At 67.0% G+C, this 55704-nt stretch carries 59 protein-coding genes, 4 tRNA genes and 1 pseudogene (1 of these 64 only partly in view); 31 read left to right on the top strand and 33 right to left on the bottom strand.

The window, feature by feature from the left end; all coding sequences use genetic code 11:
* Both LL648_RS08705 and LL648_RS08700 read right to left on the bottom strand, forming a co-directional pair.
* A protein-coding gene (locus tag LL648_RS08705; RefSeq protein ID WP_232661942.1) for a hypothetical protein crosses the window boundary here: on the bottom strand, positions 1-11 show its 5' end (the start). 370 nt of this gene lie to the left of the window's left edge; only the first 11 of its 381 coding nucleotides appear in the window; the start codon lies at positions 9-11; its stop codon lies off the left edge, out of view.
* Between the two features lie 140 nt (positions 12-151).
* Entirely contained in the window at positions 152-526 is a 375-nt protein-coding gene (locus LL648_RS08700; RefSeq protein WP_232661941.1) for a cupin domain-containing protein, read from the bottom strand.
* A gap of 60 nt (positions 527-586) precedes the next feature.
* Here LL648_RS08700 and LL648_RS08695 point away from each other — a divergent pair, with 60 nt between their 5' ends.
* Positions 587-1060 (top strand): MarR family winged helix-turn-helix transcriptional regulator, encoded by a 474-nt coding sequence (locus LL648_RS08695; RefSeq protein WP_441344303.1) that lies wholly within the window; start codon positions 587-589, stop codon positions 1058-1060.
* A 211-nt stretch (positions 1061-1271) separates the two neighbouring features.
* On the opposite strand, the gene LL648_RS08690 is transcribed toward LL648_RS08695, so the two are convergent.
* Positions 1272-2588 carry a cytochrome P450 gene (locus LL648_RS08690; RefSeq protein WP_232661939.1) on the bottom strand — a complete coding sequence of 439 codons (1317 nt, stop codon included), beginning with the start codon at positions 2586-2588 and terminating at the stop codon, positions 1272-1274.
* Positions 2589-2694: 106 nt separating this feature from the next.
* Between LL648_RS08690 and LL648_RS08685 the strand changes: the two genes are divergently transcribed.
* Positions 2695-3549: a metallophosphoesterase family protein gene (locus tag LL648_RS08685; protein ID WP_232661938.1), complete on the top strand. Its 855-nt coding sequence runs from the start codon at positions 2695-2697 to the stop codon at positions 3547-3549.
* Here LL648_RS08685 and LL648_RS08680 read toward each other — a convergent pair.
* Positions 3506-4252, bottom strand: coding sequence for a TetR/AcrR family transcriptional regulator C-terminal domain-containing protein (locus tag LL648_RS08680; protein ID WP_232661937.1), 747 nt, complete (start codon positions 4250-4252; stop codon positions 3506-3508). The genes LL648_RS08685 and LL648_RS08680 overlap by 44 nt on opposite strands.
* A 36-nt stretch (positions 4253-4288) precedes the next feature.
* Between LL648_RS08680 and LL648_RS08675 the strand changes: the two genes are divergently transcribed.
* The 4 genes from LL648_RS08675 to LL648_RS08660 all read left to right on the top strand — a co-directional run bounded on the left by LL648_RS08675 (position 4289) and on the right by LL648_RS08660 (position 8100).
* Positions 4289-5749 (top strand): FAD-dependent oxidoreductase, encoded by a 1461-nt coding sequence (locus tag LL648_RS08675; RefSeq protein WP_232661936.1) that lies wholly within the window; start codon positions 4289-4291, stop codon positions 5747-5749.
* A gap of 130 nt (positions 5750-5879) precedes the next feature.
* Positions 5880-6764, top strand: a complete 885-nt coding sequence (locus tag LL648_RS08670; RefSeq protein ID WP_308190275.1) for an ABC transporter ATP-binding protein — start codon at positions 5880-5882, stop codon at positions 6762-6764.
* A complete protein-coding gene (locus LL648_RS08665; RefSeq protein ID WP_232661934.1) occupies positions 6761-7606 on the top strand; it encodes an ABC transporter permease in 846 nt (281 codons plus the stop codon). Before LL648_RS08670 ends, LL648_RS08665 begins: the two co-directional genes overlap by 4 nt.
* 236 nt (positions 7607-7842) lie before the next feature.
* A complete protein-coding gene (locus tag LL648_RS08660) occupies positions 7843-8100 on the top strand; it encodes a helix-turn-helix transcriptional regulator (RefSeq protein ID WP_232661933.1) in 258 nt (85 codons plus the stop codon).
* Between the two features lie 115 nt (positions 8101-8215).
* On the opposite strand, the gene LL648_RS08655 is transcribed toward LL648_RS08660, so the two are convergent.
* The 3 genes from LL648_RS08655 to lpdA are packed head-to-tail and all read right to left on the bottom strand — an operon-like array spanning position 8216 to position 13035.
* A complete protein-coding gene (locus tag LL648_RS08655) occupies positions 8216-9544 on the bottom strand; it encodes an FAD binding domain-containing protein (RefSeq protein ID WP_232661932.1) in 1329 nt (442 codons plus the stop codon).
* Entirely contained in the window at positions 9537-11612 is a 2076-nt protein-coding gene (locus LL648_RS08650) for a xanthine dehydrogenase family protein molybdopterin-binding subunit (RefSeq protein WP_232661931.1), read from the bottom strand. The genes LL648_RS08655 and LL648_RS08650 overlap by 8 nt, the downstream gene beginning before the upstream one ends.
* 31 nt (positions 11613-11643) lie before the next feature.
* Positions 11644-13035 (bottom strand): dihydrolipoyl dehydrogenase, encoded by a 1392-nt coding sequence (lpdA, locus tag LL648_RS08645; RefSeq protein ID WP_232661930.1) that lies wholly within the window; start codon positions 13033-13035, stop codon positions 11644-11646.
* A gap of 78 nt (positions 13036-13113) precedes the next feature.
* Between lpdA and LL648_RS08640 the strand changes: the two genes are divergently transcribed.
* Positions 13114-13947: a thioesterase family protein gene (locus tag LL648_RS08640; RefSeq protein ID WP_232661929.1), complete on the top strand. Its 834-nt coding sequence runs from the start codon at positions 13114-13116 to the stop codon at positions 13945-13947.
* A gap of 72 nt (positions 13948-14019) precedes the next feature.
* On the top strand, positions 14020-14319 hold the full coding sequence (locus tag LL648_RS08635; protein ID WP_232661928.1) for a hypothetical protein: 300 nt from the start codon (positions 14020-14022) through the stop codon (positions 14317-14319).
* Here LL648_RS08635 and LL648_RS08630 read toward each other — a convergent pair.
* On the bottom strand, positions 14304-14573 hold the full coding sequence (locus tag LL648_RS08630) for a hypothetical protein (protein WP_232661927.1): 270 nt from the start codon (positions 14571-14573) through the stop codon (positions 14304-14306). The two genes, LL648_RS08635 and LL648_RS08630, sit on opposite strands and share 16 nt — an antisense overlap.
* Positions 14574-14590: 17 nt before the next feature.
* Here LL648_RS08630 and LL648_RS08625 point away from each other — a divergent pair, with 17 nt between their 5' ends.
* The 3 genes from LL648_RS08625 to LL648_RS08615 are packed head-to-tail and all read left to right on the top strand — an operon-like array spanning position 14591 to position 16684.
* The gene (locus LL648_RS08625; RefSeq protein WP_232661926.1) at positions 14591-15772 is read left to right on the top strand and encodes a CDGSH iron-sulfur domain-containing protein; all 1182 of its coding nucleotides are present in this window, start codon (positions 14591-14593) and stop codon (positions 15770-15772) included.
* Positions 15769-16158, top strand: coding sequence for a RidA family protein (locus LL648_RS08620; RefSeq protein WP_232661925.1), 390 nt, complete (start codon positions 15769-15771; stop codon positions 16156-16158). The genes LL648_RS08625 and LL648_RS08620 overlap by 4 nt, the downstream gene beginning before the upstream one ends.
* A gap of 31 nt (positions 16159-16189) precedes the next feature.
* Positions 16190-16684, top strand: a complete 495-nt coding sequence (locus LL648_RS08615; RefSeq protein WP_232661924.1) for a GNAT family N-acetyltransferase — start codon at positions 16190-16192, stop codon at positions 16682-16684.
* Positions 16685-16693: 9 nt separating this feature from the next.
* Here LL648_RS08615 and LL648_RS08610 read toward each other — a convergent pair whose 3' ends face one another.
* From LL648_RS08610 to LL648_RS08590, 5 genes are all read right to left on the bottom strand, one after another.
* A complete protein-coding gene (locus tag LL648_RS08610) occupies positions 16694-17566 on the bottom strand; it encodes an aminoglycoside phosphotransferase family protein (RefSeq protein ID WP_232661923.1) in 873 nt (290 codons plus the stop codon).
* 77 nt (positions 17567-17643) lie between these two features.
* A tRNA-Val gene (locus LL648_RS08605) sits at positions 17644-17718 on the bottom strand.
* A gap of 1 nt (position 17719) precedes the next feature.
* A tRNA-Cys gene (locus LL648_RS08600) sits at positions 17720-17791 on the bottom strand.
* Positions 17792-17855: 64 nt separating this feature from the next.
* Positions 17856-17928 (bottom strand) — tRNA-Gly (locus LL648_RS08595).
* Between the two features lie 102 nt (positions 17929-18030).
* A complete protein-coding gene (locus LL648_RS08590) occupies positions 18031-18459 on the bottom strand; it encodes an SsgA family sporulation/cell division regulator (protein WP_232661922.1) in 429 nt (142 codons plus the stop codon).
* A gap of 265 nt (positions 18460-18724) precedes the next feature.
* Between LL648_RS08590 and LL648_RS08585 the strand changes: the two genes are divergently transcribed.
* Both LL648_RS08585 and LL648_RS08580 read left to right on the top strand, forming a co-directional pair.
* The gene (locus LL648_RS08585; protein ID WP_232661921.1) at positions 18725-19204 is read left to right on the top strand and encodes a TIGR02611 family protein; all 480 of its coding nucleotides are present in this window, start codon (positions 18725-18727) and stop codon (positions 19202-19204) included.
* A 20-nt stretch (positions 19205-19224) separates the two neighbouring features.
* Positions 19225-19296: transfer RNA gene (locus LL648_RS08580), tRNA-Val, on the top strand.
* A 116-nt stretch (positions 19297-19412) separates the two neighbouring features.
* On the opposite strand, the gene LL648_RS08575 is transcribed toward LL648_RS08580, so the two are convergent.
* The 7 genes and pseudogenes from LL648_RS08575 to LL648_RS08550 all read right to left on the bottom strand — a co-directional run bounded on the left by LL648_RS08575 (position 19413) and on the right by LL648_RS08550 (position 28861).
* On the bottom strand, positions 19413-20189 hold the full coding sequence (locus LL648_RS08575) for a tyrosine-type recombinase/integrase (protein WP_232661920.1): 777 nt from the start codon (positions 20187-20189) through the stop codon (positions 19413-19415).
* Positions 20190-20261: 72 nt separating this feature from the next.
* Positions 20262-20579, bottom strand: a pseudogene (locus LL648_RS45710) (tyrosine-type recombinase/integrase); the annotation flags it as partial.
* Between the two features lie 681 nt (positions 20580-21260).
* On the bottom strand, positions 21261-21986 hold the full coding sequence (locus LL648_RS08570; protein WP_232661919.1) for a tetratricopeptide repeat protein: 726 nt from the start codon (positions 21984-21986) through the stop codon (positions 21261-21263).
* 1 nt (position 21987) lies between these two features.
* Positions 21988-23373: a hypothetical protein gene (locus LL648_RS08565; RefSeq protein ID WP_232661918.1), complete on the bottom strand. Its 1386-nt coding sequence runs from the start codon at positions 23371-23373 to the stop codon at positions 21988-21990.
* A gap of 326 nt (positions 23374-23699) precedes the next feature.
* Entirely contained in the window at positions 23700-27215 is a 3516-nt protein-coding gene (locus LL648_RS08560; protein ID WP_232661917.1) for a DEAD/DEAH box helicase, read from the bottom strand.
* Positions 27200-28183 carry a hypothetical protein gene (locus tag LL648_RS08555; protein ID WP_232661916.1) on the bottom strand — a complete coding sequence of 328 codons (984 nt, stop codon included), beginning with the start codon at positions 28181-28183 and terminating at the stop codon, positions 27200-27202. The genes LL648_RS08560 and LL648_RS08555 overlap by 16 nt, the downstream gene beginning before the upstream one ends.
* A 396-nt stretch (positions 28184-28579) precedes the next feature.
* Entirely contained in the window at positions 28580-28861 is a 282-nt protein-coding gene (locus LL648_RS08550; protein ID WP_232661915.1) for a hypothetical protein, read from the bottom strand.
* A 585-nt stretch (positions 28862-29446) separates the two neighbouring features.
* Here LL648_RS08550 and LL648_RS45105 point away from each other — a divergent pair.
* Together LL648_RS45105 and LL648_RS45100 are read left to right on the top strand one after the other, a co-directional pair.
* Positions 29447-31429, top strand: coding sequence for a TerD family protein (locus LL648_RS45105; RefSeq protein WP_232661914.1), 1983 nt, complete (start codon positions 29447-29449; stop codon positions 31427-31429).
* A gap of 81 nt (positions 31430-31510) precedes the next feature.
* Entirely contained in the window at positions 31511-32920 is a 1410-nt protein-coding gene (locus LL648_RS45100) for a TerD family protein (RefSeq protein WP_232661913.1), read from the top strand.
* A gap of 157 nt (positions 32921-33077) precedes the next feature.
* Here the strand turns inward: LL648_RS45100 and LL648_RS08535 are convergent, their stop codons facing one another.
* Entirely contained in the window at positions 33078-33269 is a 192-nt protein-coding gene (locus LL648_RS08535; protein ID WP_232661912.1) for a MerR family transcriptional regulator, read from the bottom strand.
* Positions 33270-33422: 153 nt separating this feature from the next.
* On the opposite strand from LL648_RS08535, the gene LL648_RS08530 reads away from it, so the two are divergent.
* Both LL648_RS08530 and LL648_RS08525 read left to right on the top strand, forming a co-directional pair.
* On the top strand, positions 33423-33842 hold the full coding sequence (locus tag LL648_RS08530; RefSeq protein WP_232661911.1) for a hypothetical protein: 420 nt from the start codon (positions 33423-33425) through the stop codon (positions 33840-33842).
* Entirely contained in the window at positions 33839-34069 is a 231-nt protein-coding gene (locus LL648_RS08525; protein ID WP_232661910.1) for a hypothetical protein, read from the top strand. Before LL648_RS08530 ends, LL648_RS08525 begins: the two co-directional genes overlap by 4 nt.
* A gap of 20 nt (positions 34070-34089) precedes the next feature.
* On the opposite strand, the gene LL648_RS08520 is transcribed toward LL648_RS08525, so the two are convergent.
* The 3 genes from LL648_RS08520 to LL648_RS08510 all read right to left on the bottom strand — a co-directional run bounded on the left by LL648_RS08520 (position 34090) and on the right by LL648_RS08510 (position 37198).
* A complete protein-coding gene (locus tag LL648_RS08520; protein WP_232661909.1) occupies positions 34090-34566 on the bottom strand; it encodes a prepilin peptidase in 477 nt (158 codons plus the stop codon).
* Positions 34567-34734: 168 nt separating this feature from the next.
* Positions 34735-35907, bottom strand: coding sequence for an FAD-dependent monooxygenase (locus LL648_RS08515; RefSeq protein WP_232661908.1), 1173 nt, complete (start codon positions 35905-35907; stop codon positions 34735-34737).
* Between the two features lie 691 nt (positions 35908-36598).
* Positions 36599-37198 carry a mycothiol-dependent nitroreductase Rv2466c family protein gene (locus LL648_RS08510; RefSeq protein WP_232661907.1) on the bottom strand — a complete coding sequence of 200 codons (600 nt, stop codon included), beginning with the start codon at positions 37196-37198 and terminating at the stop codon, positions 36599-36601.
* Positions 37199-37577: 379 nt separating this feature from the next.
* On the opposite strand from LL648_RS08510, the gene LL648_RS08505 reads away from it, so the two are divergent.
* A complete protein-coding gene (locus tag LL648_RS08505; protein ID WP_232661906.1) occupies positions 37578-37985 on the top strand; it encodes an ImmA/IrrE family metallo-endopeptidase in 408 nt (135 codons plus the stop codon).
* Between the two features lie 2 nt (positions 37986-37987).
* Here the strand turns inward: LL648_RS08505 and LL648_RS08500 are convergent, their stop codons facing one another.
* From LL648_RS08500 to LL648_RS08490, 3 genes are all read right to left on the bottom strand, one after another.
* Positions 37988-39100 carry an MAB_1171c family putative transporter gene (locus LL648_RS08500; RefSeq protein WP_308190274.1) on the bottom strand — a complete coding sequence of 371 codons (1113 nt, stop codon included), beginning with the start codon at positions 39098-39100 and terminating at the stop codon, positions 37988-37990.
* Positions 39101-39178: 78 nt separating this feature from the next.
* Complete coding sequence (locus LL648_RS08495) at positions 39179-39586, bottom strand: hypothetical protein (protein ID WP_232661904.1); 408 nt, start codon at positions 39584-39586, stop codon at positions 39179-39181.
* Between the two features lie 287 nt (positions 39587-39873).
* The gene (locus tag LL648_RS08490; RefSeq protein WP_232661903.1) at positions 39874-40320 is read right to left on the bottom strand and encodes a helix-turn-helix domain-containing protein; all 447 of its coding nucleotides are present in this window, start codon (positions 40318-40320) and stop codon (positions 39874-39876) included.
* Positions 40321-40647: 327 nt separating this feature from the next.
* On the opposite strand from LL648_RS08490, the gene LL648_RS08485 reads away from it, so the two are divergent.
* From LL648_RS08485 to LL648_RS08475, 3 genes are read left to right on the top strand one after another with little or no spacing between them, the layout of a single operon-like run.
* Positions 40648-42243, top strand: a complete 1596-nt coding sequence (locus LL648_RS08485) for a hypothetical protein (protein ID WP_232661902.1) — start codon at positions 40648-40650, stop codon at positions 42241-42243.
* A complete protein-coding gene (locus tag LL648_RS08480) occupies positions 42240-43478 on the top strand; it encodes a hypothetical protein (RefSeq protein ID WP_232661901.1) in 1239 nt (412 codons plus the stop codon). The genes LL648_RS08485 and LL648_RS08480 overlap by 4 nt, the downstream gene beginning before the upstream one ends.
* Positions 43475-44041 carry a hypothetical protein gene (locus LL648_RS08475; RefSeq protein ID WP_232661900.1) on the top strand — a complete coding sequence of 189 codons (567 nt, stop codon included), beginning with the start codon at positions 43475-43477 and terminating at the stop codon, positions 44039-44041. Before LL648_RS08480 ends, LL648_RS08475 begins: the two co-directional genes overlap by 4 nt.
* 28 nt (positions 44042-44069) lie before the next feature.
* On the opposite strand, the gene LL648_RS08470 is transcribed toward LL648_RS08475, so the two are convergent.
* Entirely contained in the window at positions 44070-44600 is a 531-nt protein-coding gene (locus LL648_RS08470) for a hypothetical protein (protein ID WP_232661899.1), read from the bottom strand.
* Between the two features lie 168 nt (positions 44601-44768).
* Between LL648_RS08470 and LL648_RS08465 the strand changes: the two genes are divergently transcribed.
* The 6 genes from LL648_RS08465 to LL648_RS08440 all read left to right on the top strand — a co-directional run bounded on the left by LL648_RS08465 (position 44769) and on the right by LL648_RS08440 (position 48880).
* A complete protein-coding gene (locus tag LL648_RS08465; protein ID WP_232661898.1) occupies positions 44769-45035 on the top strand; it encodes a hypothetical protein in 267 nt (88 codons plus the stop codon).
* Between the two features lie 368 nt (positions 45036-45403).
* Entirely contained in the window at positions 45404-45859 is a 456-nt protein-coding gene (locus tag LL648_RS08460; protein ID WP_232661897.1) for a Chromate resistance protein ChrB, read from the top strand.
* Positions 45856-46299 carry a chromate resistance protein ChrB domain-containing protein gene (locus LL648_RS08455; RefSeq protein WP_232661896.1) on the top strand — a complete coding sequence of 148 codons (444 nt, stop codon included), beginning with the start codon at positions 45856-45858 and terminating at the stop codon, positions 46297-46299. Before LL648_RS08460 ends, LL648_RS08455 begins: the two co-directional genes overlap by 4 nt.
* Before the next feature lie 23 nt (positions 46300-46322).
* Positions 46323-47702 (top strand): chromate efflux transporter, encoded by a 1380-nt coding sequence (chrA, locus tag LL648_RS08450; protein ID WP_232661895.1) that lies wholly within the window; start codon positions 46323-46325, stop codon positions 47700-47702.
* A gap of 81 nt (positions 47703-47783) precedes the next feature.
* Complete coding sequence (locus tag LL648_RS08445; protein ID WP_232661894.1) at positions 47784-48230, top strand: STAS domain-containing protein; 447 nt, start codon at positions 47784-47786, stop codon at positions 48228-48230.
* A 125-nt stretch (positions 48231-48355) separates the two neighbouring features.
* Entirely contained in the window at positions 48356-48880 is a 525-nt protein-coding gene (locus LL648_RS08440; RefSeq protein ID WP_232661893.1) for an ATP-binding protein, read from the top strand.
* Between the two features lie 230 nt (positions 48881-49110).
* Here LL648_RS08440 and LL648_RS08435 read toward each other — a convergent pair whose 3' ends face one another.
* Positions 49111-49437, bottom strand: coding sequence for a DUF2695 domain-containing protein (locus LL648_RS08435; protein ID WP_232661892.1), 327 nt, complete (start codon positions 49435-49437; stop codon positions 49111-49113).
* 177 nt (positions 49438-49614) lie between these two features.
* Positions 49615-50058: a MarR family winged helix-turn-helix transcriptional regulator gene (locus LL648_RS08430; protein WP_232661891.1), complete on the bottom strand. Its 444-nt coding sequence runs from the start codon at positions 50056-50058 to the stop codon at positions 49615-49617.
* Positions 50059-50112: 54 nt separating this feature from the next.
* On the opposite strand from LL648_RS08430, the gene LL648_RS08425 reads away from it, so the two are divergent.
* The 4 genes from LL648_RS08425 to LL648_RS08410 all read left to right on the top strand — a co-directional run bounded on the left by LL648_RS08425 (position 50113) and on the right by LL648_RS08410 (position 53807).
* The gene (locus LL648_RS08425) at positions 50113-50457 is read left to right on the top strand and encodes a VOC family protein (RefSeq protein ID WP_232661890.1); all 345 of its coding nucleotides are present in this window, start codon (positions 50113-50115) and stop codon (positions 50455-50457) included.
* A 65-nt stretch (positions 50458-50522) separates the two neighbouring features.
* Positions 50523-51362: an MFS transporter gene (locus LL648_RS08420; RefSeq protein WP_232661889.1), complete on the top strand. Its 840-nt coding sequence runs from the start codon at positions 50523-50525 to the stop codon at positions 51360-51362.
* Positions 51363-52189: 827 nt separating this feature from the next.
* Positions 52190-52810, top strand: coding sequence for a hypothetical protein (locus LL648_RS08415; RefSeq protein ID WP_232661888.1), 621 nt, complete (start codon positions 52190-52192; stop codon positions 52808-52810).
* Between the two features lie 136 nt (positions 52811-52946).
* Positions 52947-53807 carry an ATP-dependent DNA ligase gene (locus tag LL648_RS08410; RefSeq protein WP_232661887.1) on the top strand — a complete coding sequence of 287 codons (861 nt, stop codon included), beginning with the start codon at positions 52947-52949 and terminating at the stop codon, positions 53805-53807.
* A 23-nt stretch (positions 53808-53830) separates the two neighbouring features.
* Here the strand turns inward: LL648_RS08410 and LL648_RS08405 are convergent, their stop codons facing one another.
* The 3 genes from LL648_RS08405 to LL648_RS08395 all read right to left on the bottom strand — a co-directional run bounded on the left by LL648_RS08405 (position 53831) and on the right by LL648_RS08395 (position 55304).
* A complete protein-coding gene (locus LL648_RS08405; protein ID WP_232661886.1) occupies positions 53831-54202 on the bottom strand; it encodes an anti-sigma factor antagonist in 372 nt (123 codons plus the stop codon).
* Positions 54203-54306: 104 nt separating this feature from the next.
* Positions 54307-54726 (bottom strand): ATP-binding protein, encoded by a 420-nt coding sequence (locus LL648_RS08400; protein WP_232661885.1) that lies wholly within the window; start codon positions 54724-54726, stop codon positions 54307-54309.
* A 374-nt stretch (positions 54727-55100) separates the two neighbouring features.
* Positions 55101-55304: a hypothetical protein gene (locus LL648_RS08395; protein ID WP_232661884.1), complete on the bottom strand. Its 204-nt coding sequence runs from the start codon at positions 55302-55304 to the stop codon at positions 55101-55103.
* Between the last annotated feature and the right edge of the window lie 400 nt (positions 55305-55704).

Below are 55704 nucleotides of genomic sequence, written 5' to 3'. Positions count from 1 at the left end.
GGTTCGATCACCGCCAAGACGGTCGTTCATCGCATCCGGGACAACGAAACTTCCCCACCGTTTTGGGTGGATGCGCGCCGAAAAGGCGCGCATGTGCCCAAAACGGTGGGGAAATCGGGTCGAGCTACCGAGTCGGAGCTCGACCGGCGGGTCATGCGATCCAGCCCGGCAGCACCGGCTCGCTGCCGCCGGCCGACGCCTTTGCGTCGCCAGGTGCGGCGACGATGGCGGCGAAGCCGCGCTCGGCGCCGGCGTGCACCTGCCTGCGGACCCCGGCCGGCATGACGATGGTGTCGCCGGGGGCGAGCGCGTGGCTCTCACCGTCGAGGTCGACGGTCAGCGCGCCGTCGACGATCGTCCAGATCTGGTCGGCGTCGAAGGTGTGGTCCGGCCCGACGGAGGCCGGGACGCCGTCGACCCGCCACATGGCGATCGCCGTGCCGCCCTGGGTGGGGGAGGCGAAGGTGGTCATGACGCCGTTCGGGGTTTCGGTCCGGCGGGCGTCGGTGCTGTGGATGATTGGCACTGCGGCTGTTCTCCGTTACTCTCGACAACGTGGTTGTCTATATAGTGAACCTGGTTGTCGATCGTGTCAAGTGATCCGCCGGGATGGGAGCTGCCGCTGCGCCTCCTGCAGGGGTTCCGGTCGCTCATCGACGCCTTGCACGCCGAGCTGGCCCGCCGTGGCCACCCGGACCTGCGCCCGGTGCACGGCTTCGTGATGCAGGCCGTCGGCCGCGACGGGACGACGGCCGTCGAGCTGGGCCGAAGGCTCGGCGTCACCAAGCAGGCGGCGGCCAAGCACATCGAGACCCTCGAACGGGCCGGCTACCTCACCCGTACCGACGACCCCGACGACGCCCGCCGCAAGCTGGTCCAGCTCACCGGGCGCGGTGTCGACTCGCTCGTGCTGTCCGCGCAGATCTTCGACGAGCTGCGGGCGGGCTGGGCCGCGACGCTCGGCGTCGAGCGGCTACGTGCGATGGAGGACGACCTGCGCGCGGTCACGCCCGGCAACCCGATGCGCGTCGACGCTCCGGGGTGGTTCGCCGGCTCCTGATGCAGGGTGCCGGACCGCGGAACTCGCCCGCTGGAACGTGGGACTCGCGCGCTGGAACGTGGGACTCGCGCGCTGGAACGTGGGACTCGCGCGCTGGAACGTGGGACTCGCCCGCTGGAGCGTGGGACTCGCTGGCCGAGACGTGGGACTCGCTGGCCGAGATGTGGGACTTGCGCGCTGGAACGTGGGACTCGCGGGCTGGGGGGCGCGGTCAGGCGTCGATGGTTGCCGGGGTGAGGCGCACCGGCATGGCGTCGTAGCCGCGCAGGACGCGGGTCGGGCGCCGGTGGGGTGTGCCGGACTGCGCGAGCTCGGGGAAGCGGTCGAAGAGCGCCCGGAGACCGACCTCGCCCTCCATCTTCGCGAGGCCCGCACCGAGGCAGTAGTGCACGCCGCTGGAGAACGCGACGTGGTCGCCGGCGTTGGGGCGCGTGACGTCGAACGTCTGGGGGTCGGTGAACACTGCGGGGTCGCGGTTGGCTGCGCCGAGCAGGAGCAGCACCGGCTTGCCGGGCGCAACCCGGCGGCCGCCGATCTCCGTCTCGCAGTGGGCGATCCGGCCGGTGCGCTGCACGGGGGAGTCGAAGCGGAGGATCTCGTCGACGGCGTTCGGCCACCGCTGCGGCTCCGCGCGCAGCAGCGCGAGCTGGTCGGGGTGGGCGAGCAGCGCGTTGACGCCGTTGCCGATCAGATTGACCGTCGTCTCGAACCCGGCGGCGAGCAGCAGCATGCCGATGCTCGCGAGCTCGTCCTCGGTGAGCCGGCCCTCGTCGGCCTGCGCGTGCACGAGCGCGGACAGGACGGTGTCGCTCGGGTTGTGGCGCAGCTCGGCGAAGTGCCGCAGCATCCAGGCGTGGAACGCCTCGAGGTCCTTCTCGGTCTGCCGGAACTCGGGATACGTGAGGCCCGCGTCGAGCGAGAGCGCCCCGCCGGCACCCCACTGCAGGAACTGGCGCCGCATCCCGACGGGCGCGCCGAGCATCTCCGCGATGACGGTGGCCGGCAGCAGCGCGGCGTAGTCGTCGATCAGGTCGGCGGCCGCGCCCTTCGCGGCCATCGCATCGAGCAGCTCGGTCGCGATCTCCTCCGTGCGGCTGCGCAGCGCGGCGACGGCGCGAGCGCTGAACGCGCGGGTGACGAGCTTGCGGTAGCGGGTGTGGTCGGGCGGGTCGGTCGAGAGCATCGACGGCGGCTCGGCCGGGCCCAGCGGTGCGCGCCCGCCGAGCCGTTCCGCGAACCGCCACGCCGCGGGCGCCCGGCCGCTCGGCCCGCCGACGACGCCGAAGTCGGGGCTGCGCAGCACCGACGTGCAGATGTCGTGGTCGGTGGCGGTGAACATGATCCCGCCGTCGATCAGGCGCCCCTTCGCGCGCAGCGCCTCGTAGTGCGGGAACGGGTTGTCGACCGCAACCGGGTCGAACATCAGCCTGGAGTTGAGGTCGCCCGTCTGCAGGCCCTTGCCGACGGCCTTGCGGATGATGCCGTGCCGCAATCCCCAACGGATCATCCTGCGCGCGCTGCCGAGCATCGCCGACCTCCCTGTCGTACCGTCCCACTCCGAAGCTACCGTCGGTAACCTGCGTTGTGCCACCCCGCCGTGGGATTCATCCGGTTGCGTCGGGTACGACTGAGGGGTGAGCACTCCGCGGCTGCTGGCCGTCAGCGACCTGCACGTCCGCTATCCGGAGAACCGCGCGATCGTCGAGGGCCTCCGCCCGACGACGGACGGCGACTGGCTGATCGTCGCGGGTGACGTCGCCGAGCAGGTCGCGGACGTGACGTGGGCGCTGCGGCTGCTGCGTGACCGGTTTGCGCAGGTCATCTGGGTGCCGGGCAACCACGAGCTGTGGAGCAGGGAGAAGGACCCGGTCGCGCTGCGCGGTGAGGAGCGCTACAAGCACCTCGTCGAGGAGTGTCGCGATCTCGCCGTGCTCACCCCGGAGGACCCCTTCCCGGTGTGGACGGGCGCGGGCGGCCCGGTCACGATCGCCCCGCTGTTCGTGCTCTACGACTACTCGTTCCTGCCCGACGGCGCCTCGACGGTCGAGGAAGGCCTGGCCGTCGCCTACAAGTCGGGTGTCGTCTGCACCGACGAGTACCTGCTGCACCCCGACCCGTTCCCCAGCCGGGCCGACTGGTGCGCCGCCCGCATCGCGGAGAGCGAGCGCAGGCTCGCCGAGATCGACCCTGCCCTGCCGACGGTGCTGGTCAACCACTGGCCGCTCACCCGCTACCCGACCCGCGTGCTGAACTACCCGGAGTTCGCGCTGTGGTGCGGCACGGTGCACACCGCCGACTGGCACGTCCGCTACCGCGCCGCCGCGGTGGTCTACGGCCACTTGCACATCCCGCGCGTGACCGTCGAGGACGGTGTGCGCTTCGTCGAGGTCTCCCTCGGCTACCCGCGGGAGTGGAAGGCCCGGGACGAACGCCGCGGCACCGTCGTCACCGAGCTGCTCCCTCACCAGGTGTTCCCGCTGCCGGAGTGACGAGGCCGGCCAGCCCGTCGAGCACCCATTCGAGGGTCTGCTCGAACGTCGGCGGGCCGGGCAGGAGCCGCCCGGGATCGCTCACCCAGCGGATGAAGTGCGGGTGCTTCCCGTCGGCGACGATCCGCTCGATGTAGGGCCGGGCGGCCTCCGCGAGGTCCTCCTCGGTCGCCAATCCGCTCTTCGCGCGCATGGCGCGCTCCTCGAGCATCGCGAGCCCGGCGCCCATCACCGGCCCCAGCACCGCGTTCACGCAGCCCATCCGCGTCGCGGCGTCGAGGTCCAGGCCGTCGAGCGGCGCCAGTGCGGCGTCGTAGAGCGCGATCGCGTGCGGGCCGAGCGGCGGCCTGCTGAACGCGAGCCTGGCGAACCAGGGATGGCGCTGCACCGCCTCCCACGCCGAGAGCCCGAGCCCGCGCAACGCGTCGCGCCATGCGCCCGGCGGTACGGCGATCTCGCCGTACACCTCGTCGACCATCAGGTCGGCCAACCCGTCCTTGCTGCCGACGTACCGGTAGAGCGACATCGGTGTGCTCGAACCCAGCCGCGCGGCAACGGCCCGCATCGTGATCTCGCCGCGGGCGTCGGCGTCGGCCAGCGCGATAGCGGCGGCGACAACCCGCTCTCTGCTCAGCGGCTCCGTGGCGGGTGGCGGCTGCGGGTCGGTGAACCAGACGGGGCGGTTCTCTGCGGTGGGTGGCATGGCGCAGCGATCGTATCGTCGTGTACAACGTACACCATGGATGTACAACGTACACGCGACACGGACGTGCTGGTCGTCGGTGGCGGGTTGGTCGGGCTGACGGCGGCGTTGCTGCTGCGCCACCACGGTCTCGACGTGACGCTCCTGGAGAAGCGGGAGCGCACGTCGGCACAGCCGAAGGCGCGCCGGCTGCACATGCGCAGCCTGGAGGTCTTCCGCGAGATCGGTCTCGCCGCCACCGTGCGCGAGGCCGCCCGCGAGCTCGCCGACCACGACCACATGGCCACCGGGCGGACGCTCGCCGAATCGGCGCAGCTGCCGCTGTGGCAGCCGCCGGGTGGAGCGGGGGAGACCGTCGAGGTGAGTCCCGAGCTGCCGTGCCTGATCGCGCAGGACGTCCTCGAACCTGTCCTACGCGACGCGGCGCTCGCCGCCGGCGCGGACGTCCGGTTCGGCGTCGAGGTCGTCGGGATCAAGCAGGACGAGGACGGCGTGTTCGCCGACCTGGGTGAGCACGGGCAGCTGCTGGCGTCGCACGCCATCGCCGCCGACGGCGCCCGCAGTCCGATCCGGGAGGCGCTCGGGATCACCCGCTCCGGTCGGGGCGCCGTCGGCGAGCCGCTGGTCAGCGTCTACTTCTCCGCCGATCTCGACGACGTCGTCCGCGGTCGAGAGTTCAACCTCTGCACGATCGAGCATCCCGACGCGCCCGGCGTGCTGGTGTCGATCGGAGGGGTGCGCTGGGTCTTCATGGCCGGCGGGCCCGTCGACCGCGACTGGCCGCGGGTGCTGCGCACCGCCCTCGGCATCCCGGCGCCTGACCTGGAGGTGCACAGCGTGCTGCCGTGGCAGCCGGAGATGCTCGTCGCCGACCGGTTCGGCGACGGGCGGGTGTTCCTGGCGGGGGACGCCGCGCACGTCATGCCACCCTTCGCGGCGAGCGGTGCCAACACCGGCATCGCCGACGTCCACAACCTCGCGTGGAAGCTCGCCGCCGCGATCGGCGGGCAATCCGGCCCGGGGCTGCTGGCCAGCTACGACGCCGAGCGGCGACCCGCCGGCTGGTTCGCCGCCGAGCAGTCGACCATGCGCGCCGACGATCCCGGCGGCACCGGTCCCGGCCACGCGCACCCTTACGTGCTGGCTGCAGGCGGGTTCCAGTACCGGGAAGGTGCGCTGGTCGGCGACGGCGTCGTCGAGCCGGTCGACGACTTCGTGCCGACGGGTCGAGCCGGAACCCGGATCCCGCACCTCTGGCTCGACGACGGTCGGTCGCGATCGACGCTGGACGAGTCCGGTCCGGGGTGGGCACTCGCCGTCGCAGGCGACCCGGACGGATGGACGCGGCCCGAGCTGCTCGCCTACCGGCTCGTCGCGGACTTCCTGCCGGCTGGGCAGGCGTTGCTGGTCCGGCCGGACGACATCGTGGCGTGGCGAGGCGATCCGGGTGATGCATTGAAGGTGATGCGTCGTCTGATGTCCCTGGAGCAAATGTAGTAGATCTGCTACAAATGACAGCATGGCAGCGATATTCGGAGGGAGTGCCATGACAGCGGCGGCGCCAGGGCTCCACGTGCAGGACGGGTTCGACGCCGACGGACCCGTGATCGAGGTTCGCGATCTGCGCATGCGGTACGGCACCGTCGACGTCTTGAAAGGCTTGAACTTCGAGGTCCGGCCAGGGGAGGTCATCACGCTCCTCGGGCCCAACGGCGCCGGCAAGAGCACGACGATCGAGATCCTCGAAGGGTTCCGGGCTCGCTCCGCGGGTGAGGTCTCCGTGCTCGGCGTCGATCCCGCCCATGGTGACGAGCGCTGGCGAAGCGACATGGGAGTGGTGCTGCAGTCGTGGCGCGACCACGCGACGTGGCGCGTCGGGAAACTGCTGCAGCACCTCGGCGAGTTCTACGCCCCGTACAGCACGCCGTCGCGGCGCCGCCCGATCGACACCGGCGAGCTGCTCGCGCTCGTCGGCCTCGCCGACAAGGCCGAGCAGCGGGTGGGGACGCTCTCCGGCGGGCAGCGTCGCAGGCTCGACGTCGCCATCGGGATCGTCGGACGTCCGCGGCTGCTGTTCCTCGACGAGCCGACCGCGGGGTTCGACCCGCAGGCCAGGCGCGAGTTCCACGACCTCGTGCACCGCCTCGCCGACGTCGACGGCACCACGATCCTGCTGACCACGCACGACCTGGCCGAGGCGGAGAAGCTCGCCGACCGCATCCTGATCCTCGCTGCGGGACGCATCGTCGCCGACGGCAGCGCCGACGCGCTCGCCCGTCAGGTCGCGGGCCGCACCGAGATCAGGTGGACGCGCGCGGGCGAGCGATTCGTCCACTCGACCGACGACGCGACACCCTTCGTGCGCGACCTGCTGAACGAGCCCGGGCCTGCGGTCACCGAGCTGGAGGTGCGGCGCGCATCCCTCGAGGACACGTACATGGAGATGGTCAGGCGGTACGAGCACGGCGTGCCGGGCGACGAGCCCGTGCCCTTCGAAGGGGTGGTCCGATGAACCTGCTCCCGTTCCGGCTAGGGCTCAGGCGCGGCCTCACCGCCTTCATCACCACGACCACCACCCGTGAGGGCATGGTCCAGCTCGTGATCTTCAACGCGGTCCCGCTCGCCGTGCTGATTCTGAACCGCGATGAGCCGCTGCCGGGCGTCGGCGTGGCGTTGAGCGCATCGATGCTGCCGGGGATGCTCACGTTGATCACTGCCTTCGGCGTGCAGGTCATCGCCTACTACCTCTCGAGCGAACGGGAGGACGGCACGCTGTTGCGGGTCAAGGCGATGCCCAACGGGATGTTCGCCTACGTCGTGGGGCTGGCGACCGTCTCGTCGCTCGACGCGCTCGTCTCGGTGCTGCTCGTGTTCGTCCCGGCGATCTTGTTCATCGTCCCGGGGGTGCCGATCGCGACCGCGGGGTTCTGGCTGGGCTTGCTCGGGTTCCTGCTGCTCGGCCTGCTGGCGTGCCTGCCGCTCGGGTTGCTGATCGGCTCCGTCGTGCGCAACCCGCGCACCATCGGCGGGGTCGGATTCGTCGGGACGATGGGGCTCGCGTTCCTGTCGGGCCTCTTCTTCCCCGCGCAGGCCCTGTGGGGCTGGGTGCAGGTGGTCGTGCAGGTGTTGCCGCTGTACTGGCTGGGGCACGGCATGCGCTGGGTCTTCCTGCCGACTGAGGCCGCGGCGCTGGAGATCGGTGGGGTGTGGCGGATCTGGGAGGCCGTCGGCGTGCTGGGCCTGTGGGCCGGGGTGGCGCTCGTGCTCGGCCCGGTGCTGCTGCGCCGGATGGCACGACGCGAGTCCGGCTCGGCGGTGGAGTCGCGCCGCCAGCACGTCCTGCAACGGACCTGAGAGGATCGGGCCCGATGAGCGAGCTTGCGAGCGAATCATTGACACAGCGCCTCGCGCAGCGCCGACCGAGCGTCAGCGAGGGAGAGCGTTGAGCGAGCTTGCGAGCGAATCGATGGCACAGCGCTTCGCGCAGCGCCGACCGAGCGTCAGCGAGGGAGAGCGTTGAGCGAGCTTGCGAGCGAATCGATGACACAGCGCTTCGCGCAGCGCCGACCGAGCGTCAGCGGGGGAGAGGGATGAGCGAGACGGCAGCGCGCGAGACGATCCACAACCGGATCGCGATGCTGCGTGCCGAGCGCGGGATCTCCCGGCGGGAGCTCGCCGACGCGCTCGGCGTGCACTACCAGACCGTGGGCTATCTGGAGCGCGGCGAGTACAGCCCCAGCCTCCACCTCGCTCTGCGCCTCGCCGAGCACTTCGAGGTGCCGGTCGAGGTGATCTTCTCCGTCCGCCCGTTCCCCCGCATCGGGGCCGCAGACCGGACAGCAGGGTGACCACAAGTCGGCGAAGGGTGCGGGAACGGAAGTGCAACCGGCTTCGTTCGAGGAACGAATGACGAGGCCGAGACGCCCCGACAGCGCATGACCCGGGCTCAGGAGGGAGCCATGCTCAGAGGAGCAACCGCCGAGTCAGCTCACGGGTGAGGATGCCGCGCACCAGCCTGCGGCGGTGGTCGGCGGTCGGCCGGACGTCGTCGATCGGGTCGGCGACGGCCTCCGCCGCCGCTGCCGCCGCGGCGATCCGCTCGGCCGACACCCAGCTGTCGGTGAGCAGTTGCTCGGCCGCCGTCGCCCTGATCACCGTCGGGCCGGCCGAGCCCAACGCGATCCGGACGTCGGCCAGCCGGTTCTCCTTGCGGATCGCGGAGAACGCCACCGACACCTTGTCGATCACCGCGCGACCCTTGCGCGGCGCCACCTTCACGAAGAACTCCAGCCGGTCGGGCTCCGGGTGCTTGAGCACCACGGCGGTCACCAGCTCGTCGGGCCGCCGCCCCGCTGCAGCCTCGGCGAGCGGAACGAGCCGCGTGCCCGCCGTCGACCGCAGCTCCACGGACGCGTCGTGGATCGCCAACGCCGGCAGCGCGTCGCCGCCCGGCGACCCGAGCGCGATGTTGCCACCGATCGTCGCGACGTTGCGGATCTGCGGCCCGCCGAACGCCTCGGCCGCCTGCGCGAGCGCCGGCAGCACGTGGTGGATCCGCCCGCTCATCCGCAGCCGCTCCCAGGTCACCCCCGCGCCGATCCGGAACTTGCTCAACGGCTCGATGCGCGACAGCTTCGGCAGCCCACCGATCCACACCGGCGTCGCGCCGGGCGCCGGCATGATCCGCCCGGTGCCACCCGCGATCACCAGCGCGTCCTCGCCGAGCCGCGCGACGGCTTCGCAGGCCTCCGTGATGGATCGCGGGACGATGAACCGAGGGTCGTCCGGGTCGAGCGACGCCGGCCGCCCCTGCGGCCCGGAGTGGTCGCGGTAGCCGTTGCGATGCTCCAGGGCGACGTCCGTCACCGCCTCGACGATCGCCGCGTAGCCGGTGCATCGGCACAGGTTGCCGCGGAGCATGTCGAGCACGGAGCTGTCGCCGGCGACGATCCCGGCCCGCGCGGCCACGACGAAACCGGGGGAGCAGAACCCGCACTGCACGGCGCCGGCCGCGCCGAACGCCGCGACCAGCCGCTCGCCGATCGGGTCGTCGCGCAGGCCTTCGATCGTGGTGACCTCGCGTCCCGCGAGCGTGCCCAGCGGCGTGAGGCACGCCATCCGCGCCTGCCCGTCGACGAGCACCGTGCACGCGCCGCACTCGCCCTCGCTGCACCCGTCCTTCGTGCCGGTCAGTCGCAGCTCATCGCGCAGCACGTCGAGCAGCGGCGAGCGCGGGTCGGAGACCACCTCGTGGTCACCCTCGTTGACCCTGATCACGTGCGGCTCAGCCATTGCGGCCGTCCAGCGCGGCGAGCACGGCGTCGGGGGTCACCGGGAACTGTGCGAACCGCTCCCCGATCGCGTCGTGCAGCGCGTTCGCGATGGCCGGCGCGACCGGAGCGATGCCGATCTCCCCGACGCCGCGCACCCCGAGCGGGTTGGTCGGGTCGGGGCCGCCGGAGATGATCAAGGTGCGCAGCTCGGGCGGCGCGTCGAGCACCGTCGGGACGAGGTAGTTGGCGAACCGGTCGGTGAGCACGTTTCCCTCGTGCACGAGCGTGTCCTCCAGCAGCGCGAAGCCCAGACCTTGCATGAGCGCCCCTTCGGACTGCGCGCGCACACCGGTCGCGTCGATCACGCGCCCGGGGTCGATGTGGTGCTCCATCCGCCGCACGTCGACCTCGCCGGTGTGCACGTCCACCTCCAGCCCGACGACCAGCACCGACGGCGTGAAGCTCGCGTGCGGGGTCAACCCCGCCGTGTCGGACATCGGCGGTTTCGGCTGGTAGTGGTGCGAAACGCGGAGCGGGCCCTCGTGGTCGCGCAGCTTCTCCAGCAGCAGTGCCGCCGCCTCGGCCACCGCGTTGCCCACGACGAAGATCGTCCGTGACGCGTTCGTCGACTCCGAGTCGGGCGCGTCGGAGTCGCCGTGGACCACCTCGACGTCCGCTGGCGCGCAACCGAACACCTCCGCTGCGATCCGCGCGAACGCGTCGACGTTGCCCTGGCCCAGGTCGGGGCAGCTGACCGAGATCCGCCACCGCCCCTCGACGGTCCGCTCCGCCCACGCCTCCGCGCCGGTCTCGTACTCGCCGAGGCCGAACGACTGCCACGCCGCGGCCACCCCGATCCCGCGGCGCCTGCCGGCCGCGGCCGCGTTGCGCCATTCGTCGGCCTCGGTGAGCAGCCCGACCGCTGCGGCCGATGCGAGCGGCCCGCCCAGCGCGACGTCGTGCGCGAGGGTGAATCCCGCAGCCGCCCGGTCGCCCTGGCCCAACGTGTTGCGGCGGCGCAGCTCGAGCGGGTCGATGCCGAGCCGGAGCGCGAGCATGTCGATCACCTGCTCGTTCCCGGCCGCGATCTGCGGGTTGCCGAAGCCGCGGAACGCGCTGCTGTTGCCGTTGTTGGTGTGCACGACCTTGCCGAGCACCCGCGAGCTGCGGTACCGGTACGGCCCGCCGGCGAGCTCGGCGGCGAGGGTCAGCACCGCAGGCCCGATCGTGAGGTAGGCGCCGGTGTCGGCGAGCATCGTCGCGTCGAAGGCGGTCAACTCGCCCGACGACGTGGCGCCGGCCCGGATCCGCACGTCGAAGGGGTGGCGCTTCATCCCGTACGCGAGCGACTCGTCGCGCTCCAGCACGAACCGCGCGGAACGCCCCGTGCGGTGGGTGACCAGCGCGAGCAGGATCTGGACGGAGATGTCCTCCTTGCCGCCGAACGCGCCGCCCATCATCGGGTTGAGCACGTGCACGCGCTCGGCCGGTAGGTCCAGCGAGGCACAGATCTGGCGCAAGTCGGAATACGGGTTCTGGCTCCCGGCGCTGACCGTCAGCCGCCCGTCGGGCGCGATGTAGGAGACCCCGGCCTCCGTCTCGATGTACGCGTGCTCCTGCCGGCCCGTGTGGTAGGCGTACTCGACGACGACGTCGGCCGCAGCAAAACCGGCGTCGAGATCGCCGTGGCCGAGCGTGACCTCGCCGCACACCGTGCCCTCGGCGGGGTCGGTGACCAGCGGCAACGCCTCCCAGGAGACGTCCACGAGCGGGCGCGCCGCGTACGCCTCCGCGCGCGACTCGGCCGCAACCACCGCAACGACGTCGCCCGCGAAGCGGACCTCCGTCGCGCACAGGACGGGCTGGTCGGCGGTCAGCAGACCGAAGCCGTTGACCCCCGGCACGTCGCTCGCGGTGAGGACGGCGACAACACCCGGCGCGGCCAGCGCCGCCGAGACGTCGATGCCGGTGATCGTCGCGTGTGGATGCGGCGCGCGGATCGCGGCCACCCACAGCGCGCCCTCGGGTCGCAGATCGGAGGGGTAGACGTGCTCCCCGCGCAGCTTTGCCTCGACGTCCCCCCGCACCGGTCCACCGTAACGGGTGTCACAAGGTGGTTCACAAGTTGATCTGGTGGCCCGCCAGCCCGTGCACCGCTTCCTTGACGGCCTCGCCGAGCGTCGGGTGCGCGTGGACGTTGCGCCCGACCTCGTGCACCGTGAGATCCCACTGCTGCGCCAGCGTCAGCTCGGGGAGCAGCTCGGTGACCTCCGGCCCGATCATGTGCGCGCCCAGCAGCTCACCGTGCTTGCCGTCGCTCAGCACCTTGACGAAACCCGCGGCGTCGCCGAGCCCGTGCGCCTTGCCGTTGGCGGTGAACGGGAACTTCGAGACCTGCACGTCGAAGCCCTTCGCGCGGGCCTGCTCCTCGGTCCAGCCGAAGCTCGCGATCTGCGGCTGGCAGTAGGTCGCGCGCGGGATCATCGTGAAGTCGAGCTCCATCGTCTCCGCGCCCGCGATCGTCTCGGCGGCGACGACGCCCATGGCCTCCGCCGCGTGCGCGAGCATCAGCTTCGCGGTGACGTCGCCGATGGCGAAGATGTGCCCCACGTTGGTGCGGCCGCGCCCGTCGACGGCGATCGCGCCGCGCTCGGTGAGCTGGACGCCGGTGTTCTCCAGGCCGTACCCCTCGGTGCGCGGCTGGAAGCCGATCGCCTGCAGCACCTTCTCCGCGGTGAGCGTCTGCTCCTTGCCGTCGCGCTCGACGACGACCTTCACATCGGCTTCGCCCTCGTCGATCGAGAGCACCTTCGTCGAGGTCAGCACCGTGATGCCGAGCTTGCGGAAGCGCTTGGCCAGCTCGGCGGACACCTCGGCGTCCTCCAGCGGCACGAGCCGGTCGAGGAACTCGACGATCGTCACGTCGACGCCGTAGGTGCGCAGCAGGTAGCCGAACTCGACGCCGATCGCGCCCGCGCCGGCGATCACGATGCTGGCCGGCAGCGTCTCGGCGAGGATCTGCTCCTCGTACGTGACCACCCGCGGGCCGAGCGACGTGCCGGGGATGAGCCGCGTGGTCGCGCCGACGTCGATGATCACGTTGTCGAACGTGACCGTCTGCGTGCCGTCCTCGCCCTCGACGGTGATCGTGTGGTCGTCGGTGAACGTGCCGTGGCCGTTCACCTCGGTGATCTTGTTCTTGCGCATCAGGTAGTGGATGCCCTTGACGCGCCCGTCGGCGACCTTGCGGCTGCGCTCGTACGCCGGCTTGTAGTCGACGCGGACGTCGCCGTCGACGGAGATCCCGAAGGTCTCGCGCTCGTCGCGGAACAAGTGCACCAGCTCGGCGTTGCGCAGCAGCGCCTTCGACGGGATGCACCCGACGTTGAGGCAGACCCCGCCCCAGAACCGCTCCTCGATCACGGCGGCGGAAAGACCGAGCTGGGTCGCCCTGACGGCGGCGGTGTAGCCGCCCGTTCCTGCCCCGAGTACCGCGACGTCGACGTGCATGTCCTGCACGTTAGTCGACGTATGACCATGACGTCGGAGGTCATCGACACCCGCCCGACACGACCCGACGCTGTGCCCATGACCGTCGACAGTCCGCTTGCCGCCGACACCCGGCTGACGCCCGCGTCGGACGGGGTGTTCGAGGGCTCGCTGTCCGACCGCTGGAACGCGCTCGGCGGGATCGTCAACGGCGGTTACTCGGTGGCCGTCTGCCTGCAGGCACTGCGGGCCGTGCTGCCGCACCCCGACCCGCTGACGGTCTCGACGTTCTTCCTCGGCCGCTGCGCGCCCGGCCCGGTCGAGCTGCGGACGGACGTCGCGAAGCGCGGCAGGCGCGTCTCGACGGGGGAGGCCCGGATGATCCGGAACGGTGCGGAGGTGGTCCGCACAGTCGCGTCCTTCACCGACCTCGGTGCGTGGAACGGTCCGTCGGCGGTTTTGGCCACCCTGCCCGACCTGCCGGATCCGGAGACGGCGATCGACCCGATGGCCGGCGTCCGCCTGCCGGGCGTGACGATCACCGACCGCGTCGAGTTCCGGTACGCGCGGCTGCCGGGCTGGCGGCGGGGCCGGCCGTCCGGCGACCCGTCGGCGGAGTTCTGGATCCGCTTCACCGGCGGCCGCGACGCCACCGTCTTCGACCTCCCGATGCTGGTGGACGCCGCGGCGCCGGTCGTGCTCGACGTTGCAGGCGTGGTCGGCTCCGCGACCGTCGAGCTGACCACCCACGTCCGCGCAGCGCCTGCGCCGGGGTGGCTGGCGTTCCGCGCCGCCACCAGGTACGTCGGCGGCGGGTTCCACGAGGAGGACGTCGAGATCTGGGACTCCCGCGGCGAGCTCGTGGCCCAGTCGCGGCAGCTGGCTGTAGTGCTCGCAGGGTCACCGTCCACCTCGGACCGCACGGACGGGTGAATTGGACGTTTCCGTGCAAGATGGACTCATGCGCGTGCTTGAATGCGTCACGCCGAGAAGGAGGCCACGCAGATGACCGCGGTCGAGCATTCGCCCCACGCCGATCATGCCCACGCTCACGCCGACGGGTGCGGGCACGTGGCCGTGCCGCACGGTGATCACACCGATTACGCCCATGACGGGCATTTGCACCGCGCCCACGACGGTCACTGGGACGAGTGCGGGACCAGTGAGCACGTGGCCTGCGACGGGCACGACCACACCCACGGGGAGGGCTGCGGGCACGTCGCCGTTCCGCACGACGGGCACGTGGACTACGTGCACGACGGCCACCGGCACGCCGCCCACGACGGGCACTACGACGACCATTGATCCGTCGAGGCGTGCCCGACGATCTCCACCCCGGCCTCCGGCCGGGAGGGCAGGAAAGCCACTTTCCGGCCCTGTGAGGGCTGCAAAGTGGCTTTCCTGCCCTCGCCGCGGCCTGGTCGCCGTGCGATCCGCGAGACGTCCATGATCACCACGTTCGTCGCGCTCGGCGCCGAGCTCGCGGCCCGCCGCACGTGATCGTTCACGATCGCTTCACGGTCGTTGGGCAGATCGCCGTTGATCGCGGCGCGGAGCACGGCGAATCCTCGGTCGCATGCAACCGCGTATCACCGTGACCGAGCACGGGCCGTACCGCGTCGAGGGCGACGTCACGATCAAGGGCGCGACCGGCCGCGTCCTGCGCACCGAAGGCACCTCGCACCTCTGCCGCTGCGGCGGATCGCGCAACAAGCCGTTCTGCGACGTGACGCACGGCATGAAGGGTTTCGACGGCACCGAGGCCGCGCCGCACTCGTCGATCGCGCAGCGCTGGGACACCTATCCCGCCGGCGAGGTCACCGTGCACGACGACCGCACGGTCTGCGCGCACTTCGGGCAGTGCACGACCCGCCTGCCCGCCGTCTTCCGCGCCGACGCCGAGCCGTTCGTCGACACCGCTGCCGGCTCGCCGGAGAAGATCAGCGATGTCGTGGCCGGGTGCCCGTCGGGTGCGCTCTCCTTCGTCACCGGGACGGATCCGGCGCCCACCGAGATCGATCACGAACCGTCGATCACCCCCATCGTCGACGGCCCGTACCGGGTCGAAGGCGGGGTCGAGGTCGTCTCGGCAACCGGCGAGCCGTACGAGCGGCGGGCCCGCCAGACGCTCTGCCGCTGCGGGCGCTCGCGCAACAAGCCGTTCTGCGACGGCTCGCACTGGTACGCGGGGTTCCAGGACCCGCAGCCGGAGGAGGATCGCGTGCGGCCGCCGACGCCGTTCGAGTGGGCAGGCGGGATGCCGGCGTTGAGGGCGCTGACGACGACGTTCTACTCGCAGCTGCTCGCGGAGCCCGATCCGGTGCTCGAACCCGTCTTCCGGAACATGGATCCCGGTCACCCCGAGCACGTCGCGGCCTGGCTCGCGGAGACGCTCGGCGGGCCAGCCGTCTACACGAACGAGCACGGCGGCTACGAGCACATGGTGTCGCGCCACCGCGGCCTCGCGCTCACGGCGGAGCAGCGGGAGCGCTGGCTGCTGCGGATGATGCGCACCGCCGACATCGTCGGGCTGCCGGCCGACCCGGACTTCCGCTCGACGTTCCTCGCGTACCTGGAGTGGGGCACCCGCATCGCCGCCATCAACAGCGCACCCGACGTCGAGCCGATCGCGCACGCGCCGGTGCCGAAGTGGGACTGGGGCCAGACTCCGCATTACGTCCCGCAGCGCTGGGATGATCCGGATGCCGCGGCGCGTGGCCGCGCCCGCTACGCAGCAGAACATGGAGAACGCGCGTGAACGTACGGCACATCAACCCCGAGGGATTGCACCGCAGCCCGGCCTTCAGCCAGGCCGTTGTGGTCGAGCAGCCGACGAAGACGATCTACATCGGGGGGCAGAACGGCGTCGACGCCGACGGCAAGCTCGTCGGTCCGACGCTCGCGGAGCAGGCCAGGCAGGCCTTCCGGAACCTCGAAACCATCCTGAAGAGCGAAGGGGCGACCCTGGCGAACATCGTCCACTGGCGGATCGCTGCGGTGGAAGGCAGCTCGATCGACGACGGCGTAGCCGCTTTCCAGGAGGCGTGGAACCGGGCCGACCCGCCGCCGGCCATCACCGTCTACATGGTGGCGGGCCTGGCCCCGGGCTTCCTCGTCGAGATCGACGCGGTTGCCGTCGTCTGAAAACCCTGGATTCGGTCAGTAGGTTGACCGTATGCCCGTTGAACCACCACTGCCGGCCGGCTTCGTCGTCGCCCGCGCGACTGCCGCCGACGCTCCCGAGCTGGTGGTCCTGCAGCGTTGCTGCTGGGTCACCGAAGCGATCCTCAACGACACGCTCGCCATTCCGGCCCTGCACGAGACCCTCGACGAGGTCGCGGCGTGGATCGAGCGCCTGCACGTCTGGACCGTGCGCGCGAACGGCCGCCTCGTCGCCGCGGTGCGGGCCGGCGCCGACGGCGAACGTTGGGAGATCGGCCGGTTGATGGTGGCCCCCGACCAGCGCGGCGGCGGCCTCGGCAGGTGGCTGCTGCGCTACGCGGAGGAGGCGGCGCCGGCGGGCACGCGCACGATCGCCCTGTTCACGGGGAGCAAGAGCGAGCGCAACCTGCGCATGTACCGGGCGGCAGGCTACGACCTGCAGGCGGCGCCGGAGGCGGAGCTGGGTGCGCACATCGTCGGCGCGGTGTTCCTGGCGAAGGCGGTCTGACCCATGCCGCTAGTCGGCGAGCGTTTGGGACAGCGCGTATCGCCCGATCGCCGCGCGCGGGTCGCTGCTCCGGCCGTATTTGCGTATCGCGCCGAGCGCGGCCCTCAACGCCCACCCGCGACCGCGGACCCAGGCGTCGTCGTCGACACCGGATGCCTCGCGGAACAACGGGCGCGTCTCCGCAGTCAGCAACGTCCACGCCGGCACCAGGTCGACGGCCGAGTCGCCCGCTCCCATCAGGTCGAAGTCGATCACCGCGGACAACATGCCCCGCTCGGCCAGGAGGTTCATCGGGAAGAGGTCCCCGTGGATCCATTCCGGGAACCGGCTGGAAGGCGCCGCTCGTGCGGCCTCCCACACAGCAGTCGCCGCTGCATCGTCCACGACGCCGTCCGCGCCGAGCGCATGGATGTCGGAGCGGACCTCGGTGTCGTCGCCGTGCAACGGGTGGGGACGCAACGAAGGCGGCGCACCCATGGCGTCGATGCTCCGGAGTGCACCCACGAAGCGGCCGAGCCGCACCGCGGCATCTGCAAGATCGACCTCATGGTCAGTGGCCAGATCCGTCCCACGAAGCCACCGGAACACCGCCCACCGCCGAGGGAACACGTCTTCTGGGGCGCCGGCAGCGACCGGGACCGGTACCGCCAGCGGCAGCTGCGGGGCCAGCCGTGGCAGCCAGGGCAGTTCGACGTCGACCGCCGCCGACGATCCGGGGTGCAGCGGAAGGCGCACCACCAGGTCGTCGCCCAGGCGGAACAACGCGTTGCCGGCCCCACCGGACGGGCCTGCGGTGATCGGTCGGTCGGCCCAGCGCGGGAACTGCCGATCCAGCAGCTCGCGCACCGTCGTGACCGAGACACTACGGTGACCGGTGTTCATCCGCCGTCCTGTCGCGACCGCCTGCTCGCACACAAAAAGGTCAGCCCCGGCGAACCGGGGCTGACCTGGTCAAGCAGTGGTGGGCGATACTGGGATTGAACCAGTGACCCCTTCCGTGTCAAGGAAGTGCTCTCCCACTGAGCTAATCGCCCGAGGCGGAGGCGGGAATCGAACCCGCGTACAGGGCTTTGCAGGCCCTTGCCTAAGCCACTCGGCCACTCCGCCGAACTCTCGGAGTAGTCCGTAGAATTCGATCCTTGGAGGTCCGACGGGACCCGAGGTTCCTCCGAGCGGACGACGGGATTCGAACCCGCGACCCTCACCTTGGCAAGGTGATGCGCTACCAGCTGCGCTACGTCCGCATGTGCAGCGTCTCCGCTGCGTGTGAGAAGAACTCTAGCGTAGGTCGGGAGGGGGTTTCAAAGCACCCCCCGTTCACCCCGCCGCAGGCTTCTCACCTGTGGTTAGTCACGCGCGGGGTCGTTCAGGAGGTCCGACAGGGCGAGATCGAAGTCGAGCCACGAGTACTCCGTGTTCGACGGGACGGCCTCGAATGTGCGGTGCAGGAAGTCGCCGAGCGTCTGGGCGCACGTCGTGAAGACGGCGTGGCCGGACGGCGACGACAGCTCCAGCTGCACCCGGTGGGGGTTGAGCGGCATCGGCTGGACGCGGACGTCGCCGGTGCCTGCCGGGGCGATCAGACCGTCGTGCAGGAGGTCCCGTGCGAAGACCCAGTCGACAGCCGTCCCGTTGCCGGTGCGGAAAGATGCTTGCACCGCGTAGGGATCCCGGCTGTGGTACGTGAGATCGACCTTCACGGGCACGGGGGGAGCGTCGGGGGCGATCAGTTCGAACACCGCCGGTGAGCAGATGACCGTGTGCTCGTCGCGCATCGTGCGTCCTCTTTCGTGGTCCCGCGTGGTTCGTCATCGGAAAAACGACTGGGCCGCGAAGGCGTGACGGGTTCGGAGGCAACGAGCCTGCAGAAGACGGCCCGAAGTCACCCTGTCGGGGCAGTGCGACGCCGTTCCGATGAGATCCACGCCACTCCGCACTCCCATCGTGATCGCGCGCCGCGGCGGTGCGATCACGGAAGGTGACGAACGGTTTCTCGGTACGCTCGCTAACAGAGGGCGGAAGGTTCGCGAGGGGGATGATGTGGCTCTGAACAGCACGGAAGAAGACGCCGGGGGCGGCGGGACGGACTCGGCCCGGAAGCGGACGACTCAGGACACCCCGGGGAAGGCGCCGCTCGGCTTCCGCGCCCGCATCGAGGAGCGGCCGACTCTGCGCCGCGCCTGGATCATCGGCGTCGGGGTTGTCGGCGTGCTCGTGCTCGCCGCCGGCATCGTCGCGATCCCGTACCCCGGGCCCGGCTGGCTGATCGTCTTCGCGGGCCTCGCGATCCTCGCGACCGAATTCGTCTGGGCCCGCCGGCTCCTGCACTACGCGCGCGGGAAGTACGACGCCTGGACCGACTGGCTCGGTCGCCAGACGTTGATCGTCCGGCTGCTCGTGCTCGCCGCCACCGGCCTGATCGTCCTGGCCACACTCTTCCTGCTCAACGCCATGTACATGGTCGCCGGCTGGGTCGGCCTCGGACACTGGACCTGGCTGCAGAGCCCGTTGTTCCGGTGAGGTAAGGTCTTCTCCTGCAAGGGCGATTAGCTCAGGGGGAGAGCGCTTCGTTCACACCGAAGAGGTCACTGGTTCGATCCCAGTATCGCCCACTGGATGTTTTGCCTGGTCAGATGGCCTGTCGATGATCTTCATCGGCAGGCCGTCTGGCGTTGTGGGGAGCAAATGGGGAGCACGGCCTGCTGACCTCATCTGCGTACCGAAGAGGTCACGCCACGACGGATGTTGGTTCCGGTGCTGAGTCCAGCTCCTGTGCCACACCCTGGCCAGCGCTCTGCGTCCACCGTGTTTGCAGCCCGGTGAGCATGCGGTCGCGCATGGTGGGGGTGACGTGGGAGTAGAAGTCGTCGATGTCTTTGCGCTTGTGGCCGAGTCGCTGGAGCCGCAGTACGCGGGGGACCTGGTCCTCGACGAGCCAGGTTTCGTGGGTGTGGCGCAGGTCGTGGAAGTGCATCTCTGTCTGGATCGGTTTCCATCCGTGTTCCGGGTTGCCGACGAGTGCGGGCTGCCAGAACCGTCGGCGGAAGTTGTTGCGGCGGTGCAGCGCGCCGCCCGCGCCGGTGAACACGAACTTCGCCTCGGGTCGGGCGTTGCCCTGGGTGTCGTGGTGCTTGGCGAGCAGGTCGACCAGGAACGGTGGCAGGTGCACGGTGCGGGCGCTGGCCGCGGACTTGGGTGATCCGAGTTCTAGACGGCCGCGCAGTTCGTGCAGGGCGCCATCCTTCGGATCGACGGTGAGGTGCGGGTCTGGCTCGTCGAGGTGGACGCGGGTCCACTGCAGGCCGGCGAGTTCGCCCCAGCGCATCCCGGTGTACGCGGCGGTGATGACCATCAACCCGGCCGCAGTGGCCATACGGGCGGAGATGGCAACGACCTCGGCGGGTGTCGCGTGCGGCCGTTCCGGGCGCTCGGCGAAGGTGATGCGCAGCTTGCGGCACGGGTTGGCACCGATCTTTCCTTCGTCGACGGCCTCGCCGAGGATCATGGAGAACAGCACCAGGATGTCCTGGCAGCTCTTGTCGGCCAGGGTGCGGCGGAGTTGGTTGTTGACCCAGCCCTTGACTGCGATCCGTTGAATGTCCCCGAGTGGTGTGCCTGACCAGCGGGGCAGGATGTGGTTGCGGATGTGGGAGTCGTAGGTCGCGCTGGTGGTCCCGGAGACGTAGTGTGCGGCGGTCCAGGACCGGATCCACTCGTCGATCGGGGTCTGTGCCAGGCGGGGGTCGACGAACCGGCCGCGGCGTTGGTCGGACTCGATGTCGGCGGCGCGGTCCTCGGCCGCTTCTTTGGTGGTGAAGCCGTTCTCGGTGAGCAGTGTGTCGTTGAGGCGGTACCGGACGCGGTACCCGCCTCGGTGTCCTTCTATCCAGGCCATCAGAGTGTTCCTTTGTGTGTTGGTAGGTCTGGCCGTGCCGCGGTCGGAGGCACGGATATATCCACGCTCGACAGGCAGAAGAGATCAACCGATCTGTGTCAGGCGCCGGAACCCGCGATGGCGCCTTCAGATGGGGCGGTAAGCGGGCTCGATTCAGAACCACCGTGAGTGTCCGCGCGCCATAGTGGGAGTCGCCGCGCAACGCTGAGGGGCAATATCGACCGGGGACGCCTGAAGTGCGAGCGCCGTTGACTGCCTGGCTGGGGGTCAAGGGGGCGCAGGTTCAAGTCCTGTTGTCCCGACGGCATGATGGGCGGTTCCCGCTCGACGGGGGAGCCGCCCATCAGCACATCTACCAGCGAAAGCGTCGCCGTTAGCGATCTTCGTTCAACTCGATGTCGATCTTCAGTCGATCTTGAAATCTGGTCGAAGATCGACATCTGGAGCAAAACTGGAGCACGACCCGAAAATACGACGATGTGGGGCCAGGATCTGCTCCAGGATTTCTGGTCCGTTCGGGTGAAGTCGGGAAGGTTCGCGTCAGTACGGCGCGGTTCGCGTTGGCTGAGCTCTCGGTGTTGTGGATCTGGTTGACCCTGTTGCTGCGGTAGTCAAGGGGCCACGAAACATGATCCGCTGGTTGGTCTGCTGCCGCGGGCGTCGGTGACAGTGGCGAGATGATCACGTGCCCTGCAGTCTCCGTGCGCGTTCGACAGCAGCCTGCACCTCGGATGTCGGGTCGTCGCTGTACACGACGACGACCCGCGTGTAGTGGGTTGCTACTTCGTCGGGGCTCCCCAGTTTGACGAGCTCCATGCCTTTGACCAGCGCCTGTGCGACCAACGTCTGCACGGCTGGGTCGGTGTGGTTGCTGTATTTGGCATCGACTCGTTGGAAGGCCGCGAGGGCCTCGGTGTCGTGCCCCAGTCCGTCGAGTGCCATGCCTCGGTTGAACAGTGCGATTGCGACTATGGCCCGCATGTTCGTGTCCGCGTCAGCGCTGTAGTCGGCATCTACCCGTGCGAGAACTTCCAACGCCTCGTCGGCTCGCCGCAGATCGATGAGCACGAGAGCGTGGTTGGCCATAGCCATTGCAACCCGTGTCCGCAGGCCGGGGCCCGTCTCACCTTTGTAAGTGGTAACCATCTGGGCGAGGACGGTCAGCGCCTCCTCGTGTCGCTCCAGCCTTACAAGATCGGCGGCCTGGTTGGCCAATGCTCTCGCGAGGTGGGTGCGCACAGCCGGGCTTGAGTCATCGACGTATTTGCGCACCAGTTGGTCGAGAAGTGCAATCGCTTCGGTCGGTCTGTCGAGCTCGGAGAGGATCAGGGCACGGTTGGTGCCTGCCTTGAGCCGGTTCAGAGTTCCTGAAGAGAAGGCGAACTCGAACTGGTCGTTGATGCTCAATTCATGCCCTATGAAGGAGTCGGTTGAAAAACTCCGAGACGGTGCTGGCGGCGCGATCTTCACTGAGTTCGTAGCCGCTGAAGCGGTACACCTCGTATCCGGTCAGGCGAAGGTCACGATCGCCACGGGTGGTCTCGCTGTAGATACGAGGGCTGGGTTGGCGAGAGGAGGTCGCGTAATGCTGTTCCCCATCGACCTCAAGCACGACTCGTCTGAGCCCAGGCAACAACATCAGGAAGTCCATGCGTTGGTCAAGGAAGGCGTCCTCTCCTCGCTGTCTCCGCGAGACTGGGTCCCAATGCAGCCAAACCTCCGGCAATAGCGCGAAAATCGGGTCATGATCCTTCGCATAGTCGTAGTACGTGATAAGAAGAGCATGCTGAGCCGGTGACACATCAGCGCAAACTGTCACCATGCGCCGCCAAAGCTCGAGCTTGGCCTGGTCAGCGGAAATGCCCTTGCGGTGCGACCACCACGACTCGACGTCCCGCCAGGTCAGGCCGCGGTCGCTGACGGGGACGTCGTAGGCGAGCACGGTCTCATCCCCAGTCAATACTTCGATGCTCTGATCGAGCACGTCACGCAGCCGTAGTGCAGGTTTGCCGTGCCGGCTGGCAAAGAGGATGAGTTGGGCCGGGCGAGGTCGGGTTCCCGCGGCGACGATCGCGAAGGCTGGGTAGCCATCAGTCGAGCCGGACTCCGTGATCTTCAGGCCCGCACGGGCAAGGATCGGCGAGATCGCCGCAGCCATCTCCCGCTGTCGCGCCTCCCTCGGGTTCACGGAACCGGACAGCAACCCCTCCAGGAACAGCGCGAACCGGCGATCTCCACCGTCGAGAGCTCCGATCTCCTTGAAGAACTCCACCGTCGTCCAGTCGCCGGGGAAAAGGAACATGTGTCGCACGACCGGCTCGTACGGGTCCTTGGGCTCGAACGACCACTCGGGCGAGAGCAGAAGCCAGTGCCGCTTGACCAGGTTGAGAAGCGCGTCGGCCTCCAACCAGATCGCATCGAACGCGTCCAGCGCTTCAGCGACTTCGCGGCGTATCCGGGTGGTGATCTGCGGCCAGTTCTCACGTGACCAGAGTAGATCCTCGACTCGGTTACTCAGCTCGATGGCCAGACCGCCGTGCTGGAAGAAACGAGCACACACAGCCTCGTAGTCATTCGGTGTGATGGCGTCGAACGCCAGGTCGAGCCGCTCCTGTTTGGACAACGACTTCACGTCGTCGGCCTGCGAAGGGTCCGGATGCTGCGGGGGTATAGCCAGGCTCAACGCCGGACCGACTGTGTCCAGGTCGACGTGCCGCAGGTAGTGCAGACTCGACACGAGCTCTCTGACCAAGTCGCGGGCGTCGACATCTCCCTCAGTCGGGTCGGCTGCCATCTCAGGCCCCAGTCCCGCACCAGCGAGCGGATATGGCATCGGGCCGAGACGGTCGCGTCAATGCGATCGGTTTCGCCTGACTCGACAAGTATGCCGTCTTCACCATGACCTCATCGTGCACCGTGACAAGCGTCGAGCGTGAGCAGCCCTTGGTGGAAGATGCCGACTCTACCTGACCGGACAGGCACACGGGAGGAATTCGCCATGCCCAACGCTGTGGACGGTACCGACCGCGGACCTGCAGTCGCCGCGGCCTGCTGCAGGCCCGCAGGAACCAGTTGCTCTTCGCCGCGTTCTTCACGATCAACGATCAACCTCCTCATCCACTAGTCGGACGCGACGATTTCAGGAGCCATGAAGCTCAGGTCACGGCCTTGCAGGGTTATGACGATGTCAAGCCCGCTCGCCAGGACAGCATCGACATCTGCATGTAGATCGACATCGACAACTGCGACCGCTGGACCAGAGTCGCTTACGATCTGCAGTTCGGAGGGCGCGTCGGTCGTTGTCGAAATGTAGACAATCTCTGGCGTCTGATAGGCGATTTCAAGATCGCCGCGAAGCGTCACTTGGGCGCGTCCCGTCTCAAGTAGGGATCGCAGCACATTATTTCGGCGAGCACGGATGAACTGCAAGAGATCGAGTACCTCGCGCGCCACCGCGTCAAATTTCCTTCGCCATCCTCGGATATGCATGCCTGTAAGCCAGGACCGAACATCCTCGATTTCGACACCTTGGCGCTGCGCCTCGCTTCCAATGACATGCGCCAGTCGACGAGAACGCACTCCTTCATTGAGCAGTGCCAGGGCGTGCGGCGTGTTGACGCCGTGTCGGATACACCATGCAGTGTCTGGCCGAAGGCGGCTCACCAGGCCGGCCTCTTCAAGACGAGCGTTGGCTTGCTCGACGAGAACTCCGACAGTCCAAGCCAAGTAGTGTTCGAATGTCGAGCTGATGGCGTCGACAGTCTGTTCCAGTTGCCATTCGACGGCCAGGCCGGGAAGAAGGCGTTCGGCAAGGGCTGGAACGTCAAGACCATTCACCCATCCCGTCAGTCGGTCCGCAATGGATACATCGATAAGGTTCTTATCTCCCTTGGCTCTCGTTGACCAGAACTTCCAGCAGTTGTCTGCTTCCGGTTGCGCCAGTAGCCGTGTGAGCACTTCTTGTTGTGACAGTAGAAGAATAGTGTCATTAAGTGGCCAATACCACGCGTCATCGGGGATAGCAAACCCAAGTTGGCGCAGCTCGCGTTCGCGCGTCGCTACAGCGTCAACTACCTGACCGGTTATCGCATCGAGCCGCGCCGCCGTACCGAGCGAGGTCCCCGCAGCTGTCCAACGCCTCCGCTGTGCCGGGCTCGCACGTTCATACGTGGCTCGAACCTGCTCGGCAAGTCGCATCCAACGTTGGCGCAGCACCGGGTCCATCTGTTGGAAGGCCAGAAGTTTACCGAGGACGACATCCATCTGAATGGGATCGTCGAAGGGTGTCCACAGTGGCTGCAGCGTCGTCAGAACAAACCATGTGTACGACACGAAGTCAGACGCAACCGTGTCCGGAGTGAGGCGGAAGATCGCGTCAGCTGTAGTGGCGATGAGCTCTTCGGCATCAGCAAGGGCTGCAAGCGACTCCTCTGCCAAAAGGGTCGAGCGGGCTTCGAGGGCCTCGTCATTCGGGCGGAGCTCGTCGAAATCCTTGAGCTCAGACTGCTTCTGCAGCGCGAGTACGATCCAGCCTTCGGACTCGCGGCCGGCTCGTCCTGCTCGTCCGATGGCGTTCATGAGCCGTGCGGCTCCGAGTTGAGCCCCAGGGTGCTGACCTTCGAATCGAGTTTCGGCGATCACGACGGTCCGAACCGGCAGGTTTACTCCGTCGGTCAACGTGCTCGTAGAAACGATCGCCAACACGATCTCGGTCCGGACCGCCTCCTCGATCGCGTCAAGGACGTCCACTGGCAGGCCGGCGTGGTGGTAGGCGACGCCGTGCTCCGCACAGGAAATAAGCGGATGCTGGTCGCCCAGCCGCTCGCGAAGAAACTCGACTAGCTCACTCGTGGGTTCACGCGGAGGTAGGTAACCTGCCAAAGCCTTGGCGGCATCACGAGCCATAGTCCGCGACGAGACGATCATCAGCAGGCTGCCTGCGTGCGTCAGTATTGATGCCGTTGCGGCGAAGATTTTGTACCCCGGTGTGCCTCCGCTGTCCTTGGTTAGTTTGCCGCTGGGGTCTTCCTTGAGGACCAAGTTTCCCAGCGGCTCTTCAGGGCGCGTCGTCAATCTTGTTACTGGCCCCGCCTCGGCGGGACGTAGTCGCAACTGCGCTACCTGCGGCACAGTAACCCGTATGGGCCACCGGGCGGACTTGCGAGGACTCCGTACTGCGGCTTCCCAGACCGGCTGAGTGTTGAGCAGTGCATGGAGACGGCGAGGTCCCCGCCAATCAGACGTGAACAGTACTTCTGGGTGCTCCGCGTCAAGCCAGGACGCAAGCGAGGCAGCATTCCCAAGTCCGCCGGAGAGAAGCACGATCCGCGGACTTTCGTCTGTCGCCATGAGGTAAGCGAGCAGTCCTTCGACAGTGAACCCCCGCCCCGGTTGCGCCAGTAGGTGCGCTTCGTCGATGACGAACAATGAAAAGCGTTGCATGACGGCGTCCGCGTCATGGCGCAGCAAGTGCATCAGTCGTTCGGGTGTCGTGACCTCGACGTCGGTGGGGTCGTGTGAGAAGGACAAGATGTCGAACAGGTCGCTGTCATCACTCAACTCGCGGTTAAGTACCCGGAGCCGCCCGGACAGCGCCCTTCGCATCTCTCGTCCAAGGCTGCGCAACGGTGTGACGTAACAGACTCCACCCGACTGCGTTGCGATGTGAGTGCAGATGATCAGCTGCGCGAGCAACGTCTTCCCTGCGCTAGTAGGTACTGACAAGAGCAACCGGCGAGTGGCTGAATCCAAAGGGTTCATTCCTGGCCGCTCAAGCAGTTCTCTTTGAGGTGGCCATAGAGTCAAGACGGGCGGGTCAGCAAGGCAAAACGCCTGCGCCACTGCGTTCGGAGTTCCAGGAGGAAGAATCGAGTACAGACTGCCAGTTTCAAGGCCATCCGTGATCGACGACAGGTGTGCGGCGACCCAGCGAGCATCGAGGTCTCCGGTTCCCGCAGTACCGTCCAGGACGGAAACCAATGCCGCTCGCGCTACTGATAACTGGCGGCTGGTGCCGAATGCCAAGAAGCGAAGCAGCGACCATACGGCGCGCACTATCTGTTGTCCTGGCCCAAACATCGTCGTCTGGAGGTCGTCGAGTTCGACTGTTGCGGCGAGTTCGTTGAGTTGGCGTCGCCAACTGCGAAGTAGCGGGAACAGGAAACTTGTATCGAGACCGAGAAAGGCGACACCGGCCTCGACTGCAAGTGTGTCAGCGTGATCGACTAGTGGAGTGTTGTGGATCAGTAGATTCGAGACACGGCGATACACGGCTGTCGCGTTCGGGTCGAGGTCCGCCCGCCGGTAGCCAACTTGCGCACCGAAGGCGAGATTCAGGCGTTGACGTGCATCATGACGGGGGTCTGCCAAGGTCAAGTCGAAGACGTGGGCACTTACGGCGAAAGCCCGACGCTGTCGTGCAGGTGTGTACAACTCGGCGGCTTCCGATGCCGAGGCAACAGCGTGGAGGTACCACGCGGCACGTTCGAGATTCTCGTCAACGGCGAAGTCTCCGCGGAAGGCCCGTATTTCGACGTCGGCGATCAGACTTGCCAATTCTTGCGGTGACGGTAGGACGTCCGTTTGGTGGACACCAAGCGCCTCAACGAGGTCCGGCAGGTTCAGAGCGCGCTCCATACCATCCTCCTGACTTCGTCGGCAAACTCCGTGAAGTTTTCGATCACGCAGAGCAGTCCTTCAAGCTGCCCTGCATTGGCGAACTGATCGAGGGTGGTCTCTAGCGGGGAGAAGCATGTCGCGGGAGGGGCTACCGTGTTCGTGGCTACCCCGACCCCTGCTCCTGCTCGTGGGTCTGCATTGATCCACAGGTCACCCAGCTCAGCGAAGAGGCCCCCGAGATCACCGTCTGTCTGGCGATGAGCGCTGGTGAGCTTGGCCAGATACTGCAGGCCCCTGGTTTTGAGCTGGTCCGAAGCGCGCTGCACGGTCGCAGTGACTACTGAATTCTCCGTATTGTGCTTCTTTATCTCCCACAGCCTGAAGAAGAGCGAGACGTTCGCGCCTGGCGGTGCATAAACCGCGAAGCCGTCTTCGCCTTGTTCTGTTACAGAGTAGCTCGGTTCGCTGAGGTACCTGCGCTCACGATGTGCGGCCCGCTGTTCTTTCATGATGAGATGCCACAACCACTCGGCGACGAACCCTTCTAGGTGGTTGCTCTTGCCTTCTTTTGCCTTGGTGTCGCCGGGCTCAACCGCGTCGGGTCGGCCAAAAACGGAGGTGACAAACGACAAGACAAGCTCTCGATCGTCATTGGATACCGCGTTCTCAGACAGAGCTGCCGCTCGCCAACAAGGAAACGCTCGTGATTTTCCGCATCGGAACTTCATGATCGCTTCTGCGATGATCCACGCGACTGCACTGCGGCGGTCGGCGGAGAAGCCGACCATTGCCACGAGGTCCCATGCGCATTTACCGGCTGCATGCTGGCCTCTTGACTCACTCACCAAGAGGCGACTGGCCTGGTTGTCGTGCTGAGCTGCCAATCGGGCAGCCTCGGCCGGGCTCACTGGCGGCGCGACGATCACAACGGGGTGGTCACCCTGTGAACCGTCCTCCTCGGACGCGTTCCCGACGACGCTCTCCATCTGGTGGACCCTACGCCGATGTCACCTCTGACCTGGGGAACCTTGCCGACAGGGCGCCCAAACGGCCTAGCGCGGCACGGAGAGTCTCGCCCCAGACTGCCGGCGCTGACTGCACCCTTGCCTACACACGCTTCCGTAGCGCGGAGAACGGGATAAATTGGTCTCATGTCATGAAGTGTATGGACTCAGTTGATGCTTGGCCGTTGTTCTCAGGCGATACTTGACGTCTGACGGGACGATCATGATCTTGTTCGTCTCGATCTTGTAAGTGAGGACGCGTCGGGCGGTCGTGGACGAGCAGGCGTTAGTGTGTACCGCTTTCGAGCGGTCTGCGAGGTGTTCTTCACCCCGCGCTGAACCGGCCCGCGCCGTCGTACCTCGCTCAGGTTCTTGACTTCATCTTCTTAGCCGTTCGGCGTCGAACCATGACGGTCTGTGTCCGGCTTTCTGGCATTCGACGGCGAGGCCGACGAAGGCGGTGAGCAGTGCTGTGCCTTCGAAGTTGTTGACTGGCTGGAACGCCTCGGCTGAGGCGACGAGCCGCTCGCCTTCATCTTTGATCGCTGGGCTGGCTTCGGCGAGGTCGTCGAGAGTGATCGATCTGATCGCGCTGACTCCCTGGGACATCTCCGCGATGCTGACGTTCATCGAGGTCTGTTCGTTGGGTCCGGCCATCATGGGTACGACGAAGGTCTGGTACAGGCGTCCGCCTCGAGCGTCGAGGTCGATGCAGACAGCTCGATCGACGGCAGCTGTGTTCGGTGTGGCTGTGGTCGTCGGCGCAGCCGGCGGACCGGTCTGCGGCGGTGGTGCGGCCGCCGTGGCTGAGCAACCTGAGATCGCCAGAGCAGCCGCGAAGATCGGACCGCAGTAAGCAGGACCCATGGCTGAGACATCTGGTCGTGGGCGTCATTCGTTACTACGCGCAGTCGAGCTGTCACGAGATGAAGGCGGCAGAGGCGTTCATCGGCGCGCCGATCGAAGGGCGTGCGTCGGGGCGGTTGGGTTCGCGTTCGGTCGTTCGGCGGCGACGTCCTCACCTGCGATGTCGTGCAATCTGTAACGGGATGGCTCCGTGTCGCTACATACCTCGCGGTGCCGGTTCTCCGGCGTGGGCGACGAGGAGGCTCGGTGGCTCGAGGCTTGATGGCGTCGATTGCACAGATCCAGCGCGAGGCGGCCCGTGCGGAGGCCGCCCGACGACGTAGGCAGTCTGCCGCTCAGCGAGATGCTGCACGGACTCGTGCCTCGTACGAGCGGGCGGTGGCCGCCGATGAGCGTGAGCGTCGTCGCCTGTACTCAGAGTCGCGAACCGCCGAGGTGGCCGCGATGAATGACCAGCTTGCGGTGACGTTGTCCGAGCTCGATGGTGTGCTCGCGGCGACGATCGACGTCGACAACTTCTTCGATCTCGACAGCCTCAAGGTACCTGTCGATCTCGGGCGGCTCGCGGTCCCGGAGCCTTTCCCGCAGGAGAGCATGTTCCTCCCCGAAGCCCGTCGGGGGATGTCGCGAATCCTGGGCAGTGCCGCCCGTCATGAGGAGCAGGTACGCGCAGGGCAAGAGCGCTACCGACAGGCGCTTGCCGATCACGCGGAGCGTGAGCGCGGCCGAGTCGCGCGGCTCGCCGCGGCCGAAGCCGAGGTTCGGCAGCGTGATGAGAGCGTCGAGCGGCTTCGGTGCGATCTGCAGGCGGGTGTGCCGGCGGCGGTCGTCGCGTACATCGACCTGGTCCTCAACGCGAGCCTCTATCCCGAGCAGTTCCCGCAGCAGTGGCGGCTGGCGTACGTGCCCGAGTCGCGCCAGGTGGTGATCGAGTACGAGCTGCCCGGTCTCGGTGTCGTACCGACGGTTAAGGCGTATCGCTATGTGAAGGCGTCGGATTCGGTCAGCGAGACGTCGCGGCCGCAGACGCAGATCAAGGCGCAGTACGCGTCGGTGGTGGCGCAGTGCGCGTTGCGGGTGGTGGATGAGATCTTCGAGGCCGATCGGCTCGGCCACATCGAGTCGGTGGTGCTGAACGGAATGGTCAGTACCAACGATCCAGCGACCGGCCGGGAGATTCGTCCATGTCTGGTGACCTTGCGAACGACGCGGGCTACGTTCGGCGAGCTGGACTTGCGGCGGGTGGATCCGGCCGCGTGCTTGCGGCATCTGGGCGCGGGGGTCTCGCAGAGTCCATCTGAGCTCGCGCCGGTCAGGCCGGTGCTCGAGTTCGACATGGTTGATCCACGCTTCGTGGAGGAGACCGATGTCCTGGGCGGGCTCGACCAGCGACCGAACCTCATGGACATGACACCGACCGAGTTCGAGGGGCTCATCCAGAACCTGTTCGCCCGGATGGGTTTGGAATCCCGACAGACCCGGGCCTCCCGTGATGGCGGCGTGGACTGCGTGGCCTACGACCCCCGCCCGATCATGGGCGGGAAGGTCGTGATCCAGGCGAAGCGCTACAAGAACACTGTTGGCGTTTCCGCGGTCAGGGACCTGTTCGGCACTCTGCAGAACGAGGGAGCGTCGAAGGGGATCCTGGTCACCACGAGCGGATACGGGCAAGCGTCCTACGACTTCGCCGCAGGCAAACCGATCGAGCTGCTGACCGGAGCGAACCTGCTCTACCTCCTGCAGGAGCACGCAGGTATCGAGGCGCGGATCGAGGCCCCGCAGGGGTGGCGGGACGCTGCAGCCGACGCGCCGCCGCTACTGGACGAGACCCCTTCCGCCGACGGGCAACCGGAACAGCTCCGACCCGGCCAGAACGTCTCCCTCGACGGCGGCGAACTGAACGTCGCCGTCGACTGGGCGACGGGATCGCACGATCTGGATGTGTCAGCGTTGGTCCTCGGGGCGGACGGGAAGGTGCGATCGGATCGCGATTTCATCTTCTACAACCAGCCGACGTCCCCGGACGGGGCGGTTGCCCACGCGGGCAAGACGACAAGTGGTGGCAACACCTCGGATGGTGTGACGATGCAGCTCGGTCGGCTCGACGGGTCGATCGATCGGGTTGTGATCGCGATCAGCGTGGACGGTGCCCGGTTCGCGAACGTGACCCGCCTCCGGGTCAACGTGACCGGCAGCGGCTCCGTGAGCTACACGTTCACGCCGGCTGCGACGGTCGAAACGGCGCTGATCTGCGCCGAGGTCTACCGGCGCAACGAGCAATGGCGTCTTCGAGCGGTAGGGCAGGGCTACAGCGACGGGCTGGCCGGACTGGCCCGAGACTTCGGCGTGGACGTCTCCTGACTCCGCGGTCGATCGGACCGGCAGCACAACATCTGCGGCGCCACCGCTCATGTTGGTGCCTGAATTGGGAAGGATGCGGGTGTGGGACTTCTCGATCGGCCCGTGCCGGCGTCGTCGAGCGGCGTACCTGGATGGGCACTGGCCGCTGTGGATGGGACGGGCGCGGAGCTGCTCTCCGCCGCGCGGGCGGCACACGACGACGCGGAGCGGGAGTTCGACCGCAGCCTGGAGACCCGAGCTCGTCTCGAAGAGATGTACCTGCGTGCCGTACGTGCGCTGGAGGCTGAGAACGATGCGGCGTTAGGGGTGGCGTGGTTGGGCCTGGCCACCGTGCGGCGTTACCAGAAGGGCCGGCGAGACGACGCTCTGGAGGCGTTCGATGCAGCGCTGGTCGCGTCGCCTGACGATGGTGATGTTTGGGATGCGTATCTGGACTACATCACCTACGCAGTCAGCGCGGTGGCGTTGCTGGGGATCGTGGAACGGATGCCGGCGTCGGTGCGGGTGGAGAAGCTGTGGCTGGTGATTGGTGTCGGGCGGGGTGCAGATCGGTGGGGCACGATGTCGGTCGAGGACCAGAAGATGTTCTCCGCCCAGCTGCCCGGGCTGCTGAAGCGCCTCGGTGATCGCCCATCGCTTGGAGCGTTGTTGAGTGAGAATGCGCTTCGCGTATATCGAGACGGTTCGCATGACGATGCCTGGACGCTGATGCGCCAGGCTGTTGCGACCGGGCACGCGAGTCCAGCGTGTGTCGACCGGTTGACGATTGATCTGGTCAAACAGGGCGAGAAAGCTGAGGCTGGCGGGATCCTTCGCGACGCGCTGCTGCGCCCGATCGCCTCGGACAGTCTTCGGGCGCGGATGACCAAGCGGCTGGCCCGGTGCGCTGGACCAGCCGGTGCCATTGACGAGTTGCCCGAGGCGGGTTCGGTGCCCGAGCCTGTCGAGGGGCCGGATGTCACCCGGTCCGTGCGACATCTGCGGCCGGGCGAGAACATGGTCGTGCACGAGGTGGTCTGGCGTGCACGGGTCGGTTGGCACGACTCGGCGAACACGGTCGACGTGGACGCGTGCGCGTTGCTGCTGGGCAGCCACGGCCATGTCGCGGCGGACAGCGATTTCGTGTTCTACAACCAACTGATCAGCCCGGACGGATCCGTCCGGCACGGAGGCGAGCAGACCCTGGGAAGCGCTGACCTGTTCGAGGAGGTCCAGATCGACTTGCCGGTCGTGCCAGAGCGGGTGTCTCGGGTCGCGGTCTGCGCCAGCGCGGCCGAGGGGACGTTCGTTGATGTCGCAGGCTTGCACGTGCGGCTTGAAGGCGACGCAACGCTGGTGTTCGACGTCCCACCTTTGACCACGGAGCGGGCAGTGGTCCTGTTCGAGCTCTACCGTCGCGACCGCCTGTGGAAGGTGCGTGCGATCGGCCAGGGGTACGACGATGGACTGGCCGGACTTGCCCGCGACTACGGCGTCGAGGTGGACCGGTAGGAGGCTGATCCTGATCCGACAGGCGCCGTAGTGACAGGAACAGAGTGTCCACCTCCCGTTCGCTGAACAGCCGAGCGATCCGATAACGGGTCTTACGTTCGGCAGCGCCGCTACGTTCCTCGAGAGCGCGCCGCAGTCGATCTTGGACCTTGGGGGCTCAGTCTTCTCTGCGCTCGCGAAGAGCTTTGAGCTGTTCCTTCACGCGTTCGGCGTTCCAGCGGTAGTGGCCGCCGGGGGTGACGAACTCGGGGGTGATCGATTTTTGTTGGACGTAGCGCTGGATGGAGCGTGGTGACAGGCCGAGGGCGCGGGCGAGTTGGGTGCTGGAGATGTACTTCTCTTCTGTCACGGTGACGAGGTTAGGCGCTCCTGGACCTGATGTGTCTCCTCTTGTCGCGGTTGGCTATGATTGGAGCTGCTTGACTCTTGTTAGATGAGGCGGGCCCGGACGCGGTGCTAGGAACACCGGCCGGGCCCTTGATCAGCCCCGGGAGGCTGACCCATGAAGAGTGTCCTGCATATCCAACGGCTCGACGAACTTGCCGCGACCGTGTCGCTTCCGCAGCTGCTCGATAGCTATCTGCTGCACCTGCGAACTGTCATCGCCGCCGCGGCAACGAACCTGCCGCCCCTCGCGCCGCCACCGGCCGTCGTCGCAGGTCACGCCCTGTCCGCGGTGGTGTGTGCGTGCGGGTTGGGTGAGCGGGTGGCGTCAGGCCGGTGGGAGATGGTGCACGAGGCGTTGGCGCATGGCGCCACCATTGCGCAGGTGTGCGCGGCGTCGGGGTTGGAGCCGGACGAGATCCGGGTCGGCCTGTCGAGCTGGGCCGATGCGCAGCACCGGATGGGATGCTTCACCACCCGCGAATTCGATGCCGTGTTGGCGCTGGTGTCACCGCCGGTGGGCGGCGATCAACAGTGAACGCGCTCGCGCTGCTGATCTCTGCTGAACCGGGATTGGCCGATCGGCTGCTGGCTGCGCACGTTGATGACGGGACCGGGCGATGCGCGCTGTGCTCGTCCGGCGCGCAGTCGGGCCGCTACGTGTGGCCGTGCACGTTGCGATCCCTCGCGCTCGAAGCATTGACACACGATGAGCGCCGGTCCTTGTCGACCGGCACGGACTGGAAGCGCATGGCGAGCGCCTGAGACCGGCGATCGACGGCGGCTCACACGAGAAGGGCGACAACGGCGCCGCCGATCAGTGCCGGGCCGAACGGAATCCGACGTGAGGCCGAGTTCTGCCCGAACGCCGTTGTCGGGCGGCGTGGTGCCAGGGCGATGACTACCAGTGCGCCGATGACGAACGCCGCAGCCGTGCCGACCAGCACGGTGACGAGCCCGGAATAGCCGAGGTGTGCGCCAAGGACGGGTGCGAGCCGGACGTCGCCGGCACCGACGCCACCCAGCCACGCGAGGATCAGATAGAAGACCCACAGAATAGACGCGCCGGCCGCAACTCCAATGAGTAGATGTGGGCCTTGTACTGCTGCCGCGAGCAGCATGGTCATGACGGTGGTCGGGTATGTGGCGTAGACCTGCCGGCGTGGCAGCGTTCCGGTGGTGGCATCGATCGCGGCGAGCGGAAAGCCCGCCAGGGTCAGATGCACAACGACGATTGCGGCCGCGGGGTTGTCCCAGCTCACGAACGCAACGAATCCGGCTGCCGCGGCGCCAGCCAGGCCGAGGCTGATGGCACCGACTGGCCGCTGGACGTCGTGCGCTGCTGCGCACCGTCGCGCTGCGGTCAGCCCTGCCAGCAGCCCGAGTGCGGCTGCGGCGGCTACCCCGAAGCTCCAGTGCGGCACCGGTGACTACATCGCTGGTGCCGGAGTGGTCGTGGGGGTGCTCCAGTCGATGTGGTCGTCGATGTCTGGGCGGACGGGGGGTTGGTACTTGCCTGATTGGCCGGCGGGGGAGGAGCCGCGTGTGCTCAGTCCGGCGCTGGCGGCGATGTTGGCGTCCACTCGTGGGCGGCGTAGCTGTTCGTAGATGTCGAAGGCCGGGCTGATGGAGGAGTTGTCGCGGAGGGCTTTGCCGAGGATGACGGCGTCTTCGATGGCCATCGAGGCGCCTTGGCCGTTCGCGGGGGATGCGGCGTGGGCGGCGTCACCGATGATGATCGTGTTCTGGCGGTGCCAGGTGTTGACCTCGGGTAGGTCGTAGGCGTTGGCGACGTACAGGTGGTTGGTGTCGTGCACGATCCGCGTCGGGGTGGGGTCGTGTTCGAGTAGCTGCGCGAGGTAGGTCTTCCATTGATCGGTGCTGGTGTGGGCGAGTTCGTCGCGGGTGAGTTCGTTGGCGTTGACGCGGACGAACCACCAGGTGCCGCGCTCCGCGGTGGGGATGCGTCCGAACGCTGCGGCGCCGTGGGCGACGCCTCGTATGACGTGGAAGACGCTCGGGTCCTCAACTGGTTCAGTGCGGGGGGAGGAGTAGCCGTAGAAGAGGCGTTGTCCGACGTAGCGAGGTGGTGCGGTGTCGGGGTCGATTTGGGTGCGCACAGTAGACCGCAAGCCGTCCGCACCGATCAGCAGGTCGCCATGGACGGTTGTTCCATCGGTGAACGTCGCTGTGACGCCGGAGTCGGTATCGCTGGTGTGTACGAGCCTCTTGCCGGCGGTGAGGGCGATGCCGCGGCGCTGGGCTTCGTTGTGAAGCGTGGTGCAGAGTTCGGAGCGTGTGAGGCAGCGGTAGCAGGTGGTCGGGTTGTCGTGGTCGGCGAAGGGAACGGTGGCGACGAGATTCCCGGCGTCGTCGGTGATGCGCATGGTGAGCACGGGTGCGCCGGCGGCGGCGACGGCATCAGCGGCACCGATCGGTTCCAACGCGCGCATCCCGTTGTTGGCCAGCATCAGGAACGCGCCTGTGTCCCGGTTGTGACCGGGATCGGCCTCGAACACCTCGGCAGTGATGCCGGCCTTCTGGAGGGCGAGCGCCGCTGTGGTGCCTGCGATCCCGCCCCCGATGATCAGTGCAGTGGGCATCGTGGGTGTTCTCCTCGAGTGTCGGGCAGAGTGCGCGGTGGCCGTCAGACGCTTGTTCCGCGGAGGGAACTCAGCTTCTGCAACTCGGTGTTGAGCTCCTGGAGCAGCGCCACGTCGTGGTCGCAGCTGCGTGCGGCGTTTACGTTCTCGTGGCCGCTGAATCGCCCGGGGTGGCGCTGCTCGTATCGGTCTCGCGCAGCGAGCAGCCGACGCAACTCACCGTGTGTTGCGGCTGGGCGACCGAGTGCATCGCCGTCGTGGGTGACGGCGTCGAGTAGGCGGAGGCCGTCGAAACTCTCGGCGATGCAGCGGTGGTGGAGAAACTCTGTCGGCCCAGGGGTCACCGGTCCCGCGCCCTCGATACGCGGGCCTAGGCAGTTCGAGCTCTGAGAAGGCGCGGGTGAACGAGGTCCGGGGTCGAACGGGTCCCTTTTGAGCATGATCTGTCGGCGCCACCGGCGGAACGCGCACACCCGCCCGGCGATCAACGGGTAGATGAGACCGGCGAAGAGCGGTCGTAGGTCTCAGCCGTTGGCTGCCGTCGCGGAGCGCGGTTCCTGGTTGATCTTCGTCGTACACTACTGGCGAACGGTCTCTTTGTCTGTACGCTGGAATGGGTGAAAGTGGGAGGCTGAGCTCTCGCTCTGCGTGCCGCTGTCACTCGGTCGGGCGTAGTTGTGCTCGGGCGCGGCTAGTCGAAGCGTAGCTCGTCGACGCGGGCTCGCTTGAGCTCGCAGAAGGACTGATTCCGGGCGATGAGTAGCGTTCCATCGAATAGGTCCAGTGCATCTCGGCCCTTTGGAATGGAAGTTAGGACGGGGCCAAAAAGGCTCACGCCGTCGACGTGGATGGTCGGTGTACCGACGTCCAGTCCAACTGGTTCCATCCCTGCGTTGTGGCTTTGCCGTACAGACTCGTCATAGTTGGTGGAGTCGGCAGCAGTATATAGATCATCCGCCTGAAGCTGGTGGAGCGTCTGACGTATTACCTCGTCTCGGGGACGAACGCGATCGACGTGGAAGAGCTGGCCGAACGTCTCGAAGTAAGAGCGGAGCCCGGATTGCCCGAATCGCGCCTGCACTGCGGCGGCAACTCGGACGGGACGCCACGCGCTGTCCAGTCCGCGGGTCTCTTCGCGTGGGTGTCCCTCGCGGCCCTCGTTAAGCACGGCGAGGCTCATGATCCGCACCCGGAGATCGAGATCGCGTTCGGGCTCCACCTGTCGGAGCCAGCAGAATGCGATCCACGCGAACGGGCACACCGGATCGATGTAGCAGTCAACCGTGGTCACGATTGCCACCCTGTCACAGTCTCTCGGTTGGGGAGTCGTCTGTCGACCATTTGGCCTCCCGTTGCGCAGCGCCCCTCGAAGATTTACTGCATGTCAGGCCGGACAGGGTCGGTGAGCCGCCGGGTCGTAGAGTCGTCGGCTCGATACCGATTGGCTGATCCTTGGCCGCTCATCCTTGCTTCGATTGTGATGGCGGCGGATGATGGAGGGTTCCGGAGCAGGGAGGCTATCGATGAACCGCCAGGTTATGGGTCGTGCGGAGCTGCGGCGATTGTGTCGTTCCACGGTCCGTAGCTTGAGTCTCGGCCCGCCATTCGCAGTTGAAACGTTGGTAGGACGAGTCGCTGCCGCTCGTGGTAAGCCGATTGAGCTGGAGCCCGTGGATCTCCCGCCAAACAGCGCTTTCGGCATCTCTGGCGGGGACGAGCTGCGTGATGTGATCATGTACCAGAGCCGCACCAGTCGCACGCATCAGGTTCACATCATCGCGCACGAACTAAGCCACATCATCCTCGACCACCCCCGGCTTGCCGTGCGTCACAGCTATCAACCACCAGTCGGGGACTTTCAGGAAATTTCCGATGACGTCATTGAGCTGATCTTCGGGTCGACATTGGAGTCTGAGGTCCCCGCTGTCTCTAATCTCTATGCTGATCCCGCTGAGTGGGAGGCTGAGACGATGGCTACGATTCTGCTAGGCTGGATGGACGAGTCCGCAGGATCCCCGATCTCAGGACAAGGTCATCGGTTGGCCTCGGCGCTAGGCTATCCAAACGTGTGGATGTGAGGTTAAGGTGGCTCGGCTTCGCGTCTGGGCGGAAGGGCTGTGGAGATCGCGATGAGAGTGTCGATGTCGTCATTGATGTCCACTGCGTCGAGAGTCGCCGAAGTCGTCGATGACATGGATTCGCTGCGGAGTCGGCGGAGTCTCGTTGCGGTGAGGATAATGTCGGCTAGCTGAGATGGTGCTAGTTCAGCGGGGCTGCTCTTCTCGGCGGCCTGAGCGATGCAAGGCCCGAGTTTGACCAGCCCGTCGCGGCATTCGATCAGTCGGCGTTGTATGCGTCGATGCCCACTCCAACTGGCAGATTTACGCCACTCGTTGGGCTCTGTCCGCCTCGATCTGCGAGGATGTAGCACTATTTCGGGGTAGGTCTGGCTCATCAGCGTCCACAACGGCTCCAGTTGCCGATAGCGGCGCCAGTTGAGGGACCAGCGGTGCAGCGCACTTGCAACGCCGACTGCGACGAGGCCGAGGGTGAGCAGTATGAAGGAGATGTTGGAGAGTGGGAAGTTGACGCTGTTAAGCCAGGAAGGCGAGGGGGCGCCTACTGTGCGGATGCCGACCCACGCCACTCGTGTGATTGATGTGAGGGTTAAGCCAATGAGGCCAAGGACGATGACCCACAGTGCCCGGGCTGCGATGATGGGCAGGGTGCGAGCGTATTGCCAAGTGAGCCATGCGCTCGTCGCATAGACATAGATGAAGTAGACGCCGCCGACTATGTAGAACGAGGAGACCGTGGGGTAGGCGATGTAGGGGACCGACAGGGTGTGGCCGCGGTACTCGGCTGGTGTCGCGATCATGAGAAACAGCAAGCATGATACAACCGCTGTCACGATCACGGTGTCGACCGTGGTTCGCCGCCGTGCTGATGCTCTGTCGCGTAGCGCGGCAAAGAAGAAGTGCAGCAGGAGGCTGAGGCCGATCATCGTTGCGACGTTGTGAGTGATCTTCCCGGTGCCGGTGGACGAAACAGCATCGATCGCGTGTGTCACTGAGGGCAGGCTAACGATCTGTCCGCTTCCCAACAGTGTCAAGCATCCGAACAGTAGCGCGCACAAGCGGGGCTCTCGAGAGGAGTGGATCAGCTCAACGGCCTTTCCGGTCGCGCCGAGCACGAGTGCAGCGATCAGGGCAAGTTGTGTCGCCACGGTTTGCCTTTCATGTCTGCGCGCTTTCGCGAAGTACTCATGGTCCTATTTCTGCGAGTCGGTCGGCGGCGGCAAGTGTTGATCGAGCAGCTCGACGGCGCGTATTTGAAGACTGTAGAGTTCGTTGTCGGTGATCTGTGCCCGGCAGGGGCCAGTGAAGGTGATGCCTCGCGTGGCGGCGTAGGTGGCGAAGTCGATCCGCTGGTTGATCGCCTCGGCGACTATCTCGTTGTCGAAGTAGGCACGGGGTACGCTGAATAGGTTGGATAGAGCGAGCAGGTACGACGGATGCATCGGTACGATAGTGTCGGCCAGCGCTGCTCTCAGCCACGCGCGTGCTGGCTCGGCTGGGTCATCCACGGAGGCCAGGGCGTTCTGCAGTTCCCCTTCGGTGTACGGGCCTGATGGTTCGGACGTGTCGGGTTCGTTGTGGTCGCGCTGCACGCCGTTCATCAGTCGCTCGAGTGGAACGGCGAGGCGGTGGCGCGGGCTCGGCCTACTCATCCCGGCCCCTGCTCCGCGACGAACTCGTAGGCGGCGTAGAAACTATGCGCCTGGTTCTTCGTCCTCACGGGCCTCTCCTTAAGGAACAACGAGGCCTTGGCCCGGGCCAACCTCAGCCTAGACCGGGAAACCGCCATCGAAGATCGATACGAAGCTCGGTGAGCACTCCTCCCATACGCTAGAGCGAACGATCTCATCGTGCGTACGCTAGATAGGGTGAATAGGGCCGACACGTCTCAACTAGGGCGCCGCTCGTCGCTCCCTGTCCGGCGTTTTCGCAGGTAGTTCTGCACGAGATCGGCCAGGGCGGCACGGTCGACGTCGTCCAAACTCGCTGTTCGCTGCGCTAGCTCGATCAAGTTGTGGTCTCGATGGCGGGCGGCGAGTCGGTCGAGATCTCGGTCGACACGCGCCCGCACACCTGGGTCGTTGAAGTAGCCGGGTCTGACCCCGAAGACCTGAGCCAGCAGGTCGGCGTTCTCCTGGCTCGGCCGATCCTTTGCTCCGCTGCGGAGCTCGCCGATGTAGGAGTGCGACAGGGAGCCACCCAGCTCACGAGCCCTCTTGGAGGCTTCGCGCAGACTCAGTGGCTTGCCGCCGATGGGGTGCACGGTCACGAAGAGTCGATTAAGCAGCTCGGCGAACGTCGGCTGCGTTGCCTCGTTCGGAGTACCTGCGCTCACTGGCTGTAGACCTCCCAAGTCGCCTAGGCCCGACCGTCGGCACCTCTGCACTAGGGCGGCATTGACACGTTCAGGTCGAACCGTATCCTCACTGAGGCGTTCGCACTAGCGTCCAATCGCTCAGACTGTTCGCTGAGTATATCGGAGGCTCGCCATGCACATGACGGATCGCCCCTGCTTCCCTGTCCGGATCTCGTGTGCATCCGAGCCGCGACACCACACCCTCGCGACGCGGATTGGCGTGACGGCGTGACTAGCGACGACACGTCCCCGGGCGTCAACGCGCCTACCACAGTGCACTGCGCACTGCCAGGCTGCGATTGCATCGTGCCGCCAGCAGGAGCAGGCCAGACGCGTCGTCGCTACTGCACCGCAGATCATCGTGCCCGGGCACGCGCGCTCGCTCCGCTGGGCAGAGATGACGGTGATGCCGAGGATGGCGATGTCGAAGATGGTGCTGACGAGGATGTGTCACGGTTCGACGAACTCAGCGCCCTTACGGGGCTGATTCCCGTTGCTCGTTTCACGAAGAAGGCGGGCCGCGACCGGTCCCGGTCGCTTCGAGCGCGGTTGTCGATGCGGGAGACGAGAGTTCGTCGCCGTCGGCGCTTGATCGCGACCGGCGCCGGCGCTGCGGTGTTGACCGCCTCAGTCGCGTTCTGGATCGGCACAGATCCGGACCAGATGCAGATGGCTTCGCCGTCGACATCACAGCCGGCGTCCGACGGCAATTGGCTGGACAGGGCGCAGATCGCGCTTGCCGCGGTCGACAGCCAGTTGGCGGCCATCGACCGCACGAAGCAGGTATGGGATGCGACGCTGGCTCCGCTGTACCCGGCGCAGACCCCACCTGCCGTTCAGGCGCTTCTCGCCCGAGAGGCATTTCTTCAGCAGCAGCGCACCCAGCTGCTCGCGCTGATCGCCAGGCCGACGCAGCTCGAGCAGGCCCGTGCTGACCTGAACCGGCTGAATGATCAGCTCGCTGCGTTGACCAGTGCGCTTGCCGCGGTCACGCCCGCGCCCGCTGCTCCTGGTCAGCTCGACAGCGTGACTCCGCTACGCAGCCTGCTGGCGCTCGCGCAGCGGAATCAGGCGGCCCAGGCCGCTGAGGTTTCTCGGTTGGCCCAAGGCGTGCGCAGCGCTGAGCAGGAACCGCTCCCGGACGTCAGCGACCTGACGACCCCGCTGACCCAAGCGGTACTGGCGCTCGGCGGCCTGCCCGCTCCGCCGGTCCAGCAGGATCCGCTGCCCTCGGTGCTCGCCGCCGGCGGGCCGGACGGACGTCGAGGACCGCAGCAGGCCACCACAGGGCAGCCGGCTATACCGGGCATCGATGACGAGGCGACATACCGTTCCTCTCCGAGTCTCGATGGTCACTCCGGGGCGACGATCGGCGGATCGGACGCGGTCGTGGGCTCGATCGGGACCTCGGGTGAAGCCGTTGATTCGACGGTGCACAGTGTCGGTGACACTGCGCAGGACTACCTCGACGAGCCCTCCGGCCACTCTGTTGTGGCCTCAGCGGGTGGCCATGATTCGACACCGGTTCCTCAGCAGCAGCAGCGGTCGGCGCCGGTGTTGGCGAGCACCGACAACAGCGCGACCGAGAGCAGGAGCCAGCAGCCGTCGAGCAGCTCTGAGCAGCCAACCACGGACGGTGAGTCGCGGGGCGCTGATCAATCTTCGGATGGGTCGTATGCCGGCGACTACACCAGCGGTATGTCGCAGGCGGAGCAGCTCGCACTCGCGTCGCATGTCGTCGGTTCCATGCCGGCCGCTGCCGCGGCGGAGGAGCCCGTCGAGATGGCGCAGCAGCTCGAGCGCTACTCCGACGGTGGCTCCGAGCAGGCTTCGAGTCGCGACTCGGCAGCCGGCGCAGATGGACCAGAAAGCGAGTCGGACGTCAGCTCGGAATCCTCATGATCGAGCTGGCGCTGGAGTGGACGTTCCGCGGCGCGGCGCTTCTGCTGTGGGTCGTGTGGTGGTGCTGGGGGAGACTCTCAGGCGCCACGACGAGTCGCCTGTGGTGGGCCGCGGGGGTGCTCGCAGCCGCGCTCACCAGCTACGTCGACCCGGCTGCCGCGCTTCTCGTGGCGCTGACTGGCCTGCCGTGTGTCAACGTGTTGCTGTTGCACATCGTTGTGATCATCGCAGTTGCCGCCATTGTGCAGGCCCAGCAGGCGGTGATCTGGCCGTTTGATCGGCGGGCGGATCGACTCACGTCGGGCGTGACCGGTCTGTTCCTCGTGGCTCTGGTGAGCGCCTGGTTCGCCTGGCCGCCTTCGCTGGCGGGAGAAGGCTCGTGGCCGGCAGTGGTGCTCCGCGCGAGTAGTGGTTCGTTGCCGTATCGGGCTCTGATGGCAGTGGCGCTGGCCGTTGCTGCGGTGGCGTTCCTCCGGGCTGTCCTCAGGCAGCACGACGACGTACCCGCGGGTTCGCTTCGCCGGCTGCTTCGTCTCGCTGTCGTCGCATCCCTGGTCGTGCTCGCCTGGGCCGGTCTGCAGTTTGTCGCCGTTGCCAGGGGAGTCAGTGGTCGAGCCTGGGCACCGCTCGTCCTCGCGTGGGGCGTGCTGGCCGTCATGCTGGCGCTCGGGACCGTGGCCGTCGCTGCGGCGTTCATCCGCGGAACGTGCTGGGCGCGAACCCGCCGCAGCGACGTCACCGAGGACTACAGGAATGTTGTCGAGCTCCGCGACTGGCTCAGCGAACGACTCCTGTCTGTGCCGGCTGTGCATGCGAACGCGCTGGGCAGCGACCGTGCCGATCTGCTCGGAGCGCTCATCGAAACGCGCGACCGGATCTGGATGGCCCAACAACGGATCAGCGAACACCACGTGTGCGTCGCCGCGAGACTGGCCCGAGACCTCGGGCTCGGCGGCGAGGCGGCACGCGCCTTCACCACCGCAACAGTCCTAGAGCTGGCCTGCGCCGTCGGCCCGGCCTGTCGACCGGCCGAGGGAGCCGACCTCAGTCGCCTTGGTGGCGGCCACACCGAAGAACAAGAGGCACGTTGGCTCGCAGCGGTCAACCGAGCCCGGATGGAACACCCCGCTGACGAAGCCGCCGCGATCGTGCTGAACACGATCGCGACCCACGCTGAAAGCATGCCGGATGGGCACAGCGGAGGTTTGGAGCCGGTGTGGGAGGCGAGTCGATGACAGCGCCCACCGCTGCAGAACCCGTCGCGCGGTCCCAGGAGGCGCGCGATGTGGTCCTCGCACGTCACGGTCGAGCGGCGCTGCGCGCGGCGTTCCCGACACCTCCGACAACGGTGGAAGAGGTCCGCGTGGCAGCGGAGGAGCTTCTCGATGAACCTCTCGACATCATTGTCAGCCAGCCGCTCGGACGAACACTGCCATCCGCTGCCTGGATCCAGCTCACCACGGGAAGCTCGATCATCTGGGTGGACCGCAGGACCAGCCCCCTGCACCGCATCGCGCTGATTGCCCACGAGTTCGGGCACATCTTCAACCACGACCGACCGGTGCCGGTCGCCCGAAGAGTCGCCCGACACCGGCTGGACGTACTGGCAGCCACTGCGCGCGCAGCACGGTTGAGCGACGCAGAGATCACCGCAATCGTCGGACGGTGCGGCGAAGAGTACGCGCCCGGGTCCGAAGCATGGACACGTGAACGAGCAGCAGAAATAACCGGCAGGTTCCTCGTGCACCGCCTCCTACAGGCCCCCGAAGGTTTGGGGTACGTGCTGCATACCCTGTGAAATCGCCGAACCGATCGGCTCCAGCGCCTCAGCGGCCGTGACTGCGGCTGCGTCGGCGCCGCGACTGCTTCTTCTCCAGGTCGTCGACGAACCGCTCGAGCTCGGCCTGAGTCTCGGGGTCGTCGTCGAGACCGCCGATGCGCGCGAGAAGCCCGGCACGGCCGAACCGCGAATCGCGGATGTCGATCGCGGTGCGAAGCTGCTGACCGATCGCAGCCTGATCCGCGACGGCATCAGCACCGGTCCCCGGATCGTTGGGATCGATACACAAAAACGACGCAATCGCGCTGGCCGTCCCGGGCTCGGGCTCAGACCCGGACAGATACTCGAACGTCCTCGCGATCGCCGCAATCACATCAGCCGACGGCCCACGCACCTGCGTACCCGTCCGCGCCAGCCTCAGAGTCTCCGCCGTGAACACCGCGCGCCCATGGAGCATCTCCGCTGCACGAGCAACCTGGGTGTTGGTCCAGGGCGCGCGGTTACCCAACTCGTCGCGCGGCCGCAAGAACGCGTGGAAGAGCAGGTTGAGCCGGTCGGCAAGCGTCGAACCCTCCACAGCCCCCTCGTTCCTCCCGCGTTCGGACCCGTCCACACGCGGCCGTCGGCCTCATCAGTAGGTCCGCAGGCAAGACTAGCGCAGCGCTTAGCCCTGTTCAATTGCCACAAGTGTAGCTACTCTTGGAGATCTTCCAAGAATTCTTGGACGTCGAGTTGGGAGTGCGGCATGGACCTGGAGACGACGCGTCGCACGGCACTGCGGGACGCGGCAACAGCCGACGCCGCCCAGCATCTCCGTGACACCTTGATCACCGTGGCCGCCGAGGCAGTCCGCGCGATGTCAACCGTGCCCGACGGTCCGATCACGGCTGACGAGCTGCGCGCACGTGTTGCATCACTCGACAGGCACCTCGCCAGTGCATTGACGGCTGCTACCGCTGCTGCCGCAGTCGGCACTCGACTCATCCGCGACGTGAAAGTCCAGCATTCCTGACCTCTGAGGGCGTGTTTTCAAGTCCTGCGAGGGCTGGAAGGTGGCTTTCTGTCCACCTGAGCACCGCATTGCAGCCCGCCGAGGAAGCGCATCGTCCTGGCGCGCTCGTCGGCGCTGCTGACGAGGCTGGCCATGACGTCGATGCGAGGTGGCGTCGGCCCTCACTCCACACGACCCTGCTTGCTGCCGAGCGGCCGGGTAACTGCTCGTGCAGTGCGTCGATGATCTCCGAGGGGTGCCGCGGAGGGCTTCTGTATGCGGACTGTGGCTACACCGCGCCGTTCGGTCGTCGGCGTCCGAGCGGGTGGGTAGTGGCTAGAGTCCTGCGTGATGTTGCGCTGGATTGCAACCGTGGTTACATTCGCCTGGTGCAGTGGGTGTTGTTGAGCTATCGGATGCCGCGGGAGCCGTCGTCGCCGCGGATCGCGGTGTGGCGCAAGTTGAAGAGCCTTGGGGTGGCGCAGCTGGGCGATGGCCTTGTGGCGTTGCCGGCTGATGCTCGCACTCGTGAGCAGCTGGAATGGGTGGCTGAGGACGTCGAGCAGGGTGGCGGTTCGGCGATGTTGTGGACCGCGCAGCCGGAGTCCGAGGTGCATGAGCGGCGGATAGCGGCGGAGATGGCGGCGGTCCGCGCCGGGGAGTACCGGCAGTTGTGCGATCAGGCCGCGGGGGAGGAGTCGTCGGCGGGATTGCGGAGGTTGCGGGGCGCGCTGCGCCGGGTGGAGCGCCGTGATTTCTTCCCGCCTCCGGACCGTGATGCCGCGCGTGCCGCGGTGCAGGCGGTGGCCGACCGTGTGGCTGCTGGTGCTCGGGAGCGGGCGTGAAGTGGGCGACGCGCCGTGGTGTGCACATCGACCGGGCTGCCACGGCGTGGCTGATCCGTCGTTTCGTCGACCCCGACCCGGAGTTCATGTTCGTCGCCGGCGCGGATGAGGTGCCGGCCGACGCGCGACCGTTCGACATGCGCGGTGTAGAACTCGGCCACCAAATGCACAACGGGGTGCAGGAGTGCACGTTCGAGACGGTGCTGCGCCGGTTCGAATTGACCGACCCGGTGCTGTGGAAGATCGCCGAGGCGGTCCACGAAGCCGATCTCGAGGACGACCGGTTCGACGCCCCTGAAGCCGCGGGGCTCGACGCCGTGTTGCGTGGTCTGTCGATGACCGTGGACGACGCCACCGTCCTGGCGATCACCGGCCCGGTGTTCGACGGGCTTCATGAGTACTACAAGCGAGCGGTGCTGCTCGGACGTCCACCAGCCTGACCACCGTTCAAGGAGCCACGGCTTTGTCGACGACACCGGAAGAGCGCACCGACATCGTCCCGTTCCGTTCGGCGTTGCGGGCCTGGTTCGCCATCTCGCTGCAGACGTTCGGAGGGCCGGCGGGCCAGATCGCGGTCATGCAGCGCGCTCTGGTCGATGACCGGCGCTGGATCAGCCAGCGTCGCTTCTCCCACGCACTGAGCTACTGCATGCTGTTGCCCGGCCCGGAGGCGCACCAGCTCGCCATCTACGTCGGATGGCTGCTCAACGGCTTGCGGGGCGGTCTAGCCGCAGGAGCCTTGTTCGTGCTGCCCGGCATGATCGCCCTGCTCGCGCTGTCCGCGATCTACGTCGGCTTCGGCGACACCACCGCCGTCTCCGCCCTGTTCGCCGGCCTCGGTGCCGCTGTGGTCGCGATCGTCGCGCAGGCCCTGGTGCGGGTGGCCAGGCGGGCGCTGACCCACCCTGTGCTGGTTGTCGTCGCGGCCGCCGCGTTCGTCGCTCTCGCCGTGTTCGGTGTGCCGTTCCCCGCCGTCATCGCGGTCGCCGCTTTCGTCGGCTGGCTCGCCGCGCGACGCACACCTGCCTTCACAACAGCGAACGGCCACGAAGACGGGGGGTACGGTCCGGCCCCGTTGATCTCCGACGACGCCCTGCACGCCGAAGCCCCGTCCACGGCCCGCACGGCGCGGGTCCTCGCGATCGGGCTCGTCGTCTGGACGGCACCGATCGCCGTGGTTGCGCTTCTCACCGGCGGGAGCAGTGTCTTCACGACCCAAGGTGTGTTCTTCGCGGGCACGGCGCTGGTCACGTTCGGCGGCGCCTACGCGGTGCTCGCATTCGTCGCCCAGCAAGCCGTGCATGCCTATGGCTGGCTCACCGCCGCGGACATGGTCCGCGGCCTCGCGCTCGCCGAGTCCACCCCTGGCCCGCTGATCATGGTCGTGCAGTTCGTGGCGTTCCTCGGCGCGTACGCAACACCCAGCCCGTTCACCCCGTGGATGGCAGGCCTGGTCGCATCGCTGCTGGTCACATGGGTGACATTCGTGCCGAGCTTCCTGTTCATCTTCCTCGGCGCCCCCTACGTCGAGCGGCTGCGCGGCAACCGCGCCCTCGCCGGCGCCTTGAGCGGGATCAGCGCCGCCGTCGTGGGAGTGATCGCGAACCTCGCCCTCTACTTCGCAATCAACACGCTCTTCACCCGGACCGTCGACATCACCACCGGACCGCTCGCCCTACACCTTCCCGATCTCACCACCCCACGCCCCGCCCTCATCGGAATCGCCCTCATCGCAGCGATCCTCGTATTCGCGCTGCGCTGGTCGGCGCTGCGCGTCCTCGGCATCAGCGCGACCCTCGGCCTCGCATGGGCAGCGATCGGCCCGGCGATCGGAGCCAGCTGAACGACCGCGACAGGAATCGAGTCAACGCAGCGCGAGAAAACTCGGCGCTGTGCGAGCGTTCCGCGCCGGTAGGGTCAGCGCGTGAACCTTCCCGACGGTGGAGCGCTTCCATCAGCCGATGAACTGCTGAGCATAGAGCGAGCCCGGGTCGGGAAGACTGCCCTACTCACGTTGACCGGTGAAGTCGACACCGCCACGGCCCCGCAGTTGCGTCAGGCGGTGCACGAAGCGCTGACGGTTCCCGACGCCGGTCCGATCGTGGTCGACATGACAGCGGTAACATTCTTGTCCTCGGCTGGGCTGGGCGCGCTGGTGAGTGCCCACCATGACGCTGCCCGGCACGGTGAGCCGTTGCGGGTAGTCGTCGATCACGCCCGCCCAGTTCTGCGTCCGCTGCAGATCAGCGGCCTCGACCATGTCCTGACCCTGTTCCACTACGTCGATACAGCCCTACAAGGCGACCCAACATCGGAAGGTCACGACGGGGACGCCAACAACGGGGACACCAACGATATCGAGGCCACCTGAACCGCGCTTGGCCCGCGACGAGTGCTCGACGAGCGCTGCGCTCAGTTACGCGTCACAATCCCGATATGGCTCCGCCGAGCAGCACCGAACCTGGCTCCGATCCGGTGCCCGTCGAGGAGCCCGCTGTGACGGAAGCTGCCGCGGAGCCGCCGCCGGTGTTGCTCATCACTGCGCCCGCTGCGCTGACGACCCCATGGCTCGTCCGTGAACGATTCACTGCGTGGCTGACTGCGCTGCGCTGGCCCGAGCCGGCCGCGGCCGATGTCGTGTTCGCTGTCAGCGAGGCGGTCAGCAACGCCGCTGAGCATGCCTACACACCCGATGCCCTCGATCCGGTCATCGAGATCAACGCCATCCTCGAACACCTGCCAGGTAGTGACGCGGGGGCGGCCACTCGAACAGATGCCGGGCATGACCAGCGTGCCGACGACGGTGAGGAACACCCGGCGCAACGCTTGCAGATCGAGGTTCGAGACTACGGGTTGTGGCGTCCGGTCTCGCCGGATCCGGGCTATCGTGGCCGCGGCTTGCAGATGATGGTCGCCCTCATGGACAACGTCGCGATCCAGCACAGCGACGCCGGCCACCCTGGCACCGTGATCACCCTGATCAGTCCGAGTGTGATCCCGAACCCCCGAGCTGACCCCTGACCTCAACCACGTGGACATCAGAACTCGGCCACTACGCACACCCACGGGCCCGAACATGTGTTCGAAACAGGTCGAGGGCCCGGCGGCGGGTCTCGACCCGGGGTGAACCGCCCGGCCATCCCATCCAGAAGCGCTCGGCCTCGGCCTCCCACTGCTGTGGTTCTGCGCGGTGGCCGTGCCACGTCCGGGACCGCGGCGCCGGCAAGATCACGATCTACGGTGGGAGCTCGCTAGCCGTGCGGCATTCGGACCGGCGTGAAGACTTCGTCCACGTCCACGTCCACGTCCATGATGACCTCGCAGTGGCAGTAGCCGCCATACTCTTCAAGTCCTTCGTGGTGCCGCTCAAGGTCGATGCCCTCGTGCTCGGCCCAGTCGTCGGTCGCTGCCCGCGTGTGGTCACAGCCGTGGAGCGCTACGGCGGCGTGAACGTGATCGAGCAGGGCCTGGAGCTGTGCACGGTCGAGCGGCATCCGGGCGGCACTTGCGGTCTGCTGGGCACGCAGGTACTCGTCCTTCAGCTGCTTGCGCTCAGCCTTCTCAGCCTCGGATGCCACGTCGGCTGCTCCCTCTCTTGACACCGGGCGTCGCCCCTCGCTCCTTCGGCAACAGTACTGTCCCTAAAGCCGCCCTCCGGGCGAGCTGGCGGCTCGCCCATGGCGGCTCACCAAGGGACAGCCCCACGGGCGGTCGACATCTCCGTCGCCCAGGGTGGGTTGATCAGGCGCGGAGGCTTAGCTGCTTGCCGCTGAGGCGACGCAGGCTGCAAGGTCTCGGCGTAGCTGGAGTTGCTGCGCTGGTGACAATGGGGCGAACACTTGCTTCTCCGCGGCGCGAGCTGCAGTGCTGGCCCGGCGCAGGACCGCTTGACCGTCCCGAGTGAGCATGCTTGGTAGCGCCCGCCCGTGGGGTGCCTGGTCGGGTCGGGTGAGCAGTTCGCGCTCTTGCAGTCGGCGTAGAACGAGATTCATCGACTGTCGGGTCACGAAGGCGCGGCGGGCCAGTTCGGAGTTGGACAGCCCAGGGTTCTGCCCGAGCAGCTCTAGGCAGGCGTACTGGGGAACGGTCAGGTGCAGCGGCCGAAGGGCCTCGTCCATGGCAGTGCGTAGCGAGGCATGCACCTGCTTGAGGACGTAGCCCACTGAGAGCTCTAGTTCGCCGACCAGATCTTGATCCATGTCAGCAGTCTGACATACAGTGAATGTCAATACACTGACATCTGGAGGTGGATCATGGCTGGCAATGTCACGTACTTCGAGGTCCCCAGTAGCGATATCGAAGCAACCCAGCGATTTTGGGGTTCGCTGTTCGGCTGGCGGTTCCGCGAGGGGAACTTCCCGGGTTACTCGATGATCGACGGGCCCACCCCGATGGGCGGTGCGCCTCACGACGACTCGTCGCGGCACCCGCGGATCTTCTTCGCCGTCGAAGACATACATGCGGCCGTGGCGCGGGTGCGCGAGCTGGGTGGTACTGCTGACGTCCCGGTGACGATCCCGTCCGGTGCGTTCGCTCACTGCGTCGATGATCAGGGAGTGGAGTTCAGCCTCTCCCAGGAACCGGGAGGACAGGGTTGAGTCAGACTGACACCCCGGCGCACGCAGCGACGTCCGGCTCGATCAGAGCCTTGCTACCACTGGCTGTGGCGACATTCGCGGTCGGGACCGACGCGTTCGTGATCGCGGGCCTCTTGCCGGCCATCGCTGGCGAACTCGACGTGAGTGTGGTTGCGGCCGGCCAGCTGGTGAGCGTGTTCGCGTTGACACTCGCTGTCGCGGCCCCGGTACTGAGCTGGTTGCTGAGTTCGATGGATCGCCGGAAGGCGCTCCAGTTCGCGCTAGCCGTGTTCGTTGTGGGGAACATCGTGACCGCGTTGAGTCCGAACTACCCGATCATGATGTCGGCTCGCGTCCTCACCGCCCTTGGTGCTGCAACGATCACAGCTTCGGCATCAAGTGCGGCCACCGCGATGGCACCCGAGGAGCGCCGGGGCAGGGCGATGGCCCTCGTCATCGGTGGCCTGACTCTCTCGACCGCATTGGGTATGCCGCTTGGCAACTTGATCGGCAGTGTCGATTGGCGACTCACCCTGTGGGCGGTTGCGGGGCTGGGGGCGCTCGCCGCGATCGGGATCTCGGCGTCGCTGCCGAGGGTGTCGCTCCCGGCCATCGACCTGACCGCCCGTCTTGCGCCGCTGCGTCAGGTCGACGTGCTCACGATCCTGATAGCGACGACGTTGGTCATGGCCGGGCACTACACCCTGTACACCTACATCGGCGCGATCAGCGCCGAGGCCACCACCGACTCGTTTCCCCATGCGCTCACTCTGATCCTTTTTGCCTGGGGAGTCGGTGTCGTGTCCGGCAACTTCATCGCCGGGTTCTGGGTGGACAAGCGCTCAGTGTTGAAAGTCACCGTGGCCGCGCTCGGCGGCGGCACCGTGCTGCTCGCGGTCAGCCACTTGCAGTCGGCCACCTGGTGATCGTGACAGCGTGGGCGATCGTTTGGGGAGCCACGGACGGAATGGCCTCGGTGGTACAGCAGCACCGACTGGTAATGATCGCGCCATCCTCAGCCCCATTGCTGTTCGGGCTCAACTCCTCAGCGATCTATGTCGGCGTCGCCATCGGTGGCGTCTTCGGCGGGGTGTCTCAGGAGTGGTTCGCTATCACGTTGCTCGGTATCCCTGCGGCAGCCATGGCGCTGCTTGCCACTCTGGTGACCGTCGTTGAAGCGCGGCGGAGCAGAAGGGAGGAAAGAGCGCAAGGTTAGGTGGTGCACGTCCGCTAGGAAAAGGGCGTGCACCCAAAGCCATGGACAAGAGCCGAGTCGAACTGTTTGCCGCGATCAGGCGTGACGCTCGCACTGGGGATGTCGAAGCGAGCGTTGCAGCGATCGCACGGCGTTGGGTACCGCACCGTCGCCGCCGCTCTGGAGTCGGCGTTGCCGCAGCGCTGCAAGGTGCTCCCGCGACGTGCTCGTCTGACCGAGGGCCACATCGAGCCGATCGGCGAGCTCCGGTCGGGTGCGATGGGTCGCGCCGCTATGCGGGCGCACCCCCAGGCTGCGCAGGGGCTACCAGAAAGCTGGTATAGGCACGGATCTCCCTGGTACGTACCGTCGCGGGGAAACGATCAAGGGAGCAATCTGATGGCATCAGCGGCACGTGCCGGCGACGAGACACCTCCGACCGGGCCTCGTTCACGCACTCGCCCGCGATGGGGGCCGCGGCCACGGTCTGCGTCGATCAGGCACGCGCGACGGAAGGAGGCTGCATTCCGGGAGTCAGACACCAATGAGACGTGGCCTATGGCGCCCCGTGAGCAATCACTGGCCACCTCTATGTGGCTGTCCACGCGGGCGGGCAGGTTGCTGGCCGGCAGTCTGGCAGCCTTCGCGATCGGAATCTTCGCAGCTCCACCTGCAACGGCGGACCCAGTGTGGACGTGGGGAGCAACCCGCGACTACACCGAAATAGACCAGCCAAATTCTCAACCGATCAACATGACCGGCGACGGCCATCACGGGTACCTGTGGGACGTCGATCGGTATTGCTCGGGATGCACCCCCTCATGGGACAGGTGGGTAGCCTTCCTGGCAGCGTCGAACGGCCATGCCGGCTTGACAACCACCTTCAACAATGTAGTCGGACCAGCTCCAGACGACCTATGCCACGTGTACCTGGCCGTGAAGGGGATTCGTCGAGACATCGACTATCGCGTCGAAGTGTTCGACGAGTGGCACCGGGTCACATACATCGCGGCGCGCGCAGACAACAAGGGTGAATATGATTGGGCCGACACTGGCTGGTTTCTCCACGATGGTCGAACCAAGTTCAAAGTCAACGTAGAGATTGACGTTACTGGCGGCTCCTTTGCGGACCTCCGCTTCGACTCTCTGGGCCTAAGTTGCAAACGTCGTGGCACCTAACCACGAATGACATGACGCGAATCGGTGCCAACGAACGCTCTGCGCGAGCTGGCACCGGCTCTGTCGGTGATCGCCACGGGATGGCCGAGTTCAGTCAACTAACCGTGCTCTCGGGTTCGGACGGCCGAACGGTGCCGTGCAGCTGCAGTCCCGGCAGCAGAAGCCGCTCACCCGGTACTTCCCAGAGATCGTCGAGGCGCTGCACGACCAGGTTGCTGGCGGCACCGTGCTCGACGGCGAACTGGTTGTCATGCGAGACGGGCGCATGGACTTCACAGCGCTGCAGCGGCGGATCCACCCTGCTGCATCGCACGCGGCGCGGCGCGGCGTGCTGACGCCGGCGACGTTCGTAACCGACGTGCTTGCGCTTGAGGGCATTGACTTGCGTGGCGAGCCGTACCGAAAGCGCCGAAAGGTACTTCGCGAGCTGCTCGAGGACGCTGCACCGCCGCTCGCGCTCATGCCCGCGACGCGCGAGATCGCGGGCGCTGAGGCCTGGATGCGCGAGCACTCCGACGTCGGCATCGAGGGCGTCGTAGTGAAGGACCGGAGTCGCGGCTACCGGCCGGGCCGGACGCATTGGACAAAGGTCCGCACCAGAACGATGTCCGAAGCGATCGTCGGCGGCGTCCTTGGCTCGCTCCGCGCACCGGAGGCGCTGGTGCTCGGTCGTGTCGATGAGCGTGGCCGGCTCCGGGTCGCGGGCCGGACCACGCCGCTGACGCTGCCGGCGCGGCGCGAGCTCGGCGCGCTGCTCCAGCCACCGCGGGGCGCGCACCCGTGGCCGGCGCGCATCAGCTCTGGGCGGTTCGGCCAGCTTCCGCCCGAACCGGTGCCATTTGTGCAGGTGGAGCCGCTGCTAGTGGTCGAGGTCGACGCTGACGTGTGCTTCGAGCTGGACCGATGGCGCCACGCCACAGTCTTCCGGAGAATCCGGGCAGAACTGCGTCCGGAGGACCTGTCGCCCACCGCGAATCGCGGTCGTCGCGGCGGGTGAGGCGACAGCCCGCCCGGCTGCTCTCAGGCTTGGACGGCTCGGAGCGCGTCGTCGAGGGTGTCGTGGATTTCGACGAGGTTGTCGATGCCGGTGATGTGCAGTGAGCGGGCGATGGTGCGCGAGACGATGACAACGCGCAGCTGCCCGTTGGAAACCGACGCTGCGCCCGTGACGGCGGCGATTCCGGCTGAGCCGAGGAATTCGACGGCGGTCAGGTCAAGCACCAGGCGAGGCTCGGACTGTTGGGTGGCTGTGTCGTTGATGAGGGCCATCAAGCGAGGTGAGGTGAGCGTGTCGACTTCGCCGGAGACGGCGATCACCACAGCTTGCCCATGCTGCTCGCATTTGAGCTGCATCATCCGCTGGCTGAGCGCGTCCTCGGTGGAGTCGTCCACGTCGAAACGGTACCGCGCTCAGGGGTACCGCCGGTGGTGCTTCCACTCGACCGTGGCCGTCCTTGCTCACGGTCAGCGACCAGTCCAGGGGGTGTATCGCCTGGTCACGGCGGTGTTGCCTCTGTCGAGGTGGGGAGCACCGCCCGTACGGTTTTGCCGGTGTCATACAGCTCGTAGTGCCAGTGCGACGTCAGCGCGTCGATCATCTGCAGTCCGCGGCCACGGGACGCGAGCGGGTTGAGTGGCTGCAGCTGTGGTGGGGAATGAGAGCTGTCGCGCACCTCGATGGTGAGGGCTGCGCCGTCGAACGATAACGCGAATCCGATGACGGTCGCGCCCTTCGGTGAGTGCTCGACGGCGTTGGTGACCAGTTCATTCGTGATCAGGGCTGCAGTCTCGACGTCGTCGACGTGGGCGATCTGCCACGTGCGGAGCTGCGTGGTGAGGTGTCTCCGGGCGATGCTCGGCGCTGACGGCGAAACTGCCAGGTCCCATCGCGCCGCACGGTTGTCGGCGGTGACCATCTGCGCCTCTTTTCCTCGATCTGCTATCGAGGATGTCCGCTGGATGGCGTATCGAACCCTACCGAGCGTACAAACCTGTCCGTCGGTGCGACGTAGTCGTTGCGCGTGTAGGGCCGGGCCCCGTGAGGGCGCCCGGCCCTGGCGTGCGCGGTTACTAGCCGGCGCGGGAGCCTGTGGCTCCTGGTTCGTCGCGCTGGTGAGCCCCAGCTGCGCCGGTGCGACAACGTTTCGAGGCTACGTGGATCCTGGGCGGGGTGGTCGCGCCGCGCTGTATGCGTGGTGATGGTCGCGCCGGCAAGGGACGCCACCCCTACCCAGAAGCCTTATGACACTTTCCCCGGTCAGGGCCATAGTGTCGGGTGGGCTCGGGAACGTCAGGCAGCCACTGAGAGGGCGCCAAGGACGGCTTCCCGGTCCGAAATGAGCAGTTCGCGGTGTTCGTCGAGGGCGTGGTCGACCGCGGCAAGGATCGGGCGCTCGCCGGAGGGCTCGACCAGCAGCCCGTCGCGGGGATCGCACAGCCGGCAGCGGAGGACGAGCCGGCGGATCACGCGGAGGGGCACCTTCACCTCCTGCACGCATCAGACCCCCGGGGGTGACCCGGGGGCCTGAGGAGACAGCTGTGCCGGGCAAGATCAGAACACAGCACACACGGTGCCGCAAGTCTGATCCCGCTGCGGCGGCGTGTCGCCGACGGGGACGAGGTGGTCGGCTATTGGCGGACCGGCTGCGGAAGACCACCGTGAGGATGCCGGCGATCACGGTGACGTCGGCGTTGAAGGGGGGCTGCTGTGGGTGCGATGGCCGTTCCGAGGTGCTCGACTCCCCGCAGCTCGTCGCGCTGTTGCAGGGCCGATCCGCAGCCTCCGCAGCCTCCGCAGCCTCCGCAGCCTCCGCAGCCTCCGCAGCCTCCGCAGCCTCCGTGGCCACCTCAGCGCCCGCGCCACGCATCACCCGGCGCGGGCTGCCGCCAACTTC

It is taken from the genome of Pseudonocardia sp. TRM90224 (genome assembly GCF_021245725.1).
GTDB lineage: Bacteria > Actinomycetota > Actinomycetes > Mycobacteriales > Pseudonocardiaceae > Pseudonocardia.
Note: the sequence above shows the minus strand (reverse complement) of the source record. Positions and strands in the feature narration are given on the sequence as shown.

Bases quoted from the DNA above. Each gene is read 5' to 3' on its own strand.
- LL648_RS08690 (WP_232661939.1), bottom strand. From the start codon at position 2,588: ATGCTCGGCAGCGCGCGCAGGATGATCCGTTGGGGATTGCGGCACGGC.
- LL648_RS08680 (WP_232661937.1), bottom strand. From the start codon at position 4,252: ATGCCACCCACCGCAGAGAACCGCCCCGTCTGGTTCACCGACCCGCAG.
- LL648_RS08675 (WP_232661936.1), top strand. From the start codon at position 4,289: ATGGATGTACAACGTACACGCGACACGGACGTGCTGGTCGTCGGTGGC.
- LL648_RS08670 (WP_308190275.1), top strand. From the start codon at position 5,880: ATGCGGTACGGCACCGTCGACGTCTTGAAAGGCTTGAACTTCGAGGTC.
- LL648_RS08665 (WP_232661934.1), top strand. From the start codon at position 6,761: ATGAACCTGCTCCCGTTCCGGCTAGGGCTCAGGCGCGGCCTCACCGCC.
- LL648_RS08660 (WP_232661933.1), top strand. From the start codon at position 7,843: ATGAGCGAGACGGCAGCGCGCGAGACGATCCACAACCGGATCGCGATG.
- LL648_RS08655 (WP_232661932.1), bottom strand. From the start codon at position 9,544: ATGGCTGAGCCGCACGTGATCAGGGTCAACGAGGGTGACCACGAGGTG.
- lpdA (WP_232661930.1), bottom strand. From the start codon at position 13,035: ATGCACGTCGACGTCGCGGTACTCGGGGCAGGAACGGGCGGCTACACC.
- LL648_RS08640 (WP_232661929.1), top strand. From the start codon at position 13,114: ATGACCGTCGACAGTCCGCTTGCCGCCGACACCCGGCTGACGCCCGCG.
- LL648_RS08635 (WP_232661928.1), top strand. From the start codon at position 14,020: ATGACCGCGGTCGAGCATTCGCCCCACGCCGATCATGCCCACGCTCAC.
- LL648_RS08625 (WP_232661926.1), top strand. From the start codon at position 14,591: ATGCAACCGCGTATCACCGTGACCGAGCACGGGCCGTACCGCGTCGAG.
- LL648_RS08615 (WP_232661924.1), top strand. From the start codon at position 16,190: ATGCCCGTTGAACCACCACTGCCGGCCGGCTTCGTCGTCGCCCGCGCG.
- LL648_RS08610 (WP_232661923.1), bottom strand. From the start codon at position 17,566: ATGAACACCGGTCACCGTAGTGTCTCGGTCACGACGGTGCGCGAGCTG.
- LL648_RS08590 (WP_232661922.1), bottom strand. From the start codon at position 18,459: ATGCGCGACGAGCACACGGTCATCTGCTCACCGGCGGTGTTCGAACTG.
- LL648_RS08575 (WP_232661920.1), bottom strand. From the start codon at position 20,189: ATGATCCTCGGCGAGGCCGTCGACGAAGGAAAGATCGGTGCCAACCCG.
- LL648_RS08565 (WP_232661918.1), bottom strand. From the start codon at position 23,373: ATGGCAGCCGACCCGACTGAGGGAGATGTCGACGCCCGCGACTTGGTC.
- LL648_RS08560 (WP_232661917.1), bottom strand. From the start codon at position 27,215: ATGGAGCGCGCTCTGAACCTGCCGGACCTCGTTGAGGCGCTTGGTGTC.
- LL648_RS08555 (WP_232661916.1), bottom strand. From the start codon at position 28,183: ATGGAGAGCGTCGTCGGGAACGCGTCCGAGGAGGACGGTTCACAGGGT.
- LL648_RS08550 (WP_232661915.1), bottom strand. From the start codon at position 28,861: ATGATGGCCGGACCCAACGAACAGACCTCGATGAACGTCAGCATCGCG.
- LL648_RS08530 (WP_232661911.1), top strand. From the start codon at position 33,423: ATGAAGAGTGTCCTGCATATCCAACGGCTCGACGAACTTGCCGCGACC.
- LL648_RS08515 (WP_232661908.1), bottom strand. From the start codon at position 35,907: ATGCCCACTGCACTGATCATCGGGGGCGGGATCGCAGGCACCACAGCG.
- LL648_RS08495 (WP_232661904.1), bottom strand. From the start codon at position 39,586: ATGAACGGCGTGCAGCGCGACCACAACGAACCCGACACGTCCGAACCA.
- LL648_RS08480 (WP_232661901.1), top strand. From the start codon at position 42,240: ATGATCGAGCTGGCGCTGGAGTGGACGTTCCGCGGCGCGGCGCTTCTG.
- LL648_RS08475 (WP_232661900.1), top strand. From the start codon at position 43,475: ATGACAGCGCCCACCGCTGCAGAACCCGTCGCGCGGTCCCAGGAGGCG.
- LL648_RS08465 (WP_232661898.1), top strand. From the start codon at position 44,769: ATGGACCTGGAGACGACGCGTCGCACGGCACTGCGGGACGCGGCAACA.
- LL648_RS08430 (WP_232661891.1), bottom strand. From the start codon at position 50,058: ATGGATCAAGATCTGGTCGGCGAACTAGAGCTCTCAGTGGGCTACGTC.
- LL648_RS08425 (WP_232661890.1), top strand. From the start codon at position 50,113: ATGGCTGGCAATGTCACGTACTTCGAGGTCCCCAGTAGCGATATCGAA.
- LL648_RS08415 (WP_232661888.1), top strand. From the start codon at position 52,190: ATGGCGCCCCGTGAGCAATCACTGGCCACCTCTATGTGGCTGTCCACG.
- LL648_RS08400 (WP_232661885.1), bottom strand. From the start codon at position 54,726: ATGGTCACCGCCGACAACCGTGCGGCGCGATGGGACCTGGCAGTTTCG.